Source organism: Streptomyces coffeae, from assembly GCF_016741875.1.
GTDB classification, from domain to species: Bacteria; Actinomycetota; Actinomycetes; order Streptomycetales; family Streptomycetaceae; genus Streptomyces; species Streptomyces coffeae.
Map to the genome: position 1 here is coordinate 55,808 of NZ_JAERRF010000021.1, position 57,671 is coordinate 113,478.

Genomic DNA, 57,671 nt, shown 5'->3' on the forward strand with positions numbered 1-57,671 from the left:
GGGCCGCGGCCGTCGCCAAGGAATCCGGCGACCTCAAGCGGCTGATCGCCTATGTGGTGGCGGCGCCGGGGGCCACGCCGGACCCGGCCGGGCTGCGCCGGTTCCTGCGGCGCGCACTGCCCGACTACATGGTGCCCGCCACCGTCCTGGTGCTGGACCGGATGCCGCTCAACCCCAACGGCAAGCTGGACCGGAGCCGGTTGCCCGACCCGGACTGGAGCGCCACCGCGGCCCATGGCTATGTGGCGCCGCGGACCGCCACCGAGCGGACCCTCGCGGCGGTGTGGGCGGGGATCCTGCGGATGGAGCGGGTCGGGGTGGAGGACAACTTCTTCTCCCTCGGCGGCGATTCGATCCTCAGCATCCAGGTGGTGTCCCAGGCGCGGCAGGCCGGACTTCCGCTCACCTCGCGCGATGTCTACCGCCATCAGACGATCGCGGCGCTGGCCCTGCATCTGGACACCTCCGCCCCGGCCGAGCTGCCGGTGGCGTCCGGGGACCAGGAGGCCACCGGCGAGCTGCCCCTGACGCCCATTCAGCGGTGGCTGTTCGCACACGACTCGGAGCGGGCCGGACACTTCAACCAGACCGTGTCCGTGGTCCTGGCCGAGGATGTGGACGAGGAGGCGCTGCGCGGCGCCCTGGCGGAGCTGTCGGCCCACCATGACGCGCTGCGCTCCCGCTTCCCGCTGCACGGCGGCGGGCCCGGCCGCGGCCAGTGGATCGACGGCGCCGGGTCCATGGCGGTGCTGCGCCATGCCACCGGCGACGACGTCGCCCATCTCGGCGGCTTCGATCTGGCGGCGGAACCGCCGCTGCGCGCGGTGTTCGAGGAGGGCGGCGACGGACGGCGGCCGGTGCTCCACCTCACCGTGCACCACGCCGTAGTGGACGGTGTCTCCTGGCGCATCCTGCTGGAGGACCTGGACACCGCCTACCGCGCCCTGGCCGGGGGCGGCCAGGTCCGGCTGCCCGCGAAGTCGTCCTCACTGCGCCACTGGGCGCTGCGGCTGACCCGGCACGCGGAGGCCGGAGGGTTCGACGACGAGACGGCGTACTGGACCGAGGTGGCCGCCGGGTGCGATCCGGAGCTGCCGACGGACCGTCAGGGCGCCAACACCTACGCCTCGGCGCGCTCGGTCACCGTCCGGCTCGGCGAGGACGAGACCACCGCCCTGCTCCAGACCCTGCCCGAGGTGTACCGGACGCAGGTCAACGATGTGCTGCTGAGCGCGCTGGCGCGGGTGCTGACCAGGTGGACCGGACGGGCCCGGGTCCCGGTGGACCTGGAGGGACACGGCCGCGAGGAGCTCTTCGAGGACGTGGATCTGTCCCGTACGGTCGGGTGGTTCACCACCCGTTTCCCGGTGGCGTTGAAGCTGCCCGACGGCGACTGGGGCACGGTGCTCAAGTCCGTCAAGGAGCAGCTGCGGGCGGTGCCGCGGCGCGGTCTGGGCTACGGGGTGCGGCGCCATCTGCTCCGCCCCGAGGGCTTCCCGGACGGTCCCACGGCGGGGATCAGCTTCAACTACCTGGGCCAGTTCGCACTGCCGGGTGAGGGCGACGGGCTGTTCCGGGACACCCACCGCGAACTCTCCCTGGACGCCGACCCCGAGAGCCCGCGGCCGCATCCGCTGGAGGTGGTCGGCCGGGTCGAGGGGCGGACCCTGGAGTTCACCTGGTTCTACTCGGCCCAGCTGCACCACGAGGAGACCGTGGCCCGGCTGGCGGAGGAGTTCCGCCGGGCGCTGGTGGAGATCGCCCGGTACGGCAGCGCCCCCGGCGCGGGCGGCCGTACCCCGTCCGACTTCCCGCTCGCCACACTCGACCAGGCCACCGTGGACCGGCTGGCGGGCGACGGTGCCGCGGTGGAGGACATCTACCCGCTCACCCCCACCCAGGCGGGCATGCTGTTCCACCGGCTGTCCCAGGACGACCGGCGGGTCTACTTCCAGCAGTTGGCCTTTGTGCTCGACGGGGTGCCCGACCCGGAGTCGCTGGCCGACGCCTGGCAGCGGGTGGCCGACCGTACGCCGGTGCTGCGCAGCCGCGCAGTGTGGGACGGGGTGGCCGAACCGCTCCAGGTGGTGGAGCGCGCGGTGCGGCTGCCCGTCACCCACATCGACTGGCGGGGGCTGGCCGAGGACGAACGCCGGGAGGGCTTGCGGCGGTTCCTCGCCGAGGACCGGGAACGCGGTCTGGACCCGGGCACCGCGCCGCTGAGCCGGCTGGCGCTCGCCCGGCTGTCGGCCACCGAGGTCCAGGTGGTGTGGACCTTCGACCATCTGATCCTGGACGGCTGGAGCCTGTTCCAGGTGCTGTCGGACATCTTCCACTGCCATGCGCGGGCACACGAGGGCGCGACCGGCGCCGCCATGGCCGACGGGCTGCCCAGCCGCCGTCCGTTCCGCGACTATGTGGCCTGGCTGCGGGAGCGCGACGGGGCGCGGGCCGAGGAACACTGGCGGGCCCGGCTCGCGGGGCTCACGGAGCCCACCGCGCTGCCCTACGACCGGGAGCCCACCGAGACCCATCACGCCGAGTCCACCGAGGCGGTGCGGATGACCGTGCCCGCCGACACCTCCCGGCGTCTTGAGGAGCTGGCCCGGGACGAGGGGCTGACGGTGAACACCCTCCTCCAGGGGGCCTGGGCGCTGCTGCTGTCCCGGCAGACCGGGAGCCCGGACGTGGTGTTCGGTACGACGGTGTCCGGGCGCCCTGCCGAACTCCCGGGCGCGCCGGACATGAACGGGCTGTTCATCGCCACCCTGCCGACCCGGGTGCGGGTGCCGTCCGGCTCCACCCTGCTGAGCTGGCTGCGGGAGGTGCAGTCGGCGCAGACCGAGGACCGGCGGTTCGACTTCGTCTCCCTGCCCCGGCTGCGGTCGTGGACCGGGCTCGCCGAGCGGGTCAACCTCTTCGACAGCATCGTGGTGTTCGAGAACTACCCGGTGGGCGGTGACCTCGCCGCCGCACACGGGCTGGCACTGCGGGAGCTCGACGGGGTCGAGACCACCAACTACCCGCTGAGCCTGGTGGTCTACCCGGGCGAGGAGCTCACCCTACGGCTCGGCTACGACCCGGCGCTGTTCGACGAGGTCACCGTGGAACGGATGGCGGAGTATCTGTCGGTGCTGCTCGCCACCATGGCGGAGAGCCCGGACCGGGCGCCGGCCCGGCTGCCGATGCTCACCCCCGAGCGCCGCCGCCAGGTGCTCCAGGAGTGGAACGACACCGCGGCGCCGGTGGCGATGAGCACCCTGCCCGAACTGTTCACCGCCCAGGTGCGGCGGGCCCCGGACGCCATCGCGCTGGACGGCGCGTGCGGCCCGGTGACCTACCGGGAGCTGGACATCCTCGCCAACCGGCTGGCCCACCGGCTGATCGGGCTCGGTGTCCGGCCCGAGCACCCGGTGGCGGTGCTGATGGACCGTTCGGCGGAGCTTCTCGTGGCGCAGCTCGCCATCGTCAAGGCGGGCGGGGTGTATGTCCCGCTGGACGTCCGGGCGCCGGAGGACCGGCTGCGCACGGTGCTGGCCGAGGCGTCGGCGGACGTCCTGCTGACCGACCGGGTCCGGCAGCGCACCGCCGCGGACGTGCCGCACGGCGGCCGGACCGTGGTGGTGGCGCCCGGCGAGGACGGGAGCGGTCCCGGTGCTCCGCCGCGGGTGGCGGTCTTCCCCGACTCCACCGCGTATCTGATGTTCACCTCCGGCTCCACCGGGCGGCCCAAGGGGGTCGCGGTGCGCCACCGCGATGTGGCCGCGCTCGCCGCCGACCGCGCCTTCGCCGGGCACCAGCGGGTGCTGGTGCACTCCCCGCAGGCGTTCGACGCCTCCACCTACGAGGTGTGGGTGCCGCTGCTGCGCGGCGGCACCGCCGTCCTCGCGCCCGAGGGGGACGTGGACGCGGACACCGTGCGCCGGGCGATCGACACCCACGGGGTGGGCTGTCTGTGGCTGACCGCCGGACTGTTCCGGCTGCTCGCGCAGGACGCGCCGGAGTGTCTGCGCGGCGCACGGGAGGTGTGGACCGGCGGTGACGTGGTGCCCGCGGCGGCGGTGCGCCGGGTGCTGGACGCCTGTCCGGGGCTGACGGTCGTGGACGGCTACGGGCCCACCGAGACCACCACCTTCGCCACCCGGCGGGCCTTCCGCGCCGGGGAGGAACTGCCGCGCGCGCTGCCCATCGGACGGCCCATGGACAACACCCGGGTCCATGTCCTGGACGCCGCGCTCGAGCCCCAACCACCCGGTATCCCGGGCGAGTTGTATATCGCGGGCGCGGGTCTCGCGCGCGGCTACCGGAACCGTCCGGGTGCCACGGCCGAGCGGTATGTGGCCGATCCGTTCGGACCGCCCGGGTCCCGGATGTACCGCACCGGGGACATCGTGGCCTGGACCGACGACGGTGAACTCACCTTCGTAGGACGGGCCGACGACCAGCTGAAGATCCGGGGCTTCCGGATCGAACCGGGGGAGATCGAGGCCGCGCTCGTCCGCCACGAGGCGGTGGCGGAGGCAGTGGTGACCCTCGCCCGGGACGGGGAGCGCACCCTGCTGACCGCTTACGCGGTCCCGGTCCGCGGCGGCGCCCTGCCCGGCGCCGAGGAACTGCGCTCCTTCCTCGGCGTCACGCTGCCGGACTACATGGTGCCCGCGGTGTTCACGGCCCTGGCGGAACTGCCGCTCACCGGCAATGGCAAGGTGGACCGCCGACGGCTGCCCGCACCGGACTGGACGGCGGCGACCGGCGCCGGATACGTGGCACCCCGCACCGGCGCCGAGCGGGCGCTCGCGGAGATCTGGGGCGCGCTGCTGGGCCGGGACCGGATCGGGGTCGAGGACAACTTCTTCATGCTGGGCGGGGATTCGATCCTCAGCATCCAGGTGGCCTCCCGCGCCCGGCAGGCGGGGCTGACGCTGACGCCCCGGGAGCTGTTCCGGCACCCCACCATCGCGTCGCTGGCCACCGTGGCGCGGACCGACGCCCGTCCCGCGGCCGACACCGGCCCGGTCTCCGGGGAGGTGCCGCTCACCCCGATCCAGCGCTGGTTCTTCAGCACCCACACCGCCCGGCCCGGCCACTTCAACCAGTCCGTGGTGGCCGAACTCGGCGCGGACCCCGACCTCCCCGCGCTGCGCGCGGCACTGGCCGCGCTGCTGGTCCACCACGACGCGCTGCGGATGCGCTTCGAGCGGCGGGCGGACGGCACCGTACGCCAGTACTGCCCGCCGCCGGACCCGGCGGACGTGGTGCCGCTGCGGGAGGTGGATCTGTCAGGTCTGGACGCGGCGGAGCGGCGGGCCGCGCAGGACACGGCCATCGCCGAGGCGAACGCCGGATTCGAGCTGGAGCGGGGGCCGCTGCTGGCCGCGCGGCTGCTGCGCGGAGCGCCCGGCGAGCCACCGATGCTCTTCCTGACGGTGCATCACCTAGTGGTGGACGGAGTGTCCTGGCGGGTGCTGCTGGAGGATCTGGACACCGCCTACCGCCAGGCACTCCGGGACGAGCCGATCGTGCTGGGAGCGCGGACCACCTCGCTGCGGGACTGGTCCCGGCGGCTGGCCGGACACACCGCCGCTGGCGGCTTCGACGCCGAACTGCCCCACTGGACGGCGGTGGCGGCGGAGTGTGACACCGGGCTGCCGGTGGACGGCGCCGGGGAGAACACCGTGGCGGCGATGGAGTCGGTCACCGTGCGGCTGGACCGCGAACTGACCACCGCGCTGCTCCAGCGAGTGCCCGGGGTCTACCGCACCCGGGTCGACGACGTCCTGCTCGCGGCACTGGGCCGGGTACTGGCCGACTGGACCGGACGCCGCCGGGTCACCGTGGACCTGGAGGGCCACGGCCGGGAGGAGCATCTGCTCGACGGGGTGGATCTGTCGCGTACCGTCGGCTGGTTCACCACCATGTTCCCGGTGGCCCTGGACCTTCCGGCGGGCGGCTGGGGCGAGACGCTGAAGTCCGTCAAGGAGCGGCTGCGGGCTGTCCCCGCGCGGGGCATCGGCTACGGGGCGCTGCGCCATCTCGCCCCGGCGGACCACCCCGCGGCCTCGGAGCTGCGGACCGCCCCGGAGCCCCTGATCAGCTTCAACTACCTCGGTCAGTTCGACTGGTCGGAGCCCGGGGAGGACACCACGTCGCTGGTGCGCGGCGTGCGGGGCGGGCTGGGCGGTGACGCCGCACCGGAGTCGGTCCGGGCCCATCTGCTGGACGTGGTGGGCCGGGTGGAGCACCGGTGCCTGGAACTCACCTGGTACTACGGCACGGCCACGCACACCGAGGAGACGGTGACCCGGCTGGCCCGGGAGATGGTGCGCGCCCTGGAGGAGATCGCCGGTCACTGCGCCGAGCCCGGCGCCGGGGGCCGTACCCCGTCGGACTTCCCGCTGGCCCGGCTGGACCAGGCCGCGGTGGACCGGATCGCCGGGGACGGCCGCGAGGTGGCGGACCTCTATCCGCTGACCCCCATGCAGGCGGGCATGCTGTTCCACCACCTCGTGGACCCGGCCTCGGACGCCTACGTCAACCAGGTGCAGCTGACGATGACCGGGGTGGGCGACCCGGAGGCGCTGGCCACCGCGTGGCAGCGGACCGCGGACTCCAATCCGATCCTGCGCACCCATCTGGTGTGGGCGGACACCCCCGAGCCGCTCCAGGTCGTCCGGCGGCGGGCCGCGGTGCGGATCGTCCACCACGACTGGACCGGGCGGCCGGAGCGGTGGCGGGACGCCGAACTGGACCGGCTGCTCGCCGAGGACCGGGCCGCGGGCATCGACCTGGGCACCGCGCCGCTGATGCGGCTGGCCCTGATCCGGCTGTCGGCGGACGAGGTCCGGCTGCTCTGGACGTTCCACCACTGCCTGCTGGACGGCTGGAGCGCGGCGCAGGTCTTCGACGAGATCTGCGAGCGCTACACGGCACTCACCACCGGGCGCGCGGCCGCGGTGCCGTCCCGCCGTCCCTTCCGCGCCTATCTGGGCTGGCTGGCCGAGCAGGACACCGCGGAGGCCGAGCGGTTCTGGCGCGGGGCGCTGGCGGGCTTCACCTCGCCGACCGAACTGCCCCGTGACCGGCCCGCGGTGGAGGCGCACCGCACGGCGTCCTCGGGTACGCACAAGGTCACCCTGGGGGCCGAGGAGTCGGCCCGGCTGCGGACCACGGCCCAGCGCGCCGGGCTGACGATGAACACCGTGGTGCAGGGGGCGTGGGCGCTGCTGCTGGCGCGCTACAGCGGTACGGACGACGTGGTGTTCGGCACCACCGTCTCCGGGCGTCCGGCGTCGCTCGCGGGTGTGGAGTCGATGGTCGGGGTGTTCATCAACACGGTGCCCACCCGGGTGCGGGTGGACGGCGGCACACCGCTGCCGGTCTGGCTGCGGGAGCTCCAGACGGCCCAGTCGGAGTCCCGGCGCTTCGACTTCGTGTCCCTGGCACAGCTGCGGAGCTGGAGCGAGGTGCCCGGGGGGATGAACCTCTTCGACAGCATCGTGGTGTTCGAGAACTATCCCTTCGACAGCGAGGCCATCGCGGCACACGGTCTGGGTATCCGGCAGGAGCGGGATCTCGAACCGACGAACTACGCGCTGAGCGTGGTGGTGGCGCCCGAGGAGCGGCTGTCGATCTCGCTGGACTACGACCCGGCCGCGTTCGACGCGCCGACCGTCGAGCGGCTGGGCGCCTGCTTGCGCGGCCTGTTGGAGGAGATGGCGGCCGATCCGGCCCGCCGGGTGGCGGAGCTGCCGCCGGCGGGCGCGGTGGAGACCCGGCGGATCCTGGAGGAGTTCAGCGGGCCGGTGGCCCCGGCGCCGCGGGCGGTGCTGCCGGAGCTGTTCCAGGCGCGGGCGGCCCGGACGCCGGACGCGGTGGCGGTACGGGGAGAGCACGGATCCCTCAGCTACCGGGAGGTGAACGAGCGCGCCAACCGGCTGGCCCGGCTGCTGATCGCCGCGGGCGCGGGCCCCGAGCGCTTTGTGGCGCTCGCGCTGCCGCGCACCCCGGATCTGGTGGTGGCGCTGCTCGCGGTGCTGACGTCGGGGGCCGGATATCTGCCGGTGGACCCGGCGTATCCGGCGGAGCGCATCGCGTTCATGCTCGAGGACATCGCCCCGGACATCGTGCTGACCACCGGGGAGACCGGGGCGCGTATCCCGGCCGGGAGGACGGCTCATCTCGCCCTGGACGACGCGGAGTTCGCCGAACGGCTGGCCCGGGAGGACGCCCGCGACATCACCGATTCCGAGCGGCGCCACCCGCTGGACCCGGGCCATCCCGCCTATGTCATCCACACCTCGGGCTCGACCGGCACCCCCAAGGGTGTGGTGGTCACCCATGCGAGTGTGGCGGCGCTCGCGGTGTGGGCCGAGGCGGAGTTCGGCGCGGAGGGGCTGTCCCATGTAGTGGCCGCCACCTCGCTCAACTTCGATGTGTCGGTCTTCGAGATCCTGTGCCCGCTGCTGGCCGGTGGCTCGCTGGAGATCGTCCGCGATCTGCTCACCCTGGCCGAGCGGACCGGGCCATGGTCGGCCAGTCTGCTCAGCGCGGTGCCGTCCGCGCTGGGGCAGGTGCTCGGCAAGGGCGCGGTGTCGGTCACCGCGGACACCGTGGTGCTGGCGGGTGAGGGGCTGGCCGCCCGCACCGTCCAGGAGGTGCGCGCGGCGATCCCGGGCTGCCGGGTGGCGAACATCTACGGCCCCACCGAGGCCACCGTCTACGCCACCGCGTGGACCTGCGATCCGGCGGACCCCGGCCGGACCCCGCCCATCGGCTCCCCGGTCGCCGCCACCCGGGCGTACGTCCTGGACGCGCGGCTGCGCCCGGTACCGGTCGGGGTACCCGGGGAGCTGTATCTCGCCGGGGCCGGACTGGCCCGGGGGTACGCGGGGCGTCCGGGGCTGACCGCGGACCGGTTCACCGCCGACCCCTTCGGGCCCGCGGGCGGCCGGATGTACCGCACCGGGGATCTGGCGCGCTGGGACGCCGACGGGCAGCTGGAGTACCTGGGCAGGACCGACGACCAGGTCAAGGTGCGGGGTTTCCGGATCGAACTGGGCGAGGTCGAGGCCGCGCTGGCCCGCCACCCGGAGGTGGCCGAGGCCGCGGCGGCCGTGGTGGACACCGCGGGCCACAAGCGGCTGGCCGGGTATGTGGTCCCGGCCCCGGGAGCGTCGGTGGATCCGGCCGCGCTGCGGTCGTTCCTCGCCCACAGTCTGCCCGACCACATGATCCCGGCGGCCGTGGTCTCCCTGGAGCGGCTGCCGCTGGGCACAAGCGGCAAACTCGACCGGCGGGCGCTGCCCGCGCCGGACTGGGCCGCCCCCACGGCGGGCCGGGTCGCACCGCGCACGGGGACCGAGAAGGCGCTGGCCGGGATCTGGGCCGAGGTCCTGGGGGTGGAGTCGGTCGGCGCCGAGGACAACTACTTCGCCCTCGGCGGCGATTCCATCCTCAGCATCCAGATCGTCTCCTCGGCCCGCCGCGCCGGAATCGAACTGACACCACGTCATCTCTTTGAGCACCAGACCGTGGCGGCCCTGGCCGCCGCCGCGGAGGGCGCGGTGTCCTCGGCGGCCACCGCCGAACAGGGGCCGGTCCTGGGCGAGGTGCCGCTCACCCCGATCCAGCACTGGCTGTTCGAGAGCCTGCCGGAGAGCCCCTGGCACTTCACCCAGTCGCTCTCCGCCGAGCTGACCGGACCGGTGGACACCACCGCGCTGGGCGCGGCGCTGGCGGTCCTGCCGGCCCACCACGACGCCCTGCGGATGCGGTTCGAGCGCACCGGGGACGGCCCCTGGCGGCAGCACAACGCCCCGCCCGGTGCGGAGGCGGCGCTCGAGGTGGTCGATCTGTCCGGCCACGCGCCCGCGCTGCGGGAGACGGCGCTGCGGGAGGCCGCGGCCCGGATCGAAGCCGGATTCGACCTGGCCCGGGGGCCGTTGCTGCGGGCCGCCCTGTTCACCCGGGGCGAGGGGCAGCGCCCCGTCCTGCTGCTCACCGCCCACCACCTGGTGGTGGACGCCGTCTCCTGGCGCATTCTGCTGGAGGACCTGGACACCGCCTACCACGCGCTGGCCGAGGGCCGTACGCCCGAACTCGGCCCGAAGACCACCTCGTTCCGGGAGTGGTCACTGCGGCTGCGCGACCATGCGGCGGCCGGGGGCTTCGCCGCCGAACAGGGCTACTGGGCGGCGCTGGACGGCTGCGCCGAGCTGCCCACGGACAGTGAGGGGCCCAACACCGTGGCCTTCGAGGAGTCCGTGGCCGTCCGGCTGGACACCGGCGCCACCCGCGCCCTGCTCCAGGACGTGCCCGGTGCCTACCGGACCCGGATCAACGATGTGCTGCTGTGTGCGCTGGGGCGGGTGCTCGGCCGCTGGACCGGCCGGGACCGGGTGCTGGTGGACCTGGAGGCGCACGGCCGCGAGGAGATCTTCGAAGGCGTCGATCTCTCCCGTACCGTCGGCTGGTTCACCAGTATGTTCCCCATCGCGCTGGAGGGTTCCCCGGCAAGCGGTCCCGCGGAGACGCTGAAGGCCGTCAAGGAGCGGCTGCGGACGGTGCCGCGGGGCGGTCTCGGCTACGGCGCGCTGCGCCATCTGCTGCCCGGCGCCGCGCCGGACCTCCCGGCCGCGCCACCGCGGATCAGCTTCAACTACCTGGGGCAGCAGGACGGGACGCTCCCCGGGGCGGGCCAGGACGGCGGGCTGCTGCACACGCTGCGCGACGCTCTGGACGGCGGAATGAGCGCGGACGCGCCCCGGCCGCATCTGATCGATGTGGTCGGCCGGGTGGCGGACGGTGAGCTGGAGCTGGCCTGGTCGTACTCGCGCGGTCTGCACCGGCGCGCCACCGTGCTCCGGCTCGCCGAGGAGATGGCCGAGGAGCTGCGGGCGATCGTCGCGCTGTGCGCCGCGCCGGGCGCGGGCGGCCGGACGCCGTCGGACTTCCCGCTGGTCGCCCTGGACCAGGAAACCGTGGACCGGCTGGCGGGCGACGGGCGGAACGTGGCGGACATCTATCCGCTGACCCCGACCCAGTCCGGGCTGGTCTTCCACGGTCTTGCCCAGCAGGGCCAGGGGCTCTATGTGGAGCAGGCGACCTTCGTGCTGGACGGGGTCCGGGACACCGCCGTACTCGCCGCCGCCTGGCAGCATGTCGTCGACCGCACCCCGGTGCTGCGCAGCGAGGTGGTGGTGCGCGGGGTGCCCGAACCGCTCCAGATCGTGCGGCCCGCCGCGGTCGTGCCGATCGAGGAACACGACTGGAGCGGGCTGGACGAGGACGGGCGCGCCGACGCCCTGGACCGGCTGCTGGAGGAGGACCGCGCCCGAGGTCTCGACCTCACCGCGGCGCCCCTGCTGCGGGTCGCCCTGGCCCGGCTCTCCCCCACCGAGGTGCGGGTGCTGTGGACGTTCCACCATGTGCTGCTCGACGGGTGGAGTGTCTTCCAGGTGCTGTCGGACGTCTTCGCCGCACACGCCGCACTGGCCGGGGGAAAGACACCGCAACTGCCGTCCCGCAGGCCGTTCGCCGACTATGTGGCCTGGCTCGGCCGCCAGGACCGCACCCGGGCCGAGGAGCACTGGCGCACGGCGATGGCGGGGTTCGTAGCGGCCACTCCGCTGCCCTACGACCGCAAGGCCACGCCGCATACCCCGACCCGCTCCTCGCGCTGGCTCTCACGGCGGCTCGGCGAGCGGGAGACCGCGGCGCTCCAGGACTTCGCCCGGCGCCACCGGCTCACCCTCAACACCGTGGTCCAGGGCGCCTGGGCGCTGCTGGTGTCGCGCTGGAGCGGTGAGACGGACGTGTGCTTCGGGGCCACCGTCTCGGGGCGGCCCACCGAACTGCCCGGCGCCGACAGCATCACCGGCATCTTCATCAACACCCTGCCGGTGCGCACCGAGGTGGACGGCGGGGTCGCCACCGCGGCCTGGCTGCGGACGCTCCAGACCCGGCAGGCCGAGGCCCGCGGCTTCGGCCATGTGCCGCTCTCCCGGATCCAGGGCTGGAGCGGGGTGCCGGGCGGGGACAGTCTCTTCGAGAGCCTGGTGGTGTTCGAGAACTACCCGATCAACAGCTCCGCCGCCGCGGAACACGGTCTGGCGGTGCGCGACCTCCATGCGCTGGAGAGCACCAACTACGCGCTCACCGTGGTCGTCTCCCCCGGTACCGAGCTGGCGGTGGAACTCGGCTGGGATCCACGGCTGTTCGACGAGATCACCGCGGAGCGGCTGGCGGCCCAGCTGACCCAGGTGCTCGGCGCCCTCGCCACCGCCCCCGACGAACTGCCGCTGGACCGGATCGACATCCTGCCCCCGGCGATGCGCCGGCGGATCCTGACCGAGTGGAACGACACCGCCCGCGAGGCACCGCTCGCCACCCTGGCCGAGCTGTTCGAGGCGGCGGCGGACCGCCGTCCCGACGCCCCCGCGGTGGTCTCCGCCGACGTCGAGCTGTCCTACGCCGAGCTGGAGCGGCGGGCGAACCGCCTCGCCCACCGCCTCATCGCCCAGGGGGTCGGCCCGGGCAGGATCGTGGCCCTGGTCCTGCCGCGCTCGGTCGAGATCGTGGTGGCCCAGCTCGCGGTGGCGAAGGCCGGGGGTGCCTATCTGCCCGTCGATCCCGACTACCCGGCCGGGCGGATCGCCATGATGCTCCAGGACGCCGCGCCGCTGGTCACCCTGGAGGGCCCGGACGCGGTGGAGGTGCCCGACGGGCCGGACCACCGCCCCGGCGAGGCGGACCGGCACGGCCCCGTCGGCCCGGACGACGCGGCGTATGTCATCTACACCTCGGGCTCCACCGGGACCCCCAAGGGGGTAGTGGTCACCCACCGCGGGCTCGGCGGCTTCGCCGCCGCGGAGGCCGAGCACTATCAGGTGCGGCCGGGCGACCGGGTGCTGCAATACGCCTCGCCCAGCTTCGACGCCTCCGTACTGGAGCTGTGCATGTCGCTGCCCGCCGGGGCCTCGCTGGTGGTACCCGAGCCCGGTCCGCTGCTGGGCAACCATCTGGCCCGGGTGCTGCGGGAGCGGCGGATCACCCACACCCTCATCCCGCCCGCGGCCCTGGCCACCCTGCCGCCGGGCACCGAGGAGGAACTGCCCGCCCTGCGGACGCTGATCGTCGGAGGGGACGCCTGCGGTGCGGAGCCGGCGGCCCGGTGGGCCCCGCACCACCGCGTGATCAACTCCTATGGGCCCACCGAGGCCACCGTGGTCGCCACCTGGTCCGATCCGCTCACCGATGAGGGCACCCCACCACCGATCGGACGGCCGGTGCCGGGCACCCGGGTGTATGTGCTCGACCGGCGGCTCCGCCCGGTGCCGCCGGGGGTGCCCGGGGAGCTGTGGATATCCGGTCCGTCGCTCGCCCGCGGCTATCTGGGCCGTCCGGGGCTGACCGCGGAACGCTTCGTGGCCGATCCCTTCGGCCCGCCGGGGAGCCGGATGTACCGGACCGGCGATCTGGCCCGCTACGACGCCACGGGCCGGATCCACCACCTGGGACGCACCGACCACCAGCTCACACTGCACGGCTACCGCATCGAGGCCGGGGAGGTGGAGACCGCGCTGTGCGGCCATCCCGCCCTCGCCGAGGCGGTGGTGACGGTCCGGGAGGACGAGCCCGGGGCGCGCCGTCTGGTGGCTCATGTGGTCCCCGCCGCCGGTGCCACCGCCCCGGACGGTGCCGAACTGCGTGCCCTGCTGGGCCGGACGCTGCCCGGCCACATGATCCCGTCGGCCTTCGCCGTACTGGACCGGCTGCCGCTCACGGAGAACGGCAAGACCGACCGCGCGGCACTGCCCGCGCCCGCCCCCGCCGCCGCGCCGGCGGTCCGCTTCGTCCCGCCGCGCACCCCCACCGAGGAGGTCGTCGCGGAAATCTGGGCGGAGGTACTGGGGGTGGAACGGGTCGGCGCGGAGGACGAGTTCTTCGCGCTGGGCGGTGACTCGGTGCGCAGTCTGCTGATCGCCTCCCGGGCGAAGGAGGCCTTCGGCCTCGAGCTGACCCCGCGGGACATCCTGACCGCGCACACCGTCTCCGGCCTCGCCGACCTGGTCGAGGAGTACATCCTGCGCGAACTCGAAGACGCCGCCGCGGGCGGCGACCACGACGAACGGTAGAGGACACAACAGACGATGACGTCTTCGAGGAAGAGCCGCGCCGCCGCCCTGCCGGAAGAGCTGCGGGAAGCCCTGCGACGTCGGCTGGCGGGCAGGGCCGGACACGCCGAGGCGATCCCCCGCGCGGACCGCACCCGGCCGCTTCCGCTGTCCTTCGCGCAGACCCGCCTGTGGTTCCTGCACACCCTCCAGCCGGACGAGGCGGGCTACAACAGCGCGGTGGCACTGCGGCTGACCGGTGCCCTGGACCGCCCGGCGCTCTCCCGGGCGCTGGACGGTCTGGTGGCGCGGCACGAGGCGCTGCGGACCACGTTCGAGGACACCGGCGGCCGTCCCGCGCAGGTGGTGTCCCCGCCCGCCCCGCTCCCGCTGCCGGTCGCGGACCTCCGCGACGCGGAGAGCAACGCTGAGGACGGTGCGGCGGAGCTGGACCGGCTGCTGCTCCAGGAGTACGCCCGCCCGTTCGATCTGCGGACCGGACCGCTGCTGCGCGCGCTGCTGATACGGGTGGCCGACACGGAACACATCCTGCTGCTGACGGCCCATCACATCATCACCGATGGCTGGTCGATGGGTGTGCTCACCGACGAGCTGTGTGCCCTGTACGGCGCCGCGGCCACGCCCGGGGGCCCGGATCCGCTGCCGCCGGTGCCGGTGCAGTACCCGGACTTCGCGGTGTGGCAGCGGGAGCGGCTGTCCGGGGCGGCCCTGGAGCGTCAGCTCGGCTACTGGACGGAGCGACTGAAGGACACCGTGCCGCTGGAGTTGCCCACCGACCGGCCGCGGCCCGCGGTGCGCACCTCGGCGGGCGCGGTGCACACCTTCACCGTGTCCGCGGCCACCGCGTCCCGGCTCCGGGAGCTGGCAGCGCAGCAGCGCACCACCCTCTTCAGCGCGCTGGTGGCCGTCTGCCAGGGGCTGTTCGCCCGCTGGACGGGGCAGGACGACATCGCGATCGGCACGGTCACCTCGGGGCGGAGCCGAACCGAACTGGAGCGCGCCGTCGGCTTCTTCGTCAACACGCTGGTGCTGCGGTCGGCGGTGGACACCGCGCGCTCGTTCCGTGAACTCCTCGACGACGCGGGCGCCCTGGTGCTGGACGCCTTCGCCCACGACGAGACGCCGTTCGAGCGGCTGGTGGAGGCGGTGGGGGCGCGCCGGGACGCGGGTCGCAATCCACTGTTCGACGTGATGGTGCTGCTGCACAGCACCCCGCGCGGCACGCCGCGTCCGGCCGGGCTGACGGCCCAGAGCGTCGATGTCCCCCGCAGGTCCTCGACGTTCGACCTCAGCGTGGAGTTCGTGGCGGACGGGGCGGAGCTGCGGGGTCTGCTGGAGTACAGCACCGACCTGTTCGACGCGGGGACCATCGAGCGGATGGCGGGGCATCTGCTGGCCCTGCTGGACGGGGTGACGGCCGAGCCGGAGCGGCCCCTGCGGGAGGTGCCGCTGCTGACCGGTGAGGAGCTGCTGCGGGTGACGGAGGCCGGGCGTGGCCCCGTCCGCGCGGTGCGACCGGCCACGTTCCCGGCGGTGTTCGAGGCGCAGACGGCCCGTACCCCGGAAGCCACCGCGCTGGTCGCCGGGGACACGGCGTACACCTTCGCGGAGCTGAACGCCGCCGCCGACCGGCTGGCGCGCCAACTGATCGCGCGCGGGGTGGGTCCCGAACGGGTGGTGGGGGTGCGGCAGCCGCGCACCGCCGACATGGTGGTGGCGATCCTGGCCGTGCTCAAGTCCGGTGGGGCCTATCTGCCGCTCGACCCCGAACTCCCCGCCGAGCGGCTGGCGTTCCTGGTGGCCGACGCGGAACCGGCGCTGGTGCTCGACGAGGCGGTGCTGCGGGAGCTGTCCGCCGGTGAAGCGGTGTCCGATGCCACGGACACCGGCCGGACCGCCGCCCTGGACCCGGACGGCGCGGCGTATGTCATCTACACCTCCGGTTCGACCGGTCGCCCCAAGGGCGTGGCCGTGTCCCACCGCGCGATGGTGAACCTGCTGGTCAACCACCGGCACGGACTGGTGGCCGAGGCCGGTGGCGGACGGCTGCGCGCCGCGCTGACCGCCTCGTTCTCCTTCGACACCTCGCTGGAGGGGTTGCTGCTGATGGCCGACGGCCATGAGCTGCACCTGATCGACGAGGCCACCCGGCTGGACCCGGCCGCCCTGGTCGGCCATGTCATCGAGCACCGGATCGACTTCCTCGATCTCACCCCCTCCTATCTGCGCCAGCTCCTTCCGGCCGGGCTGCTCACCGACGCCCGCCACCGCCCGCGGGTAATGATGCTGGGCGGTGAGGCGGTCGGCCAGACGCTGTGGCGGGAGCTGGCCGGGGTGAACGGCACCACCGCGTACAACTTCTACGGGCCCACCGAGTGCGCGGTCGACGCGCTCTCCGCCCGGATCACCGGGGCCGGGCGGCCGGTGGTGGGGCGGCCCCTGGGCAATCTGCGCGCCCAGGTGCTGGACGCCCGGCTCCGGCCGGTGCCGGTGGGCGTGGCGGGGGAGCTGTATCTGTCCGGTGCACAGCTCGCGCGCGGCTATGTACGCCGCCCCGGACTCACCGCGGAACGCTTTGTGGCCGACCCCTACGGCCCGCCGGGCAGCCGGATGTACCGCACCGGCGATCTGGCGCGCTGGACCGCCGACGGGGAGCTGGACTACCTCGGCCGGGTGGACGACCAGGTGAAGGTCCGTGGCCATCGGATCGAACCGGGGGAGATCGAGGCCGCGTTGCTCGATCTGCCGTCCGTCGCCGAGGCCGCCGTCGTCGCCGTGGCCGACGACCGCGGTCACGCCCGGCTGGCCGCGTACTACGTACCGGCCGCCGGGCTCGAGCCGCCGGCCGCCGCCGAGTTGCGGGCCGCCCTGGGGCGGACCCTGCCGGGCCATATGGTCCCGGCGGTGTTCACCGCGCTGGACACCATGCCACTGACCACCAGCGGCAAACTGGACCGGCGGGCGCTGCCGGCCCCGCGGACCGAGGCGGACCGGCGGGAGCACACCTATGTGCCCCCGCGCACCCCGGTGGAGAAGGAGCTCGCGCGGATCTGGGCCGAGGTGCTCGGCGCCGGATCGGTCGGCGCCACGGACAACTTCTTCGAACTCGGCGGCGATTCGATCCTCGGCATCCAGACCGTCTCCCGCGCCCGCCAGACCGGACTGCGGCTCACCTCGCGGGACATCTTCCTCCACCAGACCGTGGCCGACCTGGCCGCCGCGGTGGCCGAGCGGACCGCGCCCGACACCGCGGCCGAGCGACCGGACGACACCGGTCCGGCGCCGCTGACCCCGATCCAGCACTGGTTCTTCGCCACCCACGGCCCGCTGCGCCACTTCACCATGTCGATGGTGGCCGACCTCCCCCACGACCTGGACGAGACCGCGCTCGCGGCCGCCCTGGAGGCCGTGGCCGCCCATCACCCGGCCCTGCGCACCCGGTTCGCCGCCGACGGCGACGGGTGGCGGCAGCGGACCGACGGCGCCGTGGCCGGGCCGCTGCTGCGCCGCCACGACCTGTCGGCGCTGCGCGCCGAGGAGGAGCGCGCCGCGGCGGAGGCGGCGGCCGACGCCGCCCGCGCCGAACTCGACCTGGAAAGCGGCGCGTTGTTGCGCGCCGCGCTGCTGGTGCGCGGAGCCGGGGCCCGGCCGCGGCTGTTCCTCACCGCACACCATCTGGCCGTGGACAGCGTCTCGTGGCGCATTCTGCTCGGCGATCTGGAAAGCGCCTACCGTCAGTCCGCCGCCGGGGAGCCGGTGCGGCTGGAACCGGCCGGAACCCCCTTCACCCGCTGGGCCCACCGGCTGAACGCCCTGGTGCGCGGCGGCGGTCTGGACGGCGATCTGCCGTACTGGGAGGGCGTGGGACGGACCGGCGGCGCCCCGCTCCCGGTGGACCTCCCGGGCCGGGCGACCGCGGGCTCCACCCGTACCGTCCGGGCGCGTCTTGACCGGGACACCACCGACGCACTGCTGCGCCGGGTGCCCGGGGTGTACCGCACCCAGGTCAACGATGTGCTGATGAGCGCGCTCGGACGGGTGCTGGCCGACTGGACGCGGAGCGACCGGGTGCTGGTGGCCATGGAGGGCCACGGCCGGGAGGAGATCGACGAGACGGCCGATCTGTCGCGTACCGTCGGCTGGTTCACCACCCAGTACCCGGTGGCACTCACCCTGCCCGGACACGACTGGGGCGCGGTGCTGAAGTCCGTGAAGGAGCAGGTGCGCGCCCTGCCGCACCGGGGTCTGAGCTTCGAGGCACTGGCCCATCTCAGCGCACCGGACTCCGCCGCCCGGCGCTTGCGCGCGCTGCCACTGCCCGAGGTGTGCTTCAACTACCACGGCCAGTGGGACGCTTCGGGCGACGCGGGCGGGTTCACCCTCACCGGTGAGAGCCTGGGCCGGGACCTCGCCGCCGAGGAGCCGTCCACCTACGCGCTCGATGTGTCCGGGCTGGTGGCCGCTGGCGAACTGGAGCTGACCTGGCTCTACTCCGACCAGGTGCACCACGGTTCCACGGTGCGGCGGCTGGCCGATGCCATGCTCGGCGCGCTGCGGGAGATCGTGTGGCACTGCGGGCGGCCGGACGCCGGTGGCCGTACCCCCTCGGACTTCCCGCTCGCCCGGCTGGACCAGGCGGGGGTGGACCGGCTGGCCGGTGACGGCCGGGACGTCGAGGACATCCTCCCGCTGACATCCCTTCAGGAGGGCATGCTCTTCCACCGGCTGGTGGGCGGCGAGGAGGACGTCTACCTCGACCAGGCCACCCTGATCCTGGAGGGGGTGGACGATCCGCGGGCGTTCGCCGACGCCTGGCAGGAGACGGTGGACCGCACCCCCGTCCTGCGCTCCGCGGTGGTGTGGGAGGACGTCGAACGACCGGTGCAGCTCGTCCACCGGCAGGTGGACATACCGGTGACCCAGCTGGACTGGCGGGAACTGCCCGAGGAGCGGCGCGAGGCCGAGCTGGAGCGGGTCCGGGCGGAGGATCTGGCGCGCGGTGTCGATCTGAGTGCACCGCCGCTGATGCGGCTCACCCTGGCGCGGCTGACCGGCGACCGGCTGGCGCTGATCTGGACTTCGCACCATCTGGTCCTGGACGGCTGGAGCCTGGCGCAGGTGTTCACCGAGGTGTGTGAGCGGTACGCCGCGGTGGCCCGGGGCGACCGCCCCGTCCTGCCCGCCCGTCGCCCGTTCCGCGACTATCTCCAGTGGCTGGACGGCCAGGACGACACGGAGGCGCGGGAGCACTGGCGGTCGCTGCTCGCCGGCTTCACCGCACCCACCCCGCTGCCCTGGGACCGCGGGCCCCTCGCATCGCACCGGGCCCGGTCCTCCGCCACCCTGTCGGTGGCGCTCGGCCGGGACGCCTCGGACGAGCTGCGGCGTACCGCGCAGCGCCACGGGCTCACCGTCAACACCCTGGTGCAGGGCGCCTGGGCGCTGCTGCTTTCGCGGTACAGCGGTGAGCGGGACGTGGTCTTCGGCACCACCGTCTCGGGCCGCCCGGCCGAACTGGCCGGGGTGGAGTCGATGGTGGGCATGTTCATCAACACCCTGCCCACCCGGGTACGGGTGGACGGCGCCCGCGACACCGTGGAGTGGCTGCGGGAGCTCCAGATGGCACAGGCCGGGTCGCGGCGCTTCGAGGCGGTCTCGCTGGCCCAGCTGACCGGCTGGAGCGAGGTCCCGGCGGGCACCGCGCTCTTCGACAGCATGGTGGCCTTCGAGAACTACCCCTTCGACGACTCCTCGGCGCGCGAGGCGGGCCTGCGGATCGTCGAGGTGCGGTCCACCGACGCCACCAACTTCCCGCTGAGTCTGCGGGCGCATCTGTCCGACCGGCTCGGTTTCGACCTCGGCTATGACCCCGGTCTGTTCGACGAACGGACCGCGGCCGCCCTCGCCGACCGGCTGTGCCTGCTGCTGCGGCAGTTGGCGGCGGACCCGGCCCGCCCGCTGCGGGCCCTGCCGTGGACCACCGACGCGGAGCGCGCCCGGCTGCTCGGGGAGTGGGCCGGACCGGATGCCGCACGGTGGCCGTCGGCCGAGCGGACCGTGGTGGAGGTGTTCGCCGAGCAGGTGGCCCGCACCCCCGACGCCACCGCCGTCGCGTGCGCGGGGGCGTCGCTGACCTACGCCGAACTCGACGCGCGGGCCGGGCGGCTGGCCCACCGGCTGGCCGCCGAGGGCGCCGGGCGGGAGCGGCATGTGGCGCTCGCGCTGCCCCGCTCGCTGGACATGGTCGTGGCGATCGTGGCGGTGCTGAAAACGGGCGCTGCGTATCTGCCGGTCGACCCGGATCTGCCCACCGCCCGGATCGCGCATCTGCTGGCCGACGCCGTACCCGTGCTGGTGGTGACCACGCGGGAGCTGGCGCCGCGCTGCGCCGGGGACGTGGCCCCGCTGTGTCTGGACGATCCGGAGGTGGTGGCCGATCTGGCGTCCCGCCCCGCCACCGTCCCGGCCGGTTCCGGACCGCTGCCGGACAGCCCCGCCTACACCATCTACACCTCGGGCTCGACCGGGCTGCCCAAGGGTGTGGTGGTGCCGCACCGCAATGTGGTGCGGCTGTTCACCGCCACCGCCCCTTGGTTCGGCTTCGGCCCGGACGAGGTGTGGACGATGTTCCACTCCTACGCCTTCGACTTCTCGGTGTGGGAGATCTGGGGGCCGCTGCTGCACGGCGGGCGGCTCGTGGTGGTGCCGTACGCCGTCTCGCGCTCCCCGGAGGAGTTCCTGCGGCTGCTGGCGGAGGAGCGGGTGACGGTGCTCAGCCAGACGCCCTCGGCGTTCGCCGCGCTGATGCGCGCCGACGAGGAGTGTCCCGGTACCGAACTGGCCCTGCGCACGGTGGTGTTCGGCGGTGAGGCGCTGGATCCGCGGCGGCTGGCGGGCTGGTACGCGCGCCACCAGGACACCGCGCCGCTGCTGGTCAACATGTACGGCATCACCGAGACCACCGTGCATGTCACCTACACCGCGCTGGACCGGGACGGCGCGGCCCGCGCCAACGGCAGCGGGATCGGCACCGGGATCCCCGATCTGCGGGTCTACGTACTCGACGACCGCCTTCAGCCGCTGCCGCCGGGCGCGGTCGGCGAGCTGTACGTGGCCGGGGCGGGGCTCGCCCGCGGCTATCTGCGCCGCCCGGGGCTGACCGCGTCCCGCTTTGTCGCGGACCCGTTCGGCCCGGCGGGCGGCCGGATGTACCGCACCGGCGACCGGGCGCGGTGGACCGCGGACGGCACCCTGGAGTATCTGGGCCGCGCCGACCAGCAGGTGAAGATCCGGGGCTTCCGGATCGAGCCCGGTGAGATCGAGGCGGCGCTGACCGCCCATCCGGACGTGGCCGACGCGGTGGTGACCGTACGCGAGGACCAGCCGGGGGTACGGCGGCTGGTGGCGTACACGGTGGCCGCCGAGGCGTCCGCGCCGCCGTCCGTCACCGCACTCCGCGAGACGCTGGAGCGCACCCTGCCGGCGCATATGGTCCCCGCCGCGTATGTCCCGCTGGACGCGCTGCCGCTGACCGCCAACGGCAAGCTGGACCGGAAGGCGCTGCCCGCCCCCGGCGCGGACGGCTTCGCCACCCGTGGCGAACGGATCGCCCCGCGCACCCCGGCGGAGCGGACCGTGGCCGGGGTGTGGGCCGAGGTGCTGGGGGCCGGGGAGGTCGGCGCGGAGGACAACTTCTTCGCGCTGGGCGGGGATTCGATCCTGGCCATCCGGGTGGCCTCCCGGCTGCGGGCGGCGTTCGGCGCGGAGGTGTCCCCCCGCGTCCTGTTCACCCATGCCACGGTGGCGGCGCTGGCCGCCGCGCTCACCGCACCGGCCGGAGCGACGGCGGCCCGGAACACCATCCCGTCCCTGCCGCGCGGCGGAGATCTGCCGCTGTCCTATCCCCAGCAACGGCTGTGGTTCCTGGACTCCTTCGACGACGACGGCACCGAGTACCTCACCCCCTTCGCGCTGCGGCTGCGCGGACCGCTGGACACCGCCGCCCTCGGCGCCGCGCTGGACGGTCTTGTGGCCCGGCACGAGTCGCTGCGCACCACCTTCGCCGAGGTGGACGGGCGGGGGGTGCAACGGGTGCGGGAGCCGTACCGGGTGGAGCTTCCGGTCCATGACCTGAGCGGGCTGCCCGAGCCCGAGCGCGCCCGGGAGCTGGACCGGCTGCTGGCGCGGGAGACCGCCACCCCCGTCGATCTGCGCACCGGGCCGCCGCTGCGGACCTCCCTGATCCGGCTGGCGGACACCGACCACATCGTCACGCTGACCATGCACCACCTCGTCACGGACGGCTGGTCCACCGCCGTCATCAGCACCGATCTGACCGAGCTGTACACGGCGGCCGTGACCGGACGCGGCCCCGAGCTGCCCGAACTGCCCATCGGCTATGCCGACTACGCGGCCTGGCAGCGCGATCCGCGAGGCGGGGCGGCGGCGGTGGAAGCGCAGCTGGACCACTGGCGCGAGCGGCTGGCGGGGCTGGTCCCGCTGGAGCTGCCGACCGACCGGCCGAGGCCGCCGGTGCAGAGCCGGAACGGCGCGCTGCTGGAGTTCACCCTCGACGCGGAACTGGTGGCCCGGCTCCGGGAGACCGGCCGCCGCGCCGACGGCACGCTGTTCACCGCTCTCCTCGCCACCTGCCAGGTGCTGTTCGCCCGCTGGTCGGGGCAGGAGGACATCGCGGTGGGCACGGTGACCTCCGGACGGGAGCGCCCCGAACTGGAGCATCTGGTGGGCATGTTCGTGCACACGCTGGTGCTGCGGAACCGGGTGCGCGCCGACCGCCCGTTCCGGGAGCTGCTGTCCGAGGTGCGCGCCACCGTGCTGGACGCCTTCGCCCACCAGGACGTGCCGTTCGAGCGGATCGTGGACGAGCTCCAGCCGGAGCGGGACACCAGCCGCAGCCCGCTGTTCCAGGTGATGGTGGCGCTGCACAACCTGGGTGGTGAGGTGCCCCGGCTGCCCGGTCTGACGGTGGAGGCCGTGCCGATGCCGGGCCGCACCACGGGCTTCGACCTCGGGATCGACTTCGTGGAGCACGAGGACACGCTCACCGCGTTCGTGGAGTACAGCACCGATCTGTTCGACACGGCGACCGTGGAGCGGATGGCCCGGCAGCTGCGGCTGCTGCTGGCTGCGGTGGCGCGGGACCCGGAGCGCACCGTGGGCGAGCTGCCGCTGCTCTCGGACGCCGAGCGCCACACGGTCCTGGAGGAGTGGAATGCCACCGCGCTCGCGGTGCCGCAGGCCACCTTCCCGCGGCTCTTCGAGGAGCAAGTGGCCCGGACCCCGCACGCCACCGCGCTGGTGGCCGAGGACGCCCGCTACGACTTCGCGCAGCTCAACGCCCGCGCCAACCGGCTGGCCCACCATCTGATCGGCCTCGGTGTCGCCCCCGAGACGGTGGTCGCGGTCCGGCTGCCGCGCACCTCCGCGCTGCTGGTGGCGCTGCTGGCCGTCCTCAAGGCGGGCGGTACCTCTCTGTATCTCGACCCCGAACTGCCCGAGGACCGGCTGCGGTTCCTGCTCCAGGACGCGGCGCCGGAAGTGGTGCTCACCCCGGAGGCCCTGGCCGCCGCGCCGCTCGACGGGCTGCCCGCCACCGATCCGGACGACGGCGACCGGCGGGCCCCGCTGCGCCCGGAGCACACCGCGTATCTCAACTACACTTCCGGGTCCACCGGGCGCCCCAAGGGCGTGGCCGTCGAACACCGCCAGTTGGTCAACCTCTGCCATGACCACCGGGCGGCCCTGGTCGAGCCGCACACGGCCGAGGCGGGCCGTCCGCTGCGCACCGCGCTGACCGCCGCGTTCTCCTTCGACACCTCGTGGGAGGGCCCGCTGATGCTGGCCCTGGGGCAGGAGGTGCATCTGATCGGCGACGCCGAACGGCTGGACCCGGCCGGGCTGGTGGAACTGATCGGCACCCGCGGTATCGACTTCCTCGACCTCACCCCGTCCTATCTCCACGAGCTGACCGCCGCCGGGCTGTTCGCCCCGGGCCGCCACCATCCGCGGATCGTGATGGTGGGCGGCGAGGCCCTGGACCCGGCGCTGTGGCGGGAGCTGCGCGCCCTGCCCCAGACGGCCGCGTACAACTTCTACGGGCCCACCGAGTGCACCGTGGACGCGGTGTACGGGGGGCTGGCCGAGCTCGGCGACCGGCCGCTCATCGGCCGTCCCGGGCGGAATCTGCGCGCCTATGTGCTGGACGGCGCGCTGCGTCCGGTGCCGCCCGGGGTGCCGGGTGAACTGCATCTGGCCGGTGCCCAGATCGCCCGTGGCTACCGCCGCCGCCCCGGGCTCACCGCGGAGCGCTTCGTGGCCGATCCGTACGGTCCGCCCGGGACCCGGATGTACCGCACCGGTGACCGGGCGCGCTGGACGGCGGACGGGGCGCTGGAGTTCCTGGGCCGCACCGACGACCAGGTGAAGATCCGTGGTTTCCGGATCGAGCCCGGTGAGATCGAGGCGGCGCTGCGCGACCATCCGGCGGTCGAGGACACCGTGGTGGTGGTCCGGGAGGACACCGGCCACCGGCGGCTGGTGGCCTATCTGGTGGCCGGGCGGCCCGGATCGCTACCCGATCCGGTGGAGCTGCGCGCCTGGCTCAAGCGGACCCTCCCCGCTTCCATGGTCCCGGCCGCCTTCGTCACCCTGGAGCGGATCCCGCGCTCCGACAGCGGGAAGGCGGACCGGCGGGCGCTGCCCGCGCCGCCCGCCCGGCCCGACGCGGAGACGTACACCGCGCCGCGCACCCCGGCCGAAACCGCACTGGCCCGGATCTGGTCGGAGGTGCTGAGCGTCCCCCGGGTCGGCGTGGAGGACAACTTCTTCGCCCTGGGCGGCGATTCGATCCTCAGCATCCAGATCGTCTCCCGCGCCCGCCAGGCCGGGCTGCGGCTCACCTCCAAGGACATCTTCCGCCACCAGACCGTCGCCGAACTCGCCGTGGGCGCCGTCTCCCTGGCCGCTCCGCGGCCGGTGTCCGCCCCGGCACCGTCCGGTCCGGCACCGCTGACCCCGATCCAGCAGGCGTATCTGGAGGGGCGGCGGCCCGGCGAGGCCCACCACTTCACCATGACCCACCGGCTGCGGCTCACCGACGAGCTCGACGTGGCCGCGCTGCGGTGCGCGATACGTGCCGTGGTGGCCCACCATCCCGCGCTGCGCACCCGGTTCACCGTCTCCGGCGGGCGGTGGCGGCAGGAGGTGCTGCCCACGGCACCCGACGGGGTCTTCGAGCGCTACGACCTGTCGGGGCTCGGCGAGGAGGCACGGGCCGAGGCGGTGCGGGAGGCCACCGTCCGCGCCCAGACCGGCCTGGACATCGCCGAGGGGGCGGTGGCGCGCGCCCTGCTGTTCACCTCCGGCCACCGGCAGCCTCCGGAACTCCTGCTCACCGCGCACCATCTGGTGGCGGACGGGGTGTCCTGGCGCATTCTCCTGGGCGACCTGGAGACCGCGTACCGGCAGGCCGCCGACGGACGCACACCCCAACTCCCCCCGGTGAGCAGCGGCTGCGCCCAGTGGGCGGCCCGGCTGGCGGACCATGTGCGCTGCGGCGGCTTCGACGGCGAGCTGGCCTACTGGACGCGTACCGCGCGGACACCGGCCACCGCGCTGCCGGCGGACCGCGAGGGCGTCAACACCCAGGAGACGGCCGCCACAGTGACCGCCGTCCTCGACCGCGCCGACACCGGTGCGCTGCTCCGCGATGTCCCCGGGGTGTACCGCACCCGGATCAACGACGTCCTGCTGAGCGCCCTCGGCCGGACCCTGGCCCGGTGGACCGGCGGGGACACGGTGCTCATCGGGGTGGAGGGCCATGGCCGCGAGGACCTGTTCGAAGACATCGACCTGTCGCGTACGGCCGGCTGGTTCACCGCCGAGTTCCCGCTCGCGCTGACGGTGCCGGCGGACGCGGGGTGGCGCGACACCCTGCGGTCGGTCAAGGAGCAGCTGCGTGCCGTACCGCACCGTGGTCTGGGCTACGGCGCGCTGCGCCATCTCGCCCCGGACGGATCCGCGGCCGACGCGCTGCGCGCCGGTCCCCTCCCGCAGATCTCCTTCAACTACCACGGTCAGTGGGACGTGGCCGACGGCGGCACCGCGTCCGGCCTCTTCCGCGAGCCGCTGCCGGTGACCGGGCAGGACACGCCCCCCGGGGAGACCCGCGGCTGTCTGCTGGAGATCACCGGCGCGGTCCAGGACGGGCGTCTTGAGCTGGGCTGGACCTATCCGGCCCGGATGTACGACGAGGCGTCGGTGCGCGGGCTGGCCGACGGTGTGATGGCCGCGCTGCGGGAGATCGTCGAGCACTGCGCCACGCCCGGGGCGGGCGGCCGTACCCCCTCCGACTTCCCGCTGGCCGGACTGGACCAGCGTCAGGTGGATCTGCTCGCGGGCGACGGCGGCGAGGTGGAGGACATCTGTCCGCTGACCCCGTTGCAGACCGGGATGCTCTTCCACGGGCTCGTGGAGACCGGCACCGGCGACGGTGGCGGCGCGTATGTCGACCAGATGGCGCTGCGCATCGGCGGGGTCACCGATCCGGACGCCTTCGCCGCCGCCTGGCAGGCCGTGGTGGACCGGACACCGGCGCTGCGCAGCGCGGTGCGCTGGCAGGGGCTGGCCGCACCGGTGCAGGTGATGTACCGCGAGGCGGTGCTGCCGGTGAGCCACCACGACTGGCGGGAGCTGTCCGGGGCCGCGCGGGAGGCGGCGCTGCGCCGGCTGCTGGCCGAGGACCGGGCGGCCGGAATGGAGCTGACGGCGGCTCCGCTGAGCCGGATCGCGCTGGTCCGGCTCTCCGACGACGAGATCACCCTGGTGTGGACCTCACACCATGTGATGCTGGACGGCTGGAGCACCGGCCAGGTCTTCGCCGAGGTGTGCGAGGGCTATGCGGCGCTCGTCGAGGGCCGCACCCCCCAGCCGCCCGCGCGCCGCCCGTTCCGGGACTTCCTGCACTGGCTGCGCGCGCAGGACCAGGAGCGAGCCGAGGGCTGGTGGCGCGAGGCGCTGGCCGGGTTCACCGCCCGCACCCCGCTGCCGTACGACCGGCCGCCCACGGAGGCACACCGCGCCGACTCGGCCGCGCTGACCCGGCTGGAGCTGGACCGGGAGGTGTCCGCGCGGCTGCGGGAGACCGCGCGCGGCCACGGGCTGACCGTGAACACGGTGGTGCAGGGCGCATGGGCGCTGCTGCTGTCGCGCTACGGCGGAGTGTCCGACGTGGTGTTCGGCACCACCGTGTCGGGCCGCCCGGCCGAACTCCCCGGTGTGGAGACGATGGTCGGCATGTTCATCAACACGGTCCCGACCAGGGCCGTGGTCGAGGGCGGCCGTGAGGTGGCCGAGTGGCTGCGCGAGCTCCAGGAGCACCAGAGCGACTCCCGGCACGTCGACTTCGTGTCCCTGCCCCGGATCCAGGGCCTGAGCGCACTGCCACCCGGTGAGGCGCTCTTCGACAGCATGGTGGTCTTTGAGAACTACCCCTTCGACGAGTCCTCCACGGCCGGTGCCGGGATCGTCGTCCACGAGGTGCGGGCCGAGGACTCCACCAGCTTCCCGTTGTGCCTGCGGGCCTATCTGGGCGAGACGCTCGGATTCGACATCGCCTACGACCCCGCGCTGTTCGACACGGCCACGGCCGAGCGGGCCGCCGGGCATCTGCGGACCCTGCTGACCGGTATCGCCGACGGCGCCGGGAGCACCCTGGACGACCTGGAGCTGCTGACCGCACCGGAGCGCCGGGCGGCCGTGGCGGAGTGGCACACCACCGCCCCGCCGCTGCCCACCGGTTCGCTCGCGGAGCTGTTCGCCGAGCGGGCCGGGCGCACTCCGGAGGCGGTGGCCGTCACCGACGGTGCCACCGTGCTCGACTACCGCGCGCTCGACACCTGGTCGGACCGGCTGGCGGAGGTGCTCGTGCGGTCCGGGGTGCGGACCGAGGACCGGGTCGGGCTGCTGATGGACCGGTCGGCCGAACTGGTCGTGGCGCAACTGGCGGTGGTCAAGGCCGGTGGGGTGTACGTACCGGTGGACGTACGCGCCCCGGGTGAGCGGCGGGCGGCGCTGCTTCGGCGGGTGGGCGCGGCGGTGACGCTGACGGCCGATGAGGTGGCGGCCGCGCGCGACACCGGGCGGACCCCGCCGCCGGTCCCGGCGACGCACCGGGACCAGCTGGCGTATGTGATGTTCACATCCGGGTCGACCGGGGAGCCGAAGGCGGTGGGGGTGCGCCACCGCGATGTCGTGGCGCTCGCCCTGCACCGGGGCTTCGACGGCGGCGGACACGAACGGGTGCCGCTGCACTCGCCGGTGGCATTCGACGCCGCCACCTACGAGGTGTGGGTGCCGCTGCTGCGCGGCGGACAGGTGGTGGTGGCGCCGCCGGGCGAGCTGGACGCCGGGGCGCTGCGGGCGCTGGTGGCGGAGCACCGGGTGACGGGCGTGTGGCTGACCGCCGGGCTGTTCCGGCTGCTGGCCCAGGACGCCCCGGACTGTTTCGCGGGCCTGCGCGAGGTGTGGACCGGTGGCGATGTGGTGCCCGCGGCCTCGGTGCGCCGGGTGCTGGCGCACTGCCCCGGGCTGACCGTCGTGGACGGCTACGGTCCGACGGAGACGACGACGTTCGCCACGTGCTTCGCGATGTCCGGGGCGGACGGGGTGCCGGAGACGGTGCCGATCGGCCGCCCGCTGGACCACACCCGGGTGTACGTCCTGGACGCGCGGCTGCGGATCGTGCCCCCGGGTGTGGCCGGGGAGCTCTACGTCGCCGGGGAGGGCGTGGCACGCGGCTATCTGGGCCAACCCGGCCCGACCGCGGCCTCGTTCCTGGCCGATCCGTACGGCCCGCCCGGGGGGCGGATGTACCGCACCGGGGATCTGGCGCGGCGGCGGCCGGACGGCACGGTGGAGTTCGCCGGGCGCGCCGACGACCAGGTGAAGGTGCGTGGTTTCCGGATCGAGCCGGGCGAGGTGGAGCGGGTGCTCGCCGCGCATCCGTCGGTCGCCGATGTCGCGGTGGTGGCCCGGGAGGACCGTCCGGGAGCCAAGCGGCTGGTGGCGTATGTGGTGGCGGCGGACGGGGCGCCGGTGGATGGTGAACACCTGCGCACGCACGCGGCGGACCGGTTGCCCGACTACATGGTGCCGTCGGCCGTGGTGCCGCTTGCCGCGCTGCCGCTGAGCCGCAACGGCAAGGTGGACCGTACGGCGCTGCCCGCCCCGGCCCCGGCCGCGGAGCGAGCCCTCTCACGGCCGCCGCGCGGCGCGGCGGAGCGGCTGACGGCGGCGCTCTGGGCCGAGGTGCTGGGGGTGGAACAGGTCGGCGCCGAGGACAACTTCTTCGCGCTGGGCGGTGATTCGATCCTCAGCATCCGGCTCACCTCGCGGCTGCGGGAGGCGTTCGGCCGGGAGCTGTCGCCCCGGATGGTGTTCACCCATCCGACCGTCGCCGCGCTTGCCGCGGCCCTCGGCGCGCCGGAGGGCCGTACCGGGCCGCGGCTCACCCCGATCGCGCCGGTGAGCCGGGACGCGGAGCTGCCGCTGTCGTATGCCCAGCAACGTCTGTGGTTCCTGGACTCCTTCGAACCGGACAGCACGGAGTACATCACCCCGCTGGCGCTGCGGATGCGCGGGGACCTCGACGTCGAGGCGCTGAGCAGGGCGCTGACCGCGCTGGTGGCCCGGCACGAGTCACTGCGGACCACCTTCGACACGGTGGACGGCCGGGGTGTGCAGATCGTGCGTCCGCCCGCCGAGATCCGGCTCACCCCCACCGATCTGTCGGAGCTGTCCGCCGGGGAGCGGGAAGCCGAACTGGCGGAACTGCTGGGGTACGAGCGGGCCCGCCCGTTCGATCTGCGGCGCGGCCCGCTGCTGCGCACCGCGCTGATCCGGATGGACGCGCGGGACCATGTCCTCGGCCTGACGCTGCATCACATCATCACCGACGGCTGGTCCACCGGGGTGCTCACCGGTGATCTGCGGGAGCTGTACCGGGCGGAGCTGAGCGGCGGCACACCGGATCTGTCCCCGCTGCCGGTGGGGTACGCGGACTACGCGGCCTGGCAGCGCGCCGAGCTGTCCGGTCCGCACGCCGAGGAACAACTCGCCTACTGGAAGCATCAGCTGGCCGGGGTGCCACCGCTGGAGCTGCCCACCGACCGGCCCCGTCCGGCGGTGCAGACCCGCAACGGCGCCACCGTGGAGTTCACGCTGCCCGCGGATATGGCCGGACGGCTGAAGGACCGTGGCCGGAGCCGGGGCACCACTCTGTTCATGACGCTGGTGGCGGCGTCCCAGATCCTGCTGTCCCGGCTGTCGGGCCGGCGGGACATCGCCGTGGGCACGGTGACCTCGGGCCGGGACCGCACCGAGGTGGAGCGGCTGATCGGGTTCTTCGTCAACACCCTGGTGCTGCGCTCCTCGGTGGATCCCCGGCGTGGCTTCACCGACTTCCTCGCCGAGGTGCGCGGCACCGTACTGGACGCCTTCGCCCACCAGAGCGTGCCGTTCGAGCGGGTGGTGGACGAGGTGCAGCCTGCCCGGGACACCAGCCGGACACCGCTGTTCCAGGCGATGGTCGTGCTCCAGAACATCCCCGCACCGGCGATGGAGCTGCCCGGACTGGTGCTGGAGGATGTCGAACTCGACGTCCGGACCGCGAGTTTCGACCTCACCCTGGAGTTCGCCGAGGGCGGGGACGGCGCGCTGCGCGGACTGATCGGCTACAACACCGATCTGTTCGACGCCTCGACCGCCGAGCGGCTGGGCGGCGCCCTGAAGGCCCTGCTCACCGCTATCGCCGAGGACCCGGACCGGCCGGTGGGCGCCCTGCCCCTGACCACCCCGGAGGAGCTGCGGCGCACCCTGGTGGAGTGGAACGCCACCGGGCGGCCGGTGGCGCCCGCCACCCTGCCCGAGCTGTTCGCACGACAGGTGGCGGCGGCACCGGACGCCACGGCCGTCCGCCACCCGGCGGGCGAACTCAGCTACGCCACGCTGGACATGGCCGCGAACCGGCTGGCCCGCCGACTGGCCGGGCGGGGTGCGGGCCCGGAGCGGCTGGTGGCGCTGGTTCTGCCGCGGTCGGTGGAGATGGTGGTGGCACAGCTGGCCGTGGTGAAGGCGGGCGGTGCGTTCCTGCCCGTCGATCCGGCCTATCCCGAGGAACGGAAGGCGTTCATGCTCAAGGACGCCGGGCCCGCGGTGGTGGTCGACGACCCGGCGTCCGTCTGGGTCGACGAGGGCCCCGAGGGGCCGCCGGAGGCAGCGGAACTGGTGCCGGACCACCCGGCGTATGTCATCTACACCTCCGGTTCCACCGGGGTCCCCAAGGGCGTGGTGGTCAGCCACGCGGGACTGGCGAACTTCTCGGCCGCGTGTACCGCGCAGTACGACGTCCGCGCCGGGGACCGGGTGCTCCAGTTCGCCTCCCCCAGTTTCGACGCCTCCGTCCTGGAGCTGTGCGCCGCGCTGACCAGCGGGGCCACTCTGGTGGTCGCGGACGAGGGTCCGCTGCTCGGTGAGCGGCTCGCGGAGGTGCTGCACCAGGAGCGGATCACCCACGCCCTGATTCCCCCGGCGGCGCTGGCCACCGTTCCGCGGACCGAACTCCCTCGGCTGCGCACCCTGATCGTCGGCGGTGACACCTGCCCCGCCGCCCTGGTGGACCGCTGGGCTCCCGGCCGGCGGATGATCAACTCCTATGGCCCGACCGAGGCCACGGTGGTGAGCACCTGGTCGGAGCCGCTCACCGCCGGATCCGCGGCTCCGCCGATCGGCCGCCCGATCCCGGGCAGCCGCGCCTATGTGCTGGACGAGTCGCTGCGTCCGGTGCCGGTGGGTGTGGCCGGGGAGCTGTATGTGGCGGGTCCGGGGCTGGCGCGCGGCTATCCGGGCCGGGCGGGGCTGACCGCCGCGCGGTTCCTGGCCGATCCGTTCGGCCCGGCGGGCGGGCGGATGTACCGCACGGGCGATGTGGTGCGCTGGGACACGGACGGGACCCTGCGATTCCTCGGCCGGGCCGACGACCAGGTCAAGGTGCGCGGGTTCCGTATCGAACCCGGTGAGGTGGAGGCCGCGTTGCGGCGCAGCCCCGAGGTGCGCGACGCGGTGGTCGCCGTCCGGGACACCGCGCCCGCGCCCGAGCCGCCGTCGGGGCTGAAGCGGCTGGTCGGCTATGTGATCCCGGCCCCTGGCGCCTCCCCCACCGCCGCGTCGCTGCGCGACTTCCTGGGCCGGATCCTCCCGGACCACATGGTGCCCTCGGCGTACGCCACCCTGGACGCCCTGCCGCTCACCCCGAACGGCAAGGTGGACCGGCGTGCGCTGCCCGACCCCGATCCGGCACCGGCCTCCTCCGGTACCGGACATATCGCGCCGCGCACCCCGCTGGAGAGCCGGATCGCGGCGATCTGGGCGGATGTCCTGGGGCTGGAACGGGTCGGCGCCCACGACAACTTCTTCGACCTCGGCGGGGACTCCATCCTCTCCATCCAGGTGGTGTCGCGGGCCCGGCAGGCCGGGCTGCACATGTCCACCAAGGATCTGTTCGCCCACCAGTCGGTGGCCGCCCTGGCGGAGGTGGTGACGGCCGAGCGGGACCGGACCCGGTCGGAGCCGGTCACCGGATCCCTTCCGCTCACCCCGATCCAGCGCTGGTTCTTCGCCACCCACACCGTCCATCCGCACCACTTCAACCAGTCCGCGCTGCTGGAGCTGCACCAGGAGCCGGACGAGACCGCGCTCGAGAAGGCCCTCGCCGCCCTGCTGGTGCACCATGACGGCTTGCGGATGCGGTTCACCCGGGACGGGGAGGAGTGGCGGCAGGAGAACCCGGGGCCCGATCCCGAGGCCACCGTGCTGACCCGGCACGATCTGTCCGGACTGGCACCGGCCGAGGCGGACACGGCGATGGAGGAGACGGCCGACGCAACGCACGCGAGCTTCGCGCTGGACCGGGGCCCACTGCTGAAGGCGGTGCTGTTCCGGCGCGGGCACACCCGTCGTCCGTTCCTCTTTCTGACCGCCCATCATCTGGTCATCGACGGGGTGTCCTGGCGGATCGTGCTGGACGACCTGGACACCGCGTATCAGCAGAGCCTCCGGGGCGAACCCGTCGACCTCGGCCCCAAGACCACCTCGTTCCGCGACTGGGCCACCGGGCTCGCCGCCCATGTGGCCGGCGGCGGACTGGACCACGAGGCCGACCACTGGGCCACCGCGCTGGAGGCCCGGCCGCTTCCCGCCGACCACACCGTCGACACCCCGGGCGCGGAGACGGACACGGTGCCGGTCGAGGTCGACGAGACGGACACCGAGGCTCTGCTGCGCTCGGCCCCCACCGCGTACCGCACCCGGATCAACGATGTGCTGCTGGCCGCCCTCGCGCTGGCACTCGCCCGCTGGACCGGACGCGGGCGGGTCTCCGTCGAACTCGAGGGCCACGGCCGGGAGGACGTGGTCGAGGGCGCCGATCTGTCCCGTACGGTCGGCTGGTTCACCACGATGTACCCCGTCTCCTTCGAGGTGCCCGGCCGGCCGGAGAGCGATGATCTCGCGGCGACCGACTGGCGGGCGCTGGTCAAGTCGGTCCGGCGGCAGTTGCGGACCGTGCCCGGCAATGGCTTCGGCTTCGGCGCGCTGCGGAGCTTCGGGGCACCCGAGGTACGGGAGCGGCTGACCGGCGGCGGCGCGGGGCCGCAGATCGTCTTCAACTACCTGGGCCAGTGGGACGCCCGCTCCTCGCAGGCCCAGGGCGGTCTGTTCCACGCCGAGCACGGTTCCTTCGGCCAGGACCACGACCCGGGCCAGGGCGGTTCCCATCTGCTGGAGGTCGTGGGCGCGGTGCAGGACGGACGGCTGGGTTTCACCTGGTACTACCACCCCGATGTGCACGAGCGGTCCACGGTGGAGGCGGTGGCCGCGGACTTCGCGGACGCGCTGCGCCGTATCGCCCGGGACTGCCGGGGCGACGGATGACCGGGGAGCGGAGGGCCATGGCGCCGGACGACCCGGGTGTCACGGCCGGGGAGCGGGCCGGCCCGGAGCAGCCGCTGTCCCGCAACCGCGACTACCGGCTGCTGTGGGGCAGTCAGGCAGTGTCGGAGTTCGGTTTCCACGCGACGATGATCGCGTTCCCGCTGCTGGTGCTGGCGCTCACCGGCTCCGGCGCCGCCTCCGGGCTCGTCATGGGCACCATCGCCGCCGCCCAGATGGTGGCCGGGCTGCCCGCCGGTGTGCTGGCGGACCGCTACGACCGCAAGGCCATCATGCTGGTGTGCGAGGCGGCCCAGACGGTGTCCGCCGTCAGCCTGGCGGTGGCGGTGTGGACGGACACGGCCACCGTGGCGCACATGGTGGCCGTCGCCGCGGTGTTCGGGGCCTGCGCCGCCCTCTTCGAACCGGCCGAGAGCGCGTCCCTGCCCGCGCTGGTGTCCGACGCCCAACTGCCCACGGCCGTCGCGATGAACACCGCCCGCGCCTCGATGGGGCAGCTCTCGGGCACCGCCACCGGTGGATTCCTCTTCGCCGCGGGGCGCTTTGTACCGTTCCTCGCGGACGCCGTGACCCACGCGGTGTCGTTCACCGCCCTGCTCTTCCTGCGGCTGCCGCGGCGCGAGCGCCCCACGGGCCCGGCGCCGCATCCGGGGCGGGAGGTGCTGGACGGGCTGCGGTGGGTGTGGCGGGAGCGCGCGATCCGGGTGACCGTTGCGTGCGCCATCGTGCTGAACCTGTTCTTCAGCGCCTTCTACATCGTGGTGGTGGTGCTCGCCGGGACCCGGGGGGTGCCCTCCGGGGAGGTCGGTGTCATGGCGGCCATGCTGGGGGCGGGCGGGCTGGTGGGAGCGCTGGTGGCACCCGTCTGGCACCGCCGGCTCGGGCCGTACCGCGCCATCGTGGCGGTGTTCTGGGCGCTGGCCCTGCTCACCCCGGTCGCCGTGCTGGTACACGACGGCTATCTCACCGGGGTGCTGTTCGCACTGATGGCACTGTTCCCGCCGACGGCGAACACCGCCATCATGACCGACCAGTTGCTGCGCACCCCCGACGGCTTACGCGGGCGGCTCACCAGTGTGCTGGTGCTCGCATGCGGCGCGGCCGGGGCGGCGGGGCCCGCGCTGGGCGGTCTGCTCACCGAGGTCCTGCCGGGCGACGGGGCGATCCTGGTGTGCTCGGCCGGTATCACCGCCGCGGCCGTCCTGACCACCGCGGGCCCCACCCTGCGCGGACTGCCCCGGGACCGCCCGGAGGAGGAGCCGCCCGAGGACAGCTGACACCGGACTTCCGAACCGCCGACCCCGCGTACGAACACGCAAACCGGATCGAAGAGGAGAACACCATGGACGACAACGCCCGCTACCAGGTGCTGCGCAACGACGAGGACCAGTACTCCCTGTGGCTCGCCGATCTCGAAGTGCCCGACGGCTGGCAGCCGGTCGGGAAGGAGGGCACGAAGGAGGAGTGCTCGGCCCATGTCGACGAGGTCTGGACCGATATGCGGCCCCGCAGTCTGCGGGAGCGCATGGACCAGGCGGCTTCCTGAGGCACGCCCGGACGGCGAGGGGCCGGTGCGCACCGCGCACCGGCCCCTCGCCACGGCGTTCACTCCGGCCAGCCGTTCCTGACGGGAGGTCATGGCTCAGCCCTGCCGCCCCCGTCCGTTACGCCTGATCAACTCGGCGGAGACCACCCCGCCCACCCGCCAGGCCGCGCCGTGCCGGCTCAGCAGCGCCTCCGGGTGGTCCTCCACCCGTGGCTCACACCGCTCACTGCTTTCGGGGCCCGCCACCTCGCTGACGTCCGTCTCGAGGGCATCGGGCATCGGGCATCGGGCATCGGGCATCGAGTAAAGATTTCTGAGTTCTCGCCACAGACCCTTGTGCCGTCCGCTCAGTCGTCTCTACGGTGGCTCGCCATGGAACATGAACGCCCCGCCCAGCGGTCCGGGGGCGACGACGAGTCCGTGGGCGAGCGGCTGCGCACCCTGCGCAAGGCCCGCCGTCTGACGCTCAAGGCCGTCGCCGGGTCCGCCGGGATCAGCGAGGGCTATCTGAGCCAGATAGAGCGCGGTCAGGCCAATCCGAGCATCGCCACCCTCCAGCAGATCTCCTCCGCGCTCGGCCTCAAGGTGGCCGATCTGTTCGGCGACGACTTCACCAGCGGGCCGAGTGTGCTGCGGGCCGACGAGGCGCCGCGGCTGGCGCTCGGGGTGCTCGGCGGACGCAAGTTCCGGCTGACGCCGGGGCCGCAGCACCATCTCGAGGTGTTCCTCGGGGAGTTCGACGCCGGTGGCTCGACGGGCGAGACCCCGTACAGCCACGGCGATTCGGAGGAGTTCCTGTACGTCCTCGAGGGCACGGTCCGGCTCCACCTGGGCGAGCGTGGCTTCACCCTCGGCGCCGGCGACAGCATCCGCTACTCCTCGGCCGTACCGCACCGGCTGTGCGAGACGGCCGGGGCCGGTGCGCGTGTGCTGTGGGTGATCAGTCCGCCCAGTTACTGACCCGACCACCGCCCGGCCGGCGGCCGGACTACACGATGGGATGAGTGCCGTAGTGCTGAACGGAAATGTGTCCTTCTGGTACCGCCAGACCGGCTTCCCCGAACGACGGCCACCGCTGGACGGCGATCTCACCACCGATGTGTGTGTGGTGGGCGCGGGCTTCACGGGGCTGTGGACCGCGTATTACCTCAAGCGGGCCGCGCCCGAGCTCGATATCACCGTCGTGGAGCGGGAGTTCGCCGGATTCGGGGCGTCGGGGCGGAACGCGGGCTGGCTGAGCAGCAAGATCGCCGGATCGCCCGCCACCTACGCCGAGCGGCGGGGCCGCGAGGCCGTGCTCGCCCTCCAGCGGGAGATGGTCCGGACCGTCGACGAGGTGATCGCGGTGGCGGAGGCCGAGGGCATCGAGGCCGATATCGTCCGCAGCGGCTATCTCACCATCGCCCACGGGGCGGCCCAACTGCCCCGGCTGCGGGCGATGTACGAGCAGGCGCGCCACTGGGGGACGGCGGATCTGGCCTGGCTGAGCGCACCGGAGGTCACCGAGCGGCTGCGGCTGGACGGGGCGCTGGCCGGTTACCACAATCCGCACTGCGCCCGGGTCCACCCGGCCAAGCTGGTGCGCGGGCTGGCGGAGGCGGTCGCGGCGCGCGGGGTACGGATCCTGGAGTCCACTCCGGTGACCGCGCTGGCGCCGGGCCGGGTCAGCACACCGTTCGGCACCATCCGCGCCGACCGGATCGTACGCGCCACCGAGGGCTTCACCAGCGCGCTGGAGGGCGAGCGGCGCACCTGGCTGCCGATGAACTCCTCGATGATCGTCACCGAACCGCTCCCCGACCGGCTGTGGCAGCGGCTCGGCTGGGAGGGGCAGGAGCTGCTGAGCGACGCCACCCATGCGTACACCTACGGGCAGCGCACCCCCGACGGGCGGATCGCGATCGGCGGCCGGGGTGTGCCGTATCGCTTCGGGTCACGCACCGACCGGGCGGGGCAGACCTCCGCCGACACCGTGCGCGCCCTGAGGCGCATCCTGACCTCACTCTTCCCGGACACCGCCGAGATCGCGATCGACCACGCCTGGTCGGGTGTGCTGGCCGTCCCCCGTGACTGGTGCGCCTCGATCGACTTCGACCCGGCCACCGGTATGGGCTTCGCCGGAGGCTATGTCGGCCACGGTGTGGCCGCCACCCATCTGGCCGGACGCACCCTGTGCGATCTGCTGCTGGGCCGTTCCACCGAGCTGACCGCACTTCCGTGGGTCGGCCACCGCACCCGCAAATGGGAACCGGAACCGCTGCGCTGGCTCGGGGTGCACGGCATGTACGCCGCCTATCGCGCGGCCGACCGCTCCGAGGCCGCCGGACGGACCACCACCTCGCCCATCGCCCTGCTCGCCGACCGGATATCCGGACGCTGACCCCTGTCCTGAGTGGCCGCTGTCGTGAGTGGCCGCCCGTTCACGACCGGCGCTCAGCGCTCATCGGCGGGCACCACGAGGCCGAACGGGGCCGAGCCACGCGGCTCTCCGTTGATCTGGAGCTCCAGCGTGTGTTCACCGGGGTGGAACACCCGGGTGCTGATCGGCTTGAACGAGCGCGCCCGGCTGAGGGTCTCCGTCTCCCCCGGCTCCAGTGTCATGGTGGTCAGCTTGTACACCTTCGGGGCGGTGGTGCCGTTGGCCTTGCGGTAGTGGACGATGTAGTCGATGGCCAGCCGCAGCGGTGTGCTCCCGGTGTTCTCCAGGGTGAAGCCGAAACGCAGTTCGCCACCGACCCGGACGACGGGCTCGGCCACCGTCGGACCGGACACGGCCAGGGTGCTGACCGGTTCGAAGCCGAGCAGCGCCAGGGCCCGCGGATCCCCGCGCTTCACCACCGTGCGCAGGGCGTGCCGGATCACCCGGGGCGTCTCGGCGTCGGGGGCCGCCGCCCAGGCGGTGGCGGTTTCCACGGCCAGCTCCGGCCGGTCGTGGCTGATGTCATTGAGGTGGTTGGCCACCGAGCGCCGCACATACTCCGACGGGTCGCGGTACAGCGCGTCGAGGAGCGGCAGGGTGGCCTCGGGCCGGGCGAAGAGGGCGGGTACCCGGACCGCCCAGGGCAGCCGTGGCCGGGTGCCCTCGCTGGCCAGCCGCCGCACATGCTCATCGGGGTGCGCGGTCCACTCCCGTATCACCGCCATGGCCCGGTCCGGATCGGCGTTCAGCAGCCGCCTGATGGCGTACTCGCACGTCAAGCGGGGGGTGAGCGCCGCGAGCAGCCGGAGCGCGTCCTCGAAGACATCCCCCGGGTGCGCCGGGTGCGCCACACCCGCCTCCAAGGTTTGCAGCGCCCGGACCGCCACGGCCTCACTCACCGGCCAGATCAGCCAGCCGGTGAACCCCACGTCGCCGAGCGCGGCCCGCACCCGCTTGGCCAGCTCCGGGTAGTCACCCGGCAGATCGGTGAGCAGCGCGTCACGGACGAGATCGCTGCGCTGCCGCAGCCCGAGTCCGTCCAGCGCGTTCACGGTTCGCGTGACGGCGGTGAGCGGCCGGCCGGGGTCCACGGCCGCCATCCGGGCGGCGAGATCCGCCACCACCTCGGCTCCCAGCAATTCATCCGCGGTCGGCACGGATCGTCCCCCTGTCATGTGCGGGTTTTCCGCGGTGTCCGGGCTTGTGGACCTCAGAACCGCCGCGTTCACTTTAACAGCGGGCATCGCACGCCTTACCTGGGCGAGTTCACGCCGAGGGAATTCCACGGCACGGGCGCCCGGAGAACGGAAAAGGGGAAACATTCCCGTTTCTCCCGGGGGCTCCGCCGATTGACATTCCGGCCTCGACAACTCCCTTTCTTTTCCGGCACAGGGCCTTTTGCCGCGGCGTTACGCCTCTTATGCTGCGCGATACGCACAACGCCGGTTACCCCCGGAAAGGGGCAGGGGCACATGCCATCGAGTACGGACATCTCCCTGCGGCCCGACGACGGGGACGCCTTCCGGCAGGCACTCCGGTCGGTCCAGAAGCGCTCACGCCTCCCGGTCGTCTTCGGCGGCCAGGTGTGCGAGGGCGTGCTGCGGCTGTCGCAGTTCGCCGGGGTACGGACGGCGGCGCTGCGCGGGCTCGGCATCAGAACCGCGACCGGCCTCGGCGGCCGCGTTCTGGCCAGTGCGCGGCCCGCCTCCGTGGCCGACTACGAGGCGGCCCGGTCGATCACCCATGACTACGACGGCCCGGTGTCCGCGGAGGGCATCCGTTCCGTGGTCGCCGTGCCCGTGGTCGTCACCGGCACGGTGCGCGGGGTGCTGTACGGCGCGAGCCGCAGCGTCATCTGCCTCGGGGACCGGGTGACGGACGCGGTGGTCGACGTCTCGCGGCAGCTGGCCGGGGAGCTCGCGGTCCGGGACGAGGTCGACCGGCGGCTGCGGCTCCGGCGCGCGGCGGAGGCCGAACCCGCCGCCCCGGGCGAGCGGTTCATGGTCGAGGAGGTCCGTGAACTCCACGCCGAGCTGCGGGTGATCGCCCAGGCCGTCGGGGACGAGGCACTGCGCGCCCGGCTCTGCGCGGTCTCCCGCCGTCTCGCCGGACTCGGCTCCGCCACCCCCGAACCCGCCGTTTCGCTCTCCCCGCGGGAGCTCGATGTGCTCGCCCAGATCGCGCTGGGCTGCACCAACGCCGAGGCCGCCGATCGTCTCTCGCTGCGCCCCGAGACCGTGAAGGCGTATCTGCGCGGCGCCATGCGCACGTTGGACGCCCGGACCCGTTTCGAGGCCGTGGTCATCGCCCGCCGCCGGGGCCTGCTGCCATAACGGCGACCGTGGCGAACAAGGCCGCGCGGGGCGGCCGTTTTCGGTCCCATGGTGGTGGCAGGTGGTGGCGGGGGACTGCGGGTCCCCGCACCCGCCGTCCCGCTCCCCCGTCACAGGGGCTACTGTCCGGCGGCCTCCTTCCGCATCCGGGCGGTCAGCTCGGCCGGGGCCTTGCTCGGCGAACCGCTGTCATAGGGCGGCCGCGGGTCGTACTGGAGCATCAGCTGCACCGTCTGCGCCATGGGGTCCCCGGCGATCCGCCCGGCCAGGGCCAGCCCCATGTCGATCCCGGCCGAAACTCCCGCCGCGGTGACGTATTTGCCGTCGAACACATAGCGCTCGTCCACGGCCTCGACCTCCAGATCCCGGAGGCTCTCCATGGCGGTCCAGTGGGTGGTGGCGCGGCGGCCGGTGAGCAGCCCGGCCGAGGCGAGGATCAGCGAACCCGTGCACACCGAGGTCGTCCAGGTCGTGGTGGTGTCCACGGCCCGCAGCCACTCGAGCACCGCCGGGTTCTTCTGCTGCTCGGCCGGGAAGGGCCCGCCGGGCACCAGAACGATGTCCGGCCGCTCCACCTCCTCCAGCGTGGCTTCGGCCACCAGGTGGAGGCTGCCGCTGTCATTGCGTACGGGACCGCGGCGCTCGGCGACGAACACCGGCTGGGCACCGGGCAGTCCGGCCAGGGTGTCGTACGGGCCGACGGCGTCGAGAGCGGTGAAGTTCTCGTAGAGCAGGATCGCGATCTGCACAACATGGCCTTTCGGTCAGTGGTGATGGCGTCATGGCGGTGGGCCAGGACGTGGTCGTGGGAGAACGGGCTTTCAGGGGTGGAACCGGCGCCGGTACTCGGCGGGCGCGGCGCCCAGGTCACGGACGAAGGCGCGGCGCATGGCCTCCGGCGTGCCGTAGCCGCAGGCGCGGGACACCTCCTCGATCCCGCCGTCGGTGTCCTCCAGCAGCCGCCTGGCCGCTTCGAGCCGCACCTGGTCCACATACCGGCCGGGCGAGGTGCCTATCTCGTCCCGGAAGGCGCGGGCGAAGTGGCGGGGGGAGAGATGCGCGCGCTCGGCCAGGGCGGCGACGGACAGATCCGCGCCGGGGTGTTCGGAGATGTACTGCTGGATGTCGCGCAGCGGGCGGCGCTGTGCGCTCTGTGCCTCGAGCTGGACGCTGAACTGCCGCTGGTTGCCGGGGCGGCGGAGGAAGACAACCAGGTAGCGGGCGATGGCGAGCGCCACGTCGCGGCCGAGGTCCTCCTCCACGAGCGCGAGCGCGAGATCGATGCCACTGGTGACCCCGGCGGAGGTGGACACCGTCCCGTCGCGGATGAAGATGGGATCCGGGTCCACGTCCACCGCGGCGAACCGCTCGGCCAGCCCCTCGGCGAACGCCCAATGGGTCGTCACCCGGCGTCCGTCCAGCAGTCCGGCGGCGGCCAGCGCATAGGCCCCGGTGCACACCGACACCAGACGCCGCGCCGCCGGGGCGTTCTCGCGCAGCCACGCCACCACGCCGGGATGCAACGCCCGGGTGCCCTCACCGCCCGGGACGAGGAGGGTGTGCGGGGCGGGGGCGCCGCGCAGCGCGAGGTCCGGGGTGACCGTCAGCCCGCTGGAGGTGCGCACCGGTGAGCCGTCGAGGCTTGCGGTCCTGACCTCGTACGCGCCCGGCACCATACCGGCCGCGCCGGAGAACACCTCCAGCGGGCCCGTGAAGTCCAGGCTCTGTACGCCGTCGAAGAGGGCGATGAGTACGGTGCGCCGTTCCATACGGTCCATGCTGGCCGCCGTGGGTGATGGCAGCAATGACGCGCTTCCCACCTTTTCTGCCATGGAGTGCCGGGTGATGATCGCCACAGCCGGAGCGCGGACGGCGGTTCCGCGCGCCGGGCGCGCACCCCCGTCCACCAGAAGGCGGGGACCCTTCGTACTCCCGTCTTCCCCGGCACCCGCGCGGCCGGGGCCGACGTTGACTCCCGGCCCCGGGCCCGACCATGGTGGGCGCATCCCGGGGCACAGTCCCCCTTGAGAATCCCCGGGGGGAACGAGGGCTGAGATGTACCAGACGAGCGGTCCCGGGAGAACGCTGCGCCCGGACGGCGACCTGGACCGACCGGACCATCCGCTGTTCTCCGCGGTACTGCGGGCCGGGCTGCGCGGGCGGACCGGCGCGGTGGTCGTGGACCTGTCCCAGGTCCGTACGGTCACGGCGGACGGTATGCGCGGACTGCTCGACTGTGTGCGTTCGCTGCACGCGACCGGCGGCACGCTGCTCCTGGCCGCAGCCCCCGAGGCCGTGGCGCGGCTGCTGGGGCTGACGCTGGTCGACTCCGGCGTGCGGCTGTTCCCCACCGTGGCGGAGGCGCAGCGGGCGGTGGCACCCGACGCCCCGCCCGCCACCGGGGCGGGGACGGCCGCCGGGGCGGAGCGCGAGACGGCCGTCGCGCGGGAGGCGGAGCTGGAGCGGCTGCGGCAGGAGACCGCGGATCTGCGGGGAAAGCTGCGCTCGCATCCGCTGATCGCACAGGCGCAGGGCATCCTGCTGGAGCGGTACCGACTGGCCGCCCCGGAGACGGCGTTCGCCCTGCTGAAGGAGAGCTCACAGGCGCACAACGTCAAGCTGCGCACCCTGGCCGCGGCGCTCGTGGACGTCCCGCGCCCCGCCCCCGGCAGCGCGCTGTGGTTCCCGGGTCGCGTCCGCCGTCCGGCACCCCCGCTGCCGCTGCTGCCGGAGACGCATCACCGCGGCGCCAACCGCGGCGCGGTGGTGAAGCGGGTGCTGCACCAGGCCCTGGAGACGGTGGGCTGCGAGATGGGGGACCTCCAGCTCATCGACTCGGCGCGGCGGCTGCGGATGGAACAGCACCACGGTTTCGACCAGGAGTTCATCGACTTCTTCGCCGTCGTCGGCGAGGGCGAGACCACCTGCGCCCTGGCGGCCGAGCACGGCCGCCCGGTCATGTCGGACGTCGCCACCGAGCGGGTGTTCTCCGACACCGCCCGCGAACTCATCCTCTCCACGGGCTCCCGCACCGTGCACAGCATCCCGATGACCGGCGGTTCGGGCCAGGTCGTCGGAGTGTTCTCGCTCCATGTGGCCAGGGCCGGCCGGCACCTGACCGCGGGCGAGGACCGGATGCTCGCCCATCTCGCCGCGCAGGGGGGCGCCTGGCTGGAGTGGCACGAGAGCACCATCCTCCGGGACGCCCTGGAACATCTGCATCAGCGGGCCACCCGCGACCGGGGTGCGCCGTCCGCCTCCTCCGGCCCCCCGCACGGGTGAGAAGGGCCTTGGCGCCGGGCCCGGACGGGTACCCCTGGGCGTGAACGGGTCCCCCGGGGCCCCGGCGTTCGGGAGGACGATCATGGCGGTACCGGCCCTCGCCCGCTCCGGCAGCGCCTCCGCGCCGCGGATGCTCCAGATCTACCTCAACGACCACCTGGCCGGTGCCACGGCCGGTGTCGGGCTCGCCCGCCGGATGGCCCGAGAGCACCGGCACTCGGCATACAGCGGCGAGCTGACGAGGCTCAAGGCGGAGATCGCCCGCGACCGCACGGCACTGCTGTGGTGCATGGCCGCGCTCGATGTGCCCACCCGTCGCTACAAGGTCTACGGGGCGTGGGCGGGTGAGCGGCTCACCCGGCTGCGGCCCAGGGGCCGGATGCGCCGCCGCTCGGGGCTGAACACGGTGCTGGAGCTGGAGGCGATGCGGCTGGGTGTCGAGGGCAAGGCCCTGCTGTGGCGCACCCTGCTCGCCGCCGCCGTGCACGACTCCCGCCTGGAGACCGGCCACCTCGCGGAGTTGCTGGACGCGGCGGGCCGGCAGCTGGCGACCCTGGACTCCCTGCACGCCCGCGCCGTCTCGGCACTCGTCTCCCCCGCCGGCGCCCCGGAACCCCGTCCCGAGCCAACCCCCGGGCCAGGGCCCGGATGACCGTGGTGGAAGGACGCGGTCAGCGGGGGTGGAAGGGCGTTCAGGGTCCGCCGCCAGGGGTGCCCGTGGGCTGGGGCGGTTGTGGGGGCGAGACCGGTTCGGCGGGCTGCGGGGGATGGTCGTACACCATCCCGGCCGGGCTTCCCGCGCCCTGCCGCCACAGCCTGCTGAGCTCCGCGTTGGCCGTCCGTTCGGCGGCGCGGTCGTCGGGCAACGGCAGATGAAGCGCCGTCAGCAAGTCGAAGCGGTGCAGATCGAAGGCGACCGCCAGCACCTCGCCGTACGCCACCGCCGCGTGCACCGCGGCGGCGTAGGCGGCCCAGCAGATGACGGCCGGGGCCAGCGCCAGCAGCAGCCACCACTCCGACCGCCACAGCAGGGCCGCTGAGACAGGGACGACGGCACCCGCGGTGACACAGAGACGGGCCGCGGCGTCGAGCGCGTCACGGCCCTCGGCCACCGCGGCGCGCACCCGGTCGCTCAGCACCGGCTCCAGACGGGTCCACACCACCACCGCGTCCAGTCCGTACAGCCGCCCGGCACGGCGCTCGGCGGCCGTGAGGGCGTTGCCGAGCCCGGTGGGGCGCAGCAGGTGGTCCTCCACCGGGAAACGGCTGCGCTGCCAGGCACCGCGCTCCCCCGCGCGCTGTACGAGGGCGGCGGACGGTACGGCGCTGCCGTACGGCCAGCCGAGCGGACCGCGCCGCCGCTTCTGCAACGCCGTGCACCAGGCGGCGGGCCAGCCGAGCCAGCGCGGCCAGTACCCCTCCAGCCAGCGCACCAGGGAGAGTTGCAGCGGCATGGTGACGACGCCGACGAGGGTGAGGCTCAGCACCAGCAGCAGCACCTCGCCCGCCTTCAGCCCGGCCGCGGTCCGCCACGCCCGCTCGAACCGCACCGGATCGGGGGCGCCCGCCCACAGCAGCACCAGGACGAACACGGCGCCCGCGGCGGTGGGGAGCGTCGAGACGAGGAAGAACCGGCCGGAGAGTGCGGGCGACAGGGGCTTCGCCACGCTGTCGAGCTTCACCGGCGCCCTCGCGCCGCACCGCGTGCCGCTCGGCTCATCTCACCCATGTGGTCGCCCCGTGGTCCGGATCCCTGCCGCACAGGGGTGTCTCCCCCGCGTCCATGAACATCATCGTGCTCTCCTCGCCGCACACCCCGCACCGGAAGAGATAGACCTCGTACTCGGTGGAGCGTCCGGGCAGCGGCAGCAACGGGCCGCCGGCGCCATGGGATTCACGAGCCGCCGCATCCCCCTCGGGTTCCGGACGCCGCCGTTCGTCCGTCATGGTTTCCCTTCCTTCGCAGGGGTGAGGTAGGGGGCCAGAACCTCGGCCAGGGCCGGATGGTTCAGATAGCTCCTGCGGCCCCCGCCCAGCGGCGCTCCGGCTCCCTCGCAGGGGATGTCACGTGCGACGCCGTCGAACCTCGCGGTCAGCGGCCGGTAGGACAGGGGGTCCAGCCGGCCGTCGAGGTTCACCCAGCGCCGCACCGCCGGTGGCCTCAGCCCCCGGCCGTCCACGGGCGCGGGTTCGAGCCGGGAGAAGATCGCGTCCAGGCCGATCGGAGTACCCATCGTGACCAGGAGCTCCACGGACAGCTCGGGCCGCTCCCACAGTGCCTCGTAGGCGATGACGGAGCCCATCCCATGCGCGATCAGGACCTGGGGCCGCTGTGCGGCGACCGCCTCCCCGAGCATGCGCCGGACCGCCGCCCGGCGCGCGTCGTCGTTCAGGTAGGTGATGAACTCCTGGGTGACGGCGGGCAGCCAGTCCGGGAACACACCGAGCCGCCGCGTCAGGGAGTTCAGCAGCCCGCGGAACGAGAATCTGCTCCTGGTGGCTCCTTCCGGCAGCTGCTGCTGCGCGGCGGACAACGCGGCCTGCACCTCGGCGTCCGATTCGGCCTCGCCCGGGGGTGGTTGCAGCACGGGCAGATAGGGCAGCGTCCGCAGATCCACACCGTCCGCGGGGAGCCGGAGACCGGCCTTGGCCAGGCCGTCGCCCAGCCCGGCGGTCCAGGGGTTCAGCTCGGACGGGTGGAGGAACAGCACCCGGGGCACGGCGGCGCAGGGCCGTCCCAGGGGCATGCCGTTGTCCAGACGCCATGTCCGCGGGATCCCCTCGCCGTCCACCGTGATGGCCGCGGGCCGCCCGGCGACGCTGGTGGTGGCGGTGAACGCCTCGATGGCGCCGAGCCCTTCGGAAGCACGGGAGACGATGACGCTCGGGCCGTCCAACGGGACGACGGACAGCCCCGACCGGGACCCCAGAACCGCCGCCCTGCCCCCGGACCACTCCACGAACCCCACATGGGGAAGGAATTCCTCGCCAGGGGTGAGGTGCACACAACGCAGCCGGTCCTCACCCCGCACGACGTAGGAGGACAGGCACGTCGCTCCAGGGCCGGTGAACACCAGCGTGCTGGCGGGCGACCGGCCGTCGACCGCCAGAGTGAGGGCAGCGCCCGGCTGCCGGGCCACCGTGGACGGTGAGGACCAGGGGCGCACCGGGAACGGATCGCACGCCAGGTCGGGATCGGCGGTCCGCGCGGTGCGTACGCGGTTCGCGACGGCGACACTGACCACGCGGTACCGGGCGGTTCCGTGTGCGTCCACGGTGGTGTTGACCAGTCCCCGGACCGGCACCAGCGCCTCCCGCACCTCGTAGAGCGAGGGCGGTGCGCCCCCGAACGCCCCGCAGCGGCGCTGGATCTCGGTGTCGGCCAGGCCCCCGCTCTTGCTGGCCGCCAGGATTTTGAGCACGAGCCTGGTCCAGGGGCTGCGGGCGTCGGCGAGGAGCAGTTGCACCACGTCGGACAGGGTCCTCGGCACCCCGGATCCGACCCACTCCGCCTCGGTGACGTCCTCCAGCGGCTCGCCCCGGGAGGCGATGAAACCGGCGAAGGCGCGCGCGACGACGATCTGTTCCACGGGGGCGCCCTGCTCGACCAGGGTGTTGGCCACGGCCTCGCTGAACGCCTGGCGCACGGGCGCGTCGTCCCGGCGGCGGTAGAAAGGGGCCGAACCGAGCATCTCCTCGCACACATTGCGCAGCGCACGCCGCCGCATTTCACGGGTGGCGGTGAGGCGGACGGTGAGCACCGGCCGGTTGTTCTCCGTCAGCTCCCTGGTGTGGCGACCCGCGCGGGAGGCGATGAGCAGACGGCACACACCGGAGTCGAGCAGCGGCAGCAGCAGCTCCCGCACGATGGCGCGGGCGTACGGCGTCTCGTCCAGGGCGTCCACCACGATGAGGGGCTGGTCCCCCCGGTGGCCGAGCCACTCCACCAACTGCTCCACCCCGCGGGGGAATTCGTCCGGCGCGCTGAGCTGCGCGGCCAGCAGCTCCGTCAGAGCCGTGCTGGTGGCCCCGTAGGCCGACACCATGCAGACCTCCGGTCTGGCCAGGCTCTCCCGCACCCAGCTCATCACCGTGGCCACCAAGGTGGTCTTGCCACTGGCCTCGGGGCCGAGCACCAGTGCCAGCCGTGGATAGGCGGAAGGGTTGCCGATCCATCCGGTCAGTGTCCGGAACGTGGGCGCGTCCTGCGGATACCTCCACAAGGTGCGCTCGGGGACATCCGTCTCCGCCGACGGTTCATAGCCGGGGTTGGGCAGGAACTCGTCGGGCAGTCCGCGGGTGTACCGCAGATGCAGCACCGGATCGGGCAAGGTGCCGTCCTCGGTCAGCAGATTCATGAGCTCCACCACATCCCTCAGCGGGATGTACGGCTCGTCACGCGGCGCTCTCCGGCGTCCGGACGCGAGAAGGCGCAGTGCCTCGGCGAGCACCCGGGTGAGCCTCCCCGCACCAACCCCCGGCGCGGGGACCATGAGGGTGTCGAAGTCGAGGACGGGGAAGCGGTCTTCGGCGACCTCCTGGCAGCCGTCGGCGATCAGCATCCACCGCCCCCCGCCCCGGTCCGGGCGCACGAGCCCCAGCAGCCCGTCGGTGTCCGCCGTCAGATGGCCCGCGATATGGACGATCACGATGTCCGCTTCGCCGAACCCCGAGGTCATCTCGTCGATCACCCTGGGGTATTCCCGCTCCGGCACATCGGTGGCGACGTGGGTGTGGCAGCCGAACGCCCGGAAGCCCGCGGCGAGTTCACGGCAGGCGGCGGCGGTGGATTCGTCCTCCGATGTCCCGGGGGCAAAGCTGAGGAAGTGGCGGCGCCCCACCGGGCCGCTCGCCGCCGGGGGCACCCCCATGCCGCCGGGCCCCAGGACCCGGTCCCGCACCACACCCTCGGTGTCCCCGGTGAACAGATGGGAACGGCCGTCGGCCGTCAGCACCGCCAGCGCCCGGACGTCCTCCGCGACCGGCACGGTGGGCAGGAACGGCACCCCGCTGGCCAGGTCGTACAGGTCGATCCCGTCGGGCCCGGCCACGGCCACGATCCGCTGGCCCGCGACCTCGCCGCAGGCCAGCACCCCGGGCCGGGCGCCCGCGCCCCGCCGCCACGCCTCCCGCCCCTCCCGGGCGGTGAGGTCCACCGCGGCCAGGACACCGTCCGCGTACAGCGCCACCACCATCGCCCGCCCCGTCGCCGTGCCGGCGCACACCAGGGCGGTGACGGCCGTCTCCCCGCCGTGGGCGGCCAGCCGGCCCCGGCCGGTGGTCAGGTCCCAGATCCACAGCTCGCCGCCCGCGGAGGTGACCGTCACATCGCGCCCGTCCACCTGGGCGGCGGCCACGCAGACCCGTCCGCGCGGCTCGTCCTCGGCGGGCTCGGGCTCCTCCGGCGTCTCGACGTCCCGCAGCGCGGTGTCGATGCGCTGCGCGTAGGTGGTGAGTTCACCGCCGAGGCCGCCGAGCACCGAGGCGGCCACGGTGGCGAACACCCGGCCGTCGGCGAGTTCGAGCGAGCCGGTGGGATCGGCGGCCAGGACACGGAAGTCCAGTGAGCCGCCGAAGGGTTCGGCCAGCGCCTCGGGGGCCCGGATGAGGGTGGTGAGCACCTGGTAGGCACGGGTGCGGGTGAGCCCGGAGGCCAGTTCGTCGCGGACCCCGGCCCGGAATTCGTACACCACCTGGTCGGGGTTCTCGCCCCGGTGGCGCTCGGTCGTGCGGACCAGCAGACCGGAGAGGAAGACCTCGGCGAGCTGCGCCGGGCCGGTGGCGGGCAGCAGGGTCTGCTGGAGCCAGCGCATCAGCGGCAGGGTCAGCGGGGCGGCGGAGAGCAGGAACGCCAGCTCCATCGCGCCGGGCGTCGCCCAGGTACGGAAGTCCTCCACCCATGCGGCCGCCGGCGTCTCGTGGTCCGGAACCGGATGGGTCACCGGATCGGGCTCGCCGTGCGACGGGGCCTTGGCGAGGTCCACCGCGGACCCGGGGCGCCAGGTGGTGCGGCTGCCGGACACCGCCTGGGCCCACGGGCGCAGCCACTCCGGGTCCAGGGTGACCAGCGGCACCAGGTCCGGTGAGGAGCGGCCGCCGCCCGCGCCGAGGGTGCCGCCGGGGCCCAGGGGGCGTACGGTCGGCCGGGCCGGGCCGGTGGCGCGCAGCGCGGCGCGGACCGGCGGCAGCCAGGTGCGGTGCCACAGTTCGGGGGGCAGCACCTGCACCACGGTCAGGGAGGCCCGGCGCGCCCACTGCCGTAAGGTCCGGGTCATGGCCGGAGTGCCCCACAGCTCGCCCAGGCCGTCGGTGACGACGAGGATCAGACGGCGGTGCGCGGGGTCGTGGAGCTCGGCCGGTTTGCGCCCCTCGGCCCCCGGGGTGGTGCGTCCGTCGCCACCGCATGGGCCGTAGCGGAGGACGAGCTCGGGCTCGTCGGCGTCGAAGCGCCACATCCGTACGTCCCGGAAGGCTCCGTGTCCCTCGACGAGCGCGCGGAAGTCGTCCACCGTACGGCGCCACACGGACATGGACACGCTCTCGTCCACCACCAGGGCCAGCTCCAGCCAGCGTTCGGAGGCGTGGCGCAGCGCCGGAAGCGGGCGACGGGCGCGGGCGGAGCGGTCCGCGGTGAGGGGCTCGTCCAGAACCCGGCGGCCGGGGGCGGGCACCCGCCGCTTGAGCGGACGCAGGGCACGGGCCAGCTCCAGCCGGTGCGGAAGCGCGGAGGGCTGACGCAGCGGAAGGGGGGTGGCCTTCGCGCCGCCGCCGTTCTCGCTCCCGCCCGTGGATCCGGACGCGGCGGGGCTGTGGAGCGGGGTGGCGGACGGCCGGAGCGGCTCGGCGGGTTCCTCGTCCGGTGTGACGTCCTCCGTGGGTTCCTCGGACGGCTCCCCGGCCACCGGCGGCGGGGCCGGTGGCGGGGCCGGTGGCGCGGGCGGCTCGCCGGGCGGCGGATCCACCGGTTCCGCGGCCGGCTGCCGGGCAGCCCGGACCTCCTCGGCCAGCCAGAGCAGTTCGGCCAGCTCGCGGGCGGTCAGGTCCTCGTCGCCGCTCAACTCCCTTGCCAAGGCGAGGAGATGGGTGAGGTCGCTCATGCCGTGTCGTTCAGCGGACGGAGGAGTGCCGCCAGCACGGCGGGCCACTCGGGGTCGTCGGTGTGCTCGGTTGCGCTCTCCATCTGGAGGGTGTTGAGGAGTTGGTCGGTGGCCAGCAGCTTCCGGCCCTTTTCGAGGTCGTCCGCGAACTCCTCGAGACGTCCGGCCGAGGCGCGCAGCACCTCCGGGCCGAGGTGGGCCTCGACGATGCGTTCCAGCTTCTTCCGGGAGGGGGGAGCGATGTCCAGCCGGACACAGCGGCGGACGAACGCGGGTGGGAACTCCCGCTCGCCGTTGCTGGTGAGCACCACCACGGGGAACTCCGCGCAGCGCACCGTGCCGTGCCGGACCGGCTCCCGGCGCCCGTCGTCGGTCATCACCCGGACGTCGCACTGGGGGTACCGCTGGAGTTCGGGGATGGGGAACTCCCCTTCCTCCAGGACCGAGAGAAGGTCGTTGGGCAGGTCGACATCGCCCTTGTCCAGCTCGTCGATGAGCAGCACACGGGGGCGGTCGGAGGGCAGCAGGGCGGTGCCGAGCGGTCCGAGACGTACGTACCTGCCGATGTCGTCGGGCCGCTTCCTCTTGTGCTTCTCGTCCTGGAGGCGGCCGATGGCGTCGTACGCGTACAGCCCGTCGAGGAGCGTCGTACGGCTGGTGACCGACCAGCGCAGCACCCGGCCGAGGTCCAGTTCATGGGCGATGCCGCGGGCGAGGCTGGACTTGCCGGTGCCGGGTTTGCCGGTGACCAGGAGCGGACGGCGCAGATGGAGCGCGGCGTTGACCATACGGGCCTCCTGGGGCTCCGCGCGGTAGGTGGTGACGATGTCGGTCGAGCCGGGGCTCTCCTCGCGGTGGCGGACGCAGCTGTCCACCGCCGGTTCCTCGCCGCGGGCGGCGGAGTCCGCGGCGGCGTCCGTGGCCTCCTCGTCGGGCACCGGCCGCTGGCCGTCGAACTGCCGCCAGGGCGGTGCCACGGGCGGGGTCCAGCCGGTGCGGCGGACGCCGTCGCCGTAGTAGATCCACCAGCTCGGCACCGCCGTCACCTGGTCCGTCCCGGCTCGTGCCGCCGGCACCACGGCCCCCGTCCCGGGCGCCTCGGCGGGCGACTGCTGGTCTTCGGGGATCATCCGTTGCCTCCTCTGTGGGCCCTGGGGCCGCCGAGTCTTCTGAGCCGTTCGGGATGCCAGCCCGGGTTGTCCCACAACACCGCGATGCCCGTTCCGTCGTGGCTTCCCTTGGCACACCGGGCGGCTTCCTGGCGCAACGTCAGCACCGTGGCGGGCAGGCCGGAGAGACCGGCGCCCGCCTCGGCCAGCTCGGCGACGCGCCGGGCGCGGCCGGGCGGCACGCTGCCGTCCCGGTGGCCGCGCCACCACACGGCGGCCGGTACGCCCTCCTGGATGGCGGACAGCAGGGCGTCCGGCACCGTGGTGGCCAGATGCGGATAGGGGTAGGTCAGGATCAGACAGCTGATGTCCTTGCGGGAGGCGACCTCGGCCGCCAGCGCCTGGGGCGACGCCATGTCCGCCACCAGCGGGCGGCAGTCGCTCTCGGACCGGTCGTCGGCCTCGTCCGCCGGGGTGCCGTCGCCGTCCAGCCAACAGGCCCGGGGCGGTGGGTCGTCGGCGGCGGACCGCCCGTCCAGCCGCTCCCAGCGCGCCGTCCACTGGGAGGTGGACCAGCCGTCGCGCAGCCGGTCCAGGGAGCGGACGACCACCGGGCCGTAGCGGCCGATGGGGCGCGCCACGGCCAGCTGTCCGCCGCCGCGCAGATTCCACTCGTCCACCGGCCAGCCGAGCGCCTCCCAGGGCAGCAGGAACTCGAAGGTGAGGGTCTCGGGGTCGAGATGCTGGACATACGGCTGGAGCCGGGCGATCAACTCCTCGGCGCCGCCGGAGATCTCGGCCGCGGTGTACACGGTGTCGTCCTGGACCTTGATGCCCAGGCAGCGGCCCCGGCGGTAGAGCCAGGCGGCGAGCCGGTACCGGCCGGCCCCCGGCCCTGAGCCCTCGACCCGGACCAGACAACTGGTCAGGGACGCATGGCAGGTGTCGGACACCGAGGCCGCCGCGTCCGCCGCGGCACGCTCCTCGGCGAGCCGCCCCGTGGGCACCCGGTCGGCGCGGGCCTGGGCCACGGCGTCGATCCAGGCCCGCAGATCGGCGCGGGCCACGTCCTCGGCGCGGGCGGCGAGATGTTCGAGGAAGACCAGCAGCGGGGGCACCCGTCCGGCCGGGCTGTTGCGCGCGTCCAACTCCTCGACCAGCGCGGTCACCGTCCCGGCCTGCTCCGCGGTCAGCAGCCCGTCCCTGGCGGCCGGGAGTCCCAGGGAGGAGGCCGCCGCCCACAGCACCTCGCACAGCTCGCCGGGCTCGGTGGGACACCCCGGGTCGCCCAGCAAGGTGTCGAGGTCGGCGCGCTCCTGCGCGTCGAGCAGCCCGGGGGCGACGGCCGGGAGCAGGCCCCACCGCTCGGCCCGGATCGCCTGGTAGCCCTGCCGGTGCGCGGTGAGCCAGCGCGGCTCGCCGTACTGGAACTCCAGCGCGGCGAACAGCCGCTCCATGCCATCGGGGTTGTGCACGTGGCGCCGCAGCACGCCGTCCAGCACCGCCTGGAGCGGACCGGGGCCCTCGGCGGGCCACACCACCTCGAATTCGGCCTGGGCGAGCAGGACTCCGGCCTCGGCGGCGGTTCCGACGCGCTCGGCCAGCTCCTTGGCGAAGCGACCACACCAGCGGGTACGCGCCGATTCGGCCGCGCGACCGGCCAGGTTCGATGAGACGCATTCGATCGGGGTCGCCACGGGCATGTGCTCTCAGGAGGCGGCGGTGGCGAGCAGTTCGACCAGCCTGCGCACCGGTACGCCTTCGTTGGTATAGACGTGCCCGGTGCCGTCCGGGGACCGGAGATGGCCGCCCGCGCGGTGGACGGCGGCGACCCGCCACTGGTCGTCGAAGGCCGGGGAGCCGGAGGAGCCGGGCAGGGTGTCGGTGAAGTACAGCAGGCGGTTCTCATCGCTGTGAGAGACCACGTTGTGGTATAGCGCGACCTTCTTGGGGCCGCCCGCGGGGTGCTGAACGATGTTGAGCCGGTGCGGGGTCCCGGCGCCGGAGGGGGCGAGCTCCAGCGCGCCCCATTCGGCGTTCAGCGGGTCGCGGGAGCGCACCACGGTCAGATCGTGGTCCTCGGAGGTGGCGAAGCCGAGGCCGGGGTCGAGGGGGAAGCTGCGGCCCCCGTCGATCTCGCCGTCCGGCCGCTCCTGGTAGCCGAGGACGATCCGGGCGGCGGCGGCCGTCTCCGCGTCCGGCAGCACATGGTGGTTGGTGACGACGAAGTCCCCGGCCACGAGGAAGCCGGTGCCCAGGGCTTCCACCGGTCCGCGCAGCAGCCCGACGCAGCGGGCGGCCCGCACTCCGTGCTCCAGGAAGGACAGTGGCAGCAGCGTGCTCTGACTTCCCATCAGCTTCTCGGCGTGGGTGGCCGTGACCGGGGCGCCCGGATCCGACGGGCCGGGCACGGCGGACCGGCCGAGCCTGCCGGCCAGCGCCGCACGCAGCTCGGCGTTCTCCGGGAACTCGCTGACGGCGACCGTCAGCAGGCCCTCCAGCTTGCTCCGATTGTCCGCCTCGCGCAGCACCGCGTGCCACATGTCGAGCGCGCCCCCGCCGAAGTCCACCATTCCGGCCGGGATGTCGGCGGCGTCCAGCACCCGCCGCACCGATCGCGCCTCCGGATAGAGCTTCGCCAGCAGGGCGGTGAGCGTGGCCCGAGCAGGCCCCCCTTGCGACAACATGACCTCCCACCAGCTGCCGATGACGGACAGCTTACGACGCGTCACCCCATGGTTGCCATCTGTCCACATGGCGGGATCGGCGCCGGTCCGCACCCCCCTGAACGGCGGTTGCCCCCGGGACGTTCCCGGTTCGCTCCCGTACGCCGGGCCGGTCACCCATCCGGACGATCTTGCGGACCGGTCCGGGCCGTTCCCGGCCGCGCGCGGTCCGCGACGGGGCCGGATCCACTCCGGGCACGGTGCTCTCCGCGGCGGCGGCCACCTTACAATCGCGGAGAGAACGAAGCCCTGTTCAGCACGGATTTGAGGCTGCACCACGACACCCGGCGGCAGGCGGACACCCCGCCCGCCGCCGTGGCGGGCCGCGGTGTGACGAAAGGCCGCAACCCATGCGCATCCAGCACCCGCGCCACGCCGATCCCCTGGCCGCGCTGAGTCCGGCCGAATCGGCCCGTCTGATGGCGGTCATGCGTGACACCGCCCTGAGCCGCGGCCAACTCCCGCTGCCCGCACGCCCGGTGATCGGCCAGTCCTGGGACCGGATGCTCCGGCTGGGGCTCGATCCGGACCGCGGGGGCACCCCGCGTCCGCTGAGCCTGGACGAGCTGGAGCGGCGGCGGCAGCAGACCCGGCTGGCCGATGTGCTGCCCACACTGCACAGCGGGCTGCTGGAGGCGGCGGAGGCGGCCGGCCATCTCATGATCATCGCCGATGCGGAGGGGCGGATCCTGTGGATCGACGGCCACCGCGGGATCCGCCGCCACGCCGACGGCATCGCGCTGATCGAGGGGTCGCAGTGGGCCGAGGAGGTCACCGGGACGACCGGGATCGGCACCGCGCTCGCCGTCCGCGCCCCGGTCCGGGTGCACTCGGCGGAGCACTTCGTCCGCGCCTTCCACACCTGGAGCTGCGCCGCCGCCCCGGTGCGGGATCCCCGGGACGGCCGGCTGCTGGGCGTCATCGACATCAGCGGACCGGCCCCCACCGCCCATCCGACCGTGCTCTCCCTGGTCACCGCGACCGCCCGGTGGGCCGAGGGCGAACTGCGGCTGGCCCACAGCCGGGAGCTGGACCGGCTGCGCGCGGTCGCCGCGCCGGTGCTCGCCCGGCTCCAGGGCAAGGCGGTCGCGGTCGATCCGCACGGCTGGGTCGCCGGGGTCACCGGGGTGAACCCCCAGGACCGCCGGCTGCTGCTGCCGAAGGCGGCGGCCGACGGTCCGGTGTGGCTGCCCGCGCTGGGCACCTGCACGGTCGAACCGCTCCCGGGCGGGCATCTGTTGCGGGTGCTGGAGGGCGAGTACGGCGAGGACGGCGCCCCGGCCGCCTCCGGCCGTCTGCTGCTGGACGTACGCCATCCGCACCACTGGTCGCTGACGTTCGCGGGCCCGGCGGGCGCCTGGACCCATCAGCTCAGCGCCCGCCACGCCGAAGTGCTGCTGGTCCTGGCCGCCCACCCCGAGGGGCGTACCGCGGCGCAGCTCGCCCAGGACCTGTTCGGCGATCCGACGCGCACGGTGACCGTACGGGCCGCGATGTCCCGGCTGCGCCGCGGGCTGGGGGCGGTGCTGGCGCACCGCCCGTACCGCATCGCCGACGGAATCCTCCTGGAGGTGACCCGGCCGGACCGGCCCCGGGATCTGCTGCCGCTCAGCGCGGCCCCGGCGGTGGTCCGGCTGCGGGGCGGCCAGGAGTGACGCCGGGCCCAAGGCGGCCTCAGTGCTGTCCGGCGACCTCCTCCGGGCGCAGGACGGCGGCGAGCCGGTCCGGGGGCAGCAGGCCCTTCTCCAGGACGAGTTCGGCGACACCGCGGCCGGTGGCCAGGGCCTCCTTGGCGATGCTGGTGGCCGCGCTGTAGCCGATGTGCGGGTTGAGCGCGGTGACCAGGCCGATGGAGTTCTCGACGGTGGCGCGCAGCTGGTCGGTGTTGGCGGTGATGCCCGCGACGCAGCGCTCGGCGAGGACCAGGCAGGCCGCGCGCAGGTGGGTGATGCTCTCCGAGAGGGAGTGCAGGATGATCGGCTCGAAGGCGTTGAGCTGGAGCTGTCCGGCCTCGGCCGCCATGGTGATGGCCACGTCGTTGCCGATCACCTCGAAGGCGACCTGGTTGACGACCTCGGGGATGACCGGGTTGACCTTGCCGGGCATGATGCTGGAACCGGCCTGCATCGGGGGCAGGTTGATCTCACCAAGACCGGCGCGCGGTCCGGAGGAGAGCAGCCGCAGATCGTTGCAGCTCTTGGAGAGCTTGACGGCGATGCGCTTGAGGACGCCGGACAGCTGGACGAAGGCGCCGCAGTCCTGGGTGGCCTCCACCAGGTTGGCGGCGGTGACCAGGGGCAGTCCGGTGATGGCCGCCAGGTGGCCGCGGGCCACCTCGGCGTAGCCCGCGGGCGCGTTGAGACCGGTGCCGATCGCGGTCGCGCCGAGGTTGATCTCGTGCACCAGACCGACGGCCTCCAGCAGCCGGCTCTGGTCCTCCTCCAGCATCACCGCGTAGGCGGAGAACTCCTGGCCGAGGGTCATCGGCACCGCGTCCTGCAACTGGGTGCGCCCCATCTTGAGGATGTCGCGGAACTCCTCGGCCTTGGCGGCGAACGCTCCGCGCAACGTCTCCATGGCGGTGTGGAGTTCGCGCACCGCGATGATGGTGGCGACCTTGACGGCGGTCGGGTAGACGTCGTTGGTGGACTGGCTGAGGTTGACGTCCTCGTTGGGGTGGAGGTGGTGGTAGTCGCCCTTGGCGTGGCCGAGGAGCTCCAGGGCCCGGTTGGCGATCACCTCGTTGGCGTTCATGTTGGTCGAGGTACCGGCGCCGCCCTGGATCACATCGACGGTGAACTGGTCGTGCAGCAGCCCCCGGCGTATCTCCTCGCACGCGGCGGCGATGGCGTCGGCCTTGGCCGGGGGGAGCAGTCCGAGGTCCTCGTTGGCGCGGGCGGCGGCCTCCTTGACGGCGGCCAGCGCACTGACGAGGTGCGGATAGGCGGCGATCGGGGTGCCGGTGATGGGGAAGTTCTCCGAGGCGCGCAGGGTGTGGA

At 73.7% G+C, this 57,671-nt stretch carries 21 protein-coding genes (2 of these 21 running past the window's edge); 10 read left to right on the top strand and 11 right to left on the bottom strand.

The genetic code is table 11. The annotated features are described in order from the left end of the window. The 4 genes from JK363_RS29205 to JK363_RS29220 form a co-directional block, all read left to right on the top strand. A protein-coding gene (locus JK363_RS29205; protein ID WP_201879397.1) for a non-ribosomal peptide synthetase crosses the window boundary here: on the top strand, nucleotides 1–14,135 show its 3' portion. The gene continues 4,519 nt to the left of window position 1, outside the view; the window shows 14,135 of its 18,654 coding nt (coding positions 4,520–18,654); its start codon lies beyond the left edge, outside the window; it ends in the stop codon at nucleotides 14,133–14,135. A gap of 15 nt (nucleotides 14,136–14,150) precedes the next feature. After that, a complete protein-coding gene (locus JK363_RS29210) occupies nucleotides 14,151–34,142 on the top strand; it encodes a non-ribosomal peptide synthase/polyketide synthase (protein ID WP_201879399.1) in 19,992 nt (6,663 codons plus the stop codon). Nucleotides 34,143–34,159: 17 nt separating this feature from the next. Next, nucleotides 34,160–35,437 (top strand): MFS transporter, encoded by a 1,278-nt coding sequence (locus JK363_RS29215; protein ID WP_236076196.1) that lies wholly within the window; start codon nucleotides 34,160–34,162, stop codon nucleotides 35,435–35,437. A gap of 65 nt (nucleotides 35,438–35,502) precedes the next feature. Then, a complete protein-coding gene (locus JK363_RS29220; protein ID WP_201879402.1) occupies nucleotides 35,503–35,706 on the top strand; it encodes an MbtH family protein in 204 nt (67 codons plus the stop codon). Nucleotides 35,707–35,802: 96 nt separating this feature from the next. On the opposite strand, the gene JK363_RS29225 is transcribed toward JK363_RS29220, so the two are convergent. Then, the gene (locus JK363_RS29225) at nucleotides 35,803–36,006 is read right to left on the bottom strand and encodes a hypothetical protein (RefSeq protein WP_201879403.1); all 204 of its coding nucleotides are present in this window, start codon (nucleotides 36,004–36,006) and stop codon (nucleotides 35,803–35,805) included. Nucleotides 36,007–36,078: 72 nt separating this feature from the next. Between JK363_RS29225 and JK363_RS29230 the strand changes: the two genes are divergently transcribed. Then, nucleotides 36,079–36,666 carry a helix-turn-helix domain-containing protein gene (locus JK363_RS29230; protein ID WP_201879405.1) on the top strand — a complete coding sequence of 196 codons (588 nt, stop codon included), beginning with the start codon at nucleotides 36,079–36,081 and terminating at the stop codon, nucleotides 36,664–36,666. A gap of 40 nt (nucleotides 36,667–36,706) precedes the next feature. Further along, on the top strand, nucleotides 36,707–38,086 hold the full coding sequence (locus JK363_RS29235; RefSeq protein WP_201879407.1) for an NAD(P)/FAD-dependent oxidoreductase: 1,380 nt from the start codon (nucleotides 36,707–36,709) through the stop codon (nucleotides 38,084–38,086). A gap of 53 nt (nucleotides 38,087–38,139) precedes the next feature. On the opposite strand, the gene JK363_RS29240 is transcribed toward JK363_RS29235, so the two are convergent. Next, nucleotides 38,140–39,282 carry a DNA alkylation repair protein gene (locus JK363_RS29240; protein ID WP_201879408.1) on the bottom strand — a complete coding sequence of 381 codons (1,143 nt, stop codon included), beginning with the start codon at nucleotides 39,280–39,282 and terminating at the stop codon, nucleotides 38,140–38,142. A 315-nt stretch (nucleotides 39,283–39,597) separates the two neighbouring features. Between JK363_RS29240 and JK363_RS29245 the strand changes: the two genes are divergently transcribed. Then, nucleotides 39,598–40,458, top strand: coding sequence for a helix-turn-helix transcriptional regulator (locus JK363_RS29245; RefSeq protein ID WP_201879410.1), 861 nt, complete (start codon nucleotides 39,598–39,600; stop codon nucleotides 40,456–40,458). Nucleotides 40,459–40,577: 119 nt separating this feature from the next. Here the strand turns inward: JK363_RS29245 and JK363_RS29250 are convergent, their stop codons facing one another. Both JK363_RS29250 and JK363_RS29255 read right to left on the bottom strand, forming a co-directional pair. Beyond that, nucleotides 40,578–41,207, bottom strand: coding sequence for a DJ-1/PfpI family protein (locus JK363_RS29250; protein WP_201879412.1), 630 nt, complete (start codon nucleotides 41,205–41,207; stop codon nucleotides 40,578–40,580). Between the two features lie 72 nt (nucleotides 41,208–41,279). Further along, the gene (locus JK363_RS29255) at nucleotides 41,280–42,227 is read right to left on the bottom strand and encodes a GlxA family transcriptional regulator (protein WP_201879414.1); all 948 of its coding nucleotides are present in this window, start codon (nucleotides 42,225–42,227) and stop codon (nucleotides 41,280–41,282) included. Nucleotides 42,228–42,513: 286 nt separating this feature from the next. On the opposite strand from JK363_RS29255, the gene JK363_RS29260 reads away from it, so the two are divergent. Together JK363_RS29260 and JK363_RS29265 are read left to right on the top strand one after the other, a co-directional pair. Continuing rightward, a complete protein-coding gene (locus JK363_RS29260) occupies nucleotides 42,514–43,740 on the top strand; it encodes an ANTAR domain-containing protein (RefSeq protein ID WP_201879417.1) in 1,227 nt (408 codons plus the stop codon). 82 nt (nucleotides 43,741–43,822) lie between these two features. Further along, on the top strand, nucleotides 43,823–44,392 hold the full coding sequence (locus JK363_RS29265; protein ID WP_201879419.1) for a hypothetical protein: 570 nt from the start codon (nucleotides 43,823–43,825) through the stop codon (nucleotides 44,390–44,392). Nucleotides 44,393–44,432: 40 nt separating this feature from the next. Here JK363_RS29265 and JK363_RS29270 read toward each other — a convergent pair whose 3' ends face one another. The 6 genes from JK363_RS29270 to JK363_RS29295 all read right to left on the bottom strand — a co-directional run bounded on the left by JK363_RS29270 (nucleotide 44,433) and on the right by JK363_RS29295 (nucleotide 54,678). Next, nucleotides 44,433–45,407: a hypothetical protein gene (locus JK363_RS29270; RefSeq protein WP_201879421.1), complete on the bottom strand. Its 975-nt coding sequence runs from the start codon at nucleotides 45,405–45,407 to the stop codon at nucleotides 44,433–44,435. A 49-nt stretch (nucleotides 45,408–45,456) separates the two neighbouring features. After that, nucleotides 45,457–45,687 carry a hypothetical protein gene (locus tag JK363_RS29275; protein WP_201879423.1) on the bottom strand — a complete coding sequence of 77 codons (231 nt, stop codon included), beginning with the start codon at nucleotides 45,685–45,687 and terminating at the stop codon, nucleotides 45,457–45,459. Beyond that, complete coding sequence (locus JK363_RS29280; RefSeq protein WP_201879425.1) at nucleotides 45,684–50,837, bottom strand: SAV_2336 N-terminal domain-related protein; 5,154 nt, start codon at nucleotides 50,835–50,837, stop codon at nucleotides 45,684–45,686. The genes JK363_RS29275 and JK363_RS29280 overlap by 4 nt, the downstream gene beginning before the upstream one ends. Next, on the bottom strand, nucleotides 50,834–51,874 hold the full coding sequence (locus JK363_RS29285) for an AAA family ATPase (protein WP_372444872.1): 1,041 nt from the start codon (nucleotides 51,872–51,874) through the stop codon (nucleotides 50,834–50,836). The genes JK363_RS29280 and JK363_RS29285 overlap by 4 nt, the downstream gene beginning before the upstream one ends. An 89-nt stretch (nucleotides 51,875–51,963) precedes the next feature. After that, nucleotides 51,964–53,649: a VMAP-C domain-containing protein gene (locus tag JK363_RS29290; protein ID WP_201879428.1), complete on the bottom strand. Its 1,686-nt coding sequence runs from the start codon at nucleotides 53,647–53,649 to the stop codon at nucleotides 51,964–51,966. Between the two features lie 6 nt (nucleotides 53,650–53,655). Further along, nucleotides 53,656–54,678: a trypsin-like peptidase domain-containing protein gene (locus JK363_RS29295; protein WP_201879433.1), complete on the bottom strand. Its 1,023-nt coding sequence runs from the start codon at nucleotides 54,676–54,678 to the stop codon at nucleotides 53,656–53,658. A 344-nt stretch (nucleotides 54,679–55,022) separates the two neighbouring features. On the opposite strand from JK363_RS29295, the gene JK363_RS29300 reads away from it, so the two are divergent. Continuing rightward, nucleotides 55,023–56,327 carry a helix-turn-helix domain-containing protein gene (locus tag JK363_RS29300; protein WP_201879435.1) on the top strand — a complete coding sequence of 435 codons (1,305 nt, stop codon included), beginning with the start codon at nucleotides 55,023–55,025 and terminating at the stop codon, nucleotides 56,325–56,327. A gap of 19 nt (nucleotides 56,328–56,346) precedes the next feature. On the opposite strand, the gene aspA is transcribed toward JK363_RS29300, so the two are convergent. Beyond that, nucleotides 56,347–57,671: the 3' portion of an aspartate ammonia-lyase gene (aspA, locus tag JK363_RS29305; protein ID WP_201879437.1), read on the bottom strand. The gene runs 79 nt beyond the window's last position; 1,325 of the gene's 1,404 nt are visible here — the last part of the coding sequence; its start codon lies beyond the right edge, outside the window; the stop codon is at nucleotides 56,347–56,349.

What these genes read in the sequence shown, in the direction of transcription:
- JK363_RS29235 (WP_201879407.1), top strand. Translation starts at nt 36,707, where the DNA reads ATGAGTGCCGTAGTGCTGAACGGAAATGTGTCCTTCTGGTACCGCCAG.
- JK363_RS29215 (WP_236076196.1), top strand. Translation starts at nt 34,160, where the DNA reads ATGGCGCCGGACGACCCGGGTGTCACGGCCGGGGAGCGGGCCGGCCCG.
- JK363_RS29245 (WP_201879410.1), top strand. Translation starts at nt 39,598, where the DNA reads ATGCCATCGAGTACGGACATCTCCCTGCGGCCCGACGACGGGGACGCC.
- JK363_RS29210 (WP_201879399.1), top strand. Translation starts at nt 14,151, where the DNA reads ATGACGTCTTCGAGGAAGAGCCGCGCCGCCGCCCTGCCGGAAGAGCTG.
- JK363_RS29225 (WP_201879403.1), bottom strand. Translation starts at nt 36,006, where the DNA reads ATGCCCGATGCCCGATGCCCGATGCCCGATGCCCTCGAGACGGACGTC.
- JK363_RS29255 (WP_201879414.1), bottom strand. Translation starts at nt 42,227, where the DNA reads ATGGAACGGCGCACCGTACTCATCGCCCTCTTCGACGGCGTACAGAGC.
- JK363_RS29280 (WP_201879425.1), bottom strand. Translation starts at nt 50,837, where the DNA reads ATGAGCGACCTCACCCATCTCCTCGCCTTGGCAAGGGAGTTGAGCGGC.
- JK363_RS29260 (WP_201879417.1), top strand. Translation starts at nt 42,514, where the DNA reads ATGTACCAGACGAGCGGTCCCGGGAGAACGCTGCGCCCGGACGGCGAC.
- JK363_RS29300 (WP_201879435.1), top strand. Translation starts at nt 55,023, where the DNA reads ATGCGCATCCAGCACCCGCGCCACGCCGATCCCCTGGCCGCGCTGAGT.
- JK363_RS29290 (WP_201879428.1), bottom strand. Translation starts at nt 53,649, where the DNA reads ATGCCCGTGGCGACCCCGATCGAATGCGTCTCATCGAACCTGGCCGGT.
- JK363_RS29220 (WP_201879402.1), top strand. Translation starts at nt 35,503, where the DNA reads ATGGACGACAACGCCCGCTACCAGGTGCTGCGCAACGACGAGGACCAG.
- JK363_RS29265 (WP_201879419.1), top strand. Translation starts at nt 43,823, where the DNA reads ATGGCGGTACCGGCCCTCGCCCGCTCCGGCAGCGCCTCCGCGCCGCGG.
- JK363_RS29275 (WP_201879423.1), bottom strand. Translation starts at nt 45,687, where the DNA reads ATGACGGACGAACGGCGGCGTCCGGAACCCGAGGGGGATGCGGCGGCT.
- JK363_RS29230 (WP_201879405.1), top strand. Translation starts at nt 36,079, where the DNA reads ATGGAACATGAACGCCCCGCCCAGCGGTCCGGGGGCGACGACGAGTCC.